We start from the raw sequence: 54,628 nt of genomic DNA, 5'->3' as shown, positions 1-54,628 counted from the left end.
GCGCGCCGCCCAGGCCGCCGCGAACCGCTCCGTGCAGCGCCCGCAGATGGAGACCGTCGCCGCGAAGACCTACGCGAACAACCTCGACGGCTGGATCCGGCACTCGCTGGACATCATGCGGCAGAACAACATCCCGGGCTCCTACAACGGCCTGTACCGCAACATCATGCGTGAGTCCTCGGGCAACCCGATGGCCATCAACAACTGGGACATCAACGCGGTCAACGGCATCCCGTCCAAGGGCCTGCTCCAGGTGATCCAGCCCACCTTCAACGCGTACCACGTGGCCGGCACCTCCCTGAACATCTACGACCCGGTCGCCAACATCACCGCCGCCGCCAACTACGCGGCCCACCGGTACGGCTCGATCGACAACGTCAACAGCGCGTACTGAGGTCTGGCGCGGACCTCTGCGACGTAGCGCCGAAGGGCGGCACCCCATCGCGGGGTGCCGCCCTTCGGCGTCGTACGGGCGCGGTTACTTGCGCATGACCTCCGGCTCGTGGCGGCGCAGGAAGCGGGCCACGAAGAAGCCGCAGAGCACGCCCAGGCCCACCAGCACACCCATGTCGGTGAACCACTGGCCGAGCGAGTGGTCCCACAGCGGGTCCGGGTCGGTGGCGTCCCAGGGCAGCAGCACGTTCAGCTGGGCCGTGGTGCCCGCGGCGGACACCGCCCAGCGGGCCGGCATCAGCCAGGCGACCTGCTCGACGCCGACCTTGCCGTGCAGCTGGAAGAGGCAGCCGGTGAAGACGACCTGGACGATCGCGAACATCACCAGCAGCGGCATGGTCTTCTCGGCGGTCTTCACCAGCGAGGAGATGATCAGGCCGAACATCATCGAGGTGAAGCCGAGCGCCATGATCGGCAGGGTCAGCTCCAGGACCGGCCAGTCCTTCAGCAGCAGGCCCTGCTGCGGCACCTTGTCGCCGCGGTAGAGCAGACCGATCGCGCCGATGATGCCGCCTTGCAGCATGGTGATCAGGCCGAGCACGATCACCTTGGACATCAGGTACGCCGAGCGGGACAGGCCGGTGGCGCGCTCCCGTTCGTAGATGACCCGTTCCTTGATCAGCTCACGCACCGAGTTGGCGGCACCCGCGAAGCAGGCGCCCACCGCGAGGATGAGCAGGATCGTGCTGCCGTCCCGGTTGGAGAAGTGGGTCCGCGCCGGGCCGAGGCCGAGGCCGTAGTCGGCGGGGATCAGCACGCTCACCACACCGAGCACGGCCGGCAGCAGGAACATCAGGGCGATGAAGCCGCGGTCCGAGACGATCACCGAGGTGTAGCGGCGGATCAGGGTGGCCAGCTGCGAGCCCCAGCTCTGCGGCTTGGGCGGCCTGATCGGCTGCATCGGATGCATCGGTACGGCCTGCGGGGCGACCGCGTCGATGTCCGCGGCGTACATCTGGTAGTGCTGCGAGCCCTTCCAGCGGCCCGCCCAGTCGTAGTCGCGGTAGTTCTCGAAGGCGGAGAAGACATCGGCCCAGGTGTCGTAGCCGAAGAAGTTCAGCGCCTCCTCCGGCGGGCCGAAGTAGGCGACCGCGCCGCCCGGCGCCATCACCAGCAGCTTGTCACACAGCGCCAGCTCGGCCACCGAGTGGGTGACGACGAGGACCGTACGGCCGTCGTCGGCGAGGCCGCGCAGCAGCTGCATGACGTCGCGGTCCATGCCCGGGTCGAGGCCGGAGGTCGGCTCGTCCAGGAAGATCAGCGACGGCTTGGTGAGCAGTTCCAGGGCCACCGAGACGCGCTTGCGCTGACCGCCGGAGAGGGAGGTGACCTTCTTGTCCTTGTGGATGTCGAGCTTCAGCTCGCGCAGCACCTCGTCGATCCGGGCGTCGCGCTCCTGCGCGGTGGTGTCGGCGGGGAAGCGCAGCTTGGCCGCGTACTTCAGCGCCTTCCGGACGGTCAGCTCCTTGTGCAGGATGTCGTCCTGCGGGACCAGACCGATGCGCTGGCGCAGCTCGGCGAACTGCTTGTACAGGTTCCGGTTGTCGTACAGCACCTCGCCCTGGTTGGCGGGCCGGTAGCCGGTGAGCGCCTTCAGCAGGGTCGACTTGCCGGAGCCGGACGGGCCGATGACCGCGATCAGGGACTTCTCCGGGACGCCGAAGGAGACGTCCTTGAGGATCTGCTTGCCGCCGTCGACCGTGACGGTCAGGTGGCGCGCGGAGAAGGAGACCTCACCGGTGTCGACGAACTCCTCGAGGCGGTCGCCGACGATCCGGAAGGTGGAGTGACCGACGCCGACGATGTCGGCCGGGCCCAGCTGGACCGAGCCGCCCTTGGGCACCGGGTGACCGTTGACGTAGGTGCCGTTGTGCGAGCCCAGGTCGCGGATCTCGAACCGGCCGTCGGGCGTCGTGTGGAACTCGGCGTGGTGCCGGGAGACCTGGAGGTCGGAGACGACGAGGTCGTTCTCCAGGGCACGGCCGATCCGCATCACACGGCCCAGCGCGAACTGGTGGAACGTGGTGGGGCTGCGGTCGCCGTGCGCCGGCGGCGCCCCCGCGCCTCCACCGGGCGCGTGCTGCGCGTACTGGTCGGCGGGACCGCCCTGCTGCTGCGGGAACGCCGGTGCCTGCTGCGGCTGCTGCCAGCCGGCCTGCGGAGCCTGCTGGTGCACCGGTGCCTGGTGCGGCACGCCCTGCTGCGGCATCGCCTGCTGCGGTGCCGGAGCCTGCTGGGCCCAGCCGGGTGCCCCGGCGCCCTGCGCGGCGTACGGCGCCGACTGCGGCCGGCTCGCGACGGCCGCCGAGAGGCTCACCCGCGGTCCGTCCGTCGCGTTACCGAGGTGCAGCGCCGTGCCCGGGCCGATCTCCAGCTGCTGGATCCGCTGGCCCTGCACGAATGTGCCATTGGTGCTGCCATGGTCCTCGACGGCCCAACTGCGGCCGTTGAAGCTGACCGTGGCGTGCCGCCAGGAGACCCTGGCGTCGTCGAAGACGAGATCACCCTGCGGATCGCGTCCCAGGGTGTACGACCTGGACGGATCGAGCGTCCATGTCTGTCCGTTTGATTCCAGTACGAGTTCCGGCACTCCATGCCCCACTGAGTTGTCCCCCGAATTACCCCCGTCGCAGGGAGTCTAGGGATGTCGAACATCGGGGGGAACTATTTCAGGCTTGGCCCCCTGACTGAAACCCGGGCCTTGCCAACAGCGCCGGCATACGCATCCGTACGCCCGTTGACGGCCCGGCGGCCGGGCCGGAGAGTGGTGGTTCGCGGGCGCTTTCCGGGTGATTCCCGGGTGATTCCCGCGCGGGGGGACAAGCGCGGCGGTGCGTGCCGCCCGGCGGATCGGGGGGTCTGCGATGAGCGCTGGCACGGACGCCGGGACCGCGCGGCACGGTACGGCAGTGCCCTGGACGGACGTGCTGGTGTCCGCGATCGCCGCGGTCAGCTGGGCGTTGCTCGGGATGACGGGCACGGCCGCGCTCGGTCTGCATCTGCTCGGGGCCGACTCCGCGGGCTCACCGGGCCCCATGACGGCGGCCGTTGTGGCCCTCGGTGCCGGTGGTGCGGTCACACCGTCGGGCGATGTGTCCGTCTTCGGACTGAAAGGGGCCACGGCGCATGCCGCCATCGAGATCACGCCACTCGGGGTGAGCCTGGTCGGTGCGCTGCTGCTGTCCTGGTTCTTCCTACGGTCCCTGCGGTCGGCCGGTGTTGCGGTGGCCCCCGGTGAACTGCTGGCCCGCGCGGGGGCGGTGGTCGCGCTCTTCGAGGCGATGCTGGGCGTTCTCGCCTGGGCCGGTCACGATGTCATCACGTTCGACGGCGACCGGCTCGGCCCGGACCGGCTGCCGGGCGGAGGCCGCTCGGTGCGCATCCCCGGGGTCGGGGACATCGGCGGGCTGCTGCCGGACCACATCGGCCATCTGGTGCATGCCAGGGCCACGGTCGGCTTCGCGGTGGACCCCGCGGCGACGCTGCTCGGTGGGCTCGGCTGGAGCACCGGCGTCCTGCTGCTCGCCCTGCTCGCCTCGCGCCGCGCTCCGCTGCCGCCCGGCTGGGGCGTGCTGCACCGGGTGGTGCGGCCGGCCGTCTCGGCGCTCGTCACCGTGGGGCTGGTGGCCGTGGCGGCGGGGCTCGCGGCGGCCGGGTACGCGGCGATCGGCGACGCGCATCCGCGGCGGATCGCCGGCGTGGCACTGCTCGGCACGCCGAACGGGGTCTGGCTGGGCGTGCCGCTCGGCCTGTTCGTCCCCTGGACCGGCAGCGCCACCGGCACCCTCGGCCACCTGCTCCCCCATCCCCTGGACCGGCTTCTCACCCCCCACTCCGACCAGCCGGTGACGGTGGTCCGGCTGGCGGACCTGGACGGCCGGGTGTGGCTGCTGCCGGTGGCGGCGGCGCTGCTGATGCTGCTGGCGGGGGTGCTGGTCGGGGTGCGGACGGAGGTGGTGCGGTCGGCCGGGGGCGGCCTCGGGTTCGCCGGTCGCTGTGCCCTGCGGCTGGGTGCCGTGACCGGCCTCGCCCTGCCGCTGCTCACCTGGCTGACCGGCCTCTCCGCCCACGCCTCCCTCTCCGTCCTCGGCGTCGACGTCTTCGGCGCGGGCGTCGAACTCCACGCACGGCTGGGCATGGCACTGCTGCTGGGCGCGGTCTGGGGTGCGGCCGCGGGGGCGGCCGGAGCACTGCTGACGTGGGTGACCGGGGTGGCTGGCACACGGGCGGTCCCGGGGGCGCGGGGCGGGGGGTACGGCGGTGAGGTGGAGGGTGCCGCGGACGGCGGTGGGGTGGGTGGGGTCGGGTACGGCGGTGAGGTGGGTGGTGCGGGGTACGGCGGCGGGGCGGAGGAGGACGGGGCCGCGGGTCGCGTCGGGCCGTATCACCCGGGGAAGCCGCACCGGCCGCCCAACCCGGACACCAATCCCTATCTCCGGATGCCGGAGGAGCCGCGTGACGCGGGAACCGGACCGGGCGGCGACGACATGTACGGTGCGCCGACCATCGGCGGACCACTCGGCCCGGTTCCCCCGCGGCCACGGAGGGTCAGGCCCGAGTGGCCACCGCCACCACCCCCGCCCCCGCGGGACCCCGGCGGGCCGAGGCGGGACCGGGGCTGAGAAGGCGGACTCGGCCGGCCGCAGCCCTCTGGGGGCGCGGGGCTGTGTCTGATATGCGGCTCCGCCGCGTGGGCGCGACCAGCCACGAACAACCCGCACCCGCAGACGCCGCACACCCCCCTCCCCGGCCCTCTCCCGGCCGCGCGGAGCGCACATGCGGGGGTACGGGGTCTCATGGCACAGTCGGGGTGGGACGGGTGGCGATGCGCGGCAAGGGACCCGTGTCGGCTCGCGGCAAGATTCCCGACACCCCGCCGACACCCATTGTTCCGTGTCCGTCAGGCGGACCTCGGCGGCGGAAGGCACTGGGTGCCGGATACGGTGGTGACACCATGAGCGCTTCGCAGACCTCCGAGGTCCCCACTCTCCTCGTCAAGATCTTCGGCAAGGACAGGCCGGGCATCACGGCCGGCCTCTTCGACACCCTCGCCGCGTACTCCGTCGACGTCGTCGACATCGAGCAGGTCGTCACCCGGGGCCGCCTGGTGCTGTGCGTCCTGGTGACCGAGCCGCCCGCCGCCCTGGAGGGCGATCTGCGCGCGACCGTGCACAGCTGGGCCGAGTCGATGAAGATGCAGGCGGAGATCATCTCGGGCCACGGCGACAACCAGCCGCGTGGTCTCGGCCGCTCCCTGGTGACCGTCCTCGGCCATCCGCTCACCGCCGAGTCGACCGCCGCCATCGCCGCCCGGATAGCGAAGGCCGGCGGCAACATCGACCGTATCTTCCGGCTCGCCAAGTACCCGGTGACGGCCGTGGAGTTCGCCGTCTCCGGCGTGGAGACGGAACCGTTGCGCACCGCCCTGGTGTCGGACGCCGCGGCACTGGGTGTCGACATCGCGGTCGTCGCGGCGGGCCTGCACCGGCGCGCTCAGCGGCTGGTGGTCATGGATGTGGACTCCACGCTGATCCAGGACGAGGTCATCGAGCTGTTCGCCGCGCACGCGGGCTGCGAGGACAAGGTCGCCGAGGTGACGGCGGCGGCGATGCGCGGAGAGCTGGACTTCGAGCAGTCGCTGCACGCGCGGGTGGCTCTGCTGGCCGGGCTGGACGCCTCGGTGGTGGAGAAGGTGCGCCGCGAGGTCCGGCTGACGCCGGGGGCGCGCACCCTCATCCGCACGCTGAAGCGGCTCGGCTACCAGGTGGGTGTGGTCTCCGGTGGCTTCACCCAGGTCACGGACGATCTGAAGGACCGGCTCGGGCTCGATTTCGCCCAGGCCAACACGCTGGAGATCGTCGACGGCAAGCTGACCGGCCGGGTCACCGGGGAGATCGTGGACCGCGCGGGCAAGGCGCGGCTGCTGCGCCGGTTCGCCGCGGAGGCCGGGGTGCCGCTGTCGCAGACGGTGGCGATCGGCGACGGCGCCAACGACCTGGACATGCTGAACGCGGCCGGTCTGGGCGTGGCGTTCAACGCGAAGCCGGTGGTGCGGGAGGCGGCGCACACGGCGGTGAACTTCCCGTTCCTGGACACGGTCCTGTATCTGCTGGGCATCACCCGTGAAGAGGTCGAGGCGGCGGACACGCACGACGAGGACTGACCCGGTCCGACTGCGAGGGGCCCGGCACCTGTGGGGTGCCGGGCCCTTCGGCGTACCGGGTCCGGTGCCGGACGGATCGGAGGGCGTCAGGACCGGGTCACTGTGAGGGTCACTCCGAGGGCGCCCAGTAGTCCATGAGCGTGGCGACGCCCGGCTCCAGGCTCTTCCAGAGGCCGTCGAAGCTGAGCAGCGCGAAGCCGGCGGCGGGGAAGCCGCGGCGGTTCATCCGCTCCCGGGCGTCGCCCTCGGCAGCCCCCGACAGGATGTCGGCGAGGCCGTGCACCCCCGGGTTGTGGCCGATGAGGATCACGTTCCGCGCGTCGTCCGGGAGCTCGTTGAGCACGGCGATCAGCTCGCCGGGCGAGGCCTCGTACACCCGCTCCTCGTAGACGGTCTTCGGCCGGTGTGCCAGTTCATGGACGGCGAGCTTCCAGGTCTCGCGGGTCCGGACGGCGGTGGAGCACAGGGCCAGGTCGAAGGCGATGCCGGTGCCGGCCAGCTTGCGTCCGGCGACCGCTGCGTCCGTACGGCCTCGCTCGGCGAGCGGACGCTCATGGTCGGACACCTGGGGCCAGTCGGCTTTCGCATGCCGGAAGAGGACGATCCTGCGGGGTTCTGCGACGCTCATGGGACCCAGCTTCGCATGAAACAGGCCATGTGGCGCAGGGAGTTGGCTGGGTGATCCACCGCGCGCGGAGTCCCGCTCAGCGCGCGAGGAGCTGCCGGGCGCGCTCGACGAGCTGGGTGATCGCCGGGCCGTCGGTCGCCGCGTGCGCGTCGGCCGGGTTCAGTATCAGCAGGAGCAGTGCGACGAACCCGAGCGCGGGCAGGGCGAGGGCCCACCAGGGCAGCCGGATGTCGACTCCACCCGTGGTCGCCGGGTGGGGCCGGGAGTCGGTGCGGGCCGGCATGGTCGCCTCCGTGGGTCCTCGAGCGGGTCGCTGACCGCCTCGTGCGGTCACCCCTCGAAGCTACGGAACCCGGGGCCGCCAACCCATCCGGAAGACCACCCACTTGCCCCTGAGCCTGACCCCCTAGGGGATGGGGGGAAAGCCCCACCCTCCTCCCGGCGGGTCAGGGCGATGCGAGCCCCCGGGGGTCAGGGCGATGCGAGCGTCGCGACGACGGCGATGATCACGAAAATGGCGAGGAACGAGCCGAAGACGAGCAGCATCTTCTTCTGGCCGTTCTGCGGTTTCGGGTCGAGCACAGGCTGCATGCCGCCAGTCTCGCACCCTTCCTCCCGATCGTGTGCGCGGGGGTCAGCGTGCCGCCGCCTCGTCCTCCACGGTGCGGTCGCGGCCCGCCAGGAAACCCACCGCCATCTGCGGCACCATCAGGCCCGCCATGAGGGCGATGGGCACGCCCCAGCCGCCGCTCTGCTGGTAGAGCACGCCGACCAGCAGCGGGCCGGGGATGGAGATCAGATAGCCGGTGCTCTGGGCGAACGCGGACAGCTGGGCCACGCCCGCTCCGGTTTTGGCCCGCATGCCGACCATGGTCAGCGCCAGCGGGAAGGCGCAGTTGGAGACGCCGAGCAGCACCGCCCAGGCCCAGGAGCCGCCGGCCGGGGCGAGGTACAGACCGGCGTATCCGGCGAGGCCGCACACGCCGAGGACCAGCACGATCGGCCCCTGGTGGGGCAGCCGGGTGGCGACGCGCGGGATGACGAAGGCCAGCGGCACGCCCATCACCATGGTGACGGCGAGCAGCAGGCCGGCGGTGCCCGCCGGCACACCGGCGTCCCGGAAGATCTGCGCCATCCAGCCCATGGTGATGTAGGCGGCCGTGGCCTGGAGGCCGAAGAAGACGGCGAGCGCCCAGGCGGTCCGGCTGCGGGTGATGCGCAGCGCGGCCTGCTGGGGCGTGGCCTCGCGGTCCGGCCTGTGCTGCGGGGCGGGCGCGGTGCCGCGGTCGCGGACGACCGGCAGCCACGGCAGGACGGCCGCGACGGCGAGGGCCGCCCACACGGCGAGCCCGGGCTGCCAGCCGCCGCCCAGGGCGTCGGTCAGCGGGACGGTCGCCGCGGCGGCGGTGGAGGTGCCGAGGGCGAGGGCCATCGAGTACAGGCCGGTCATGGAGCCGACCCGGTCGGGGAACCAGCGCTTGACGATGACCGGCATCAGGACGTTGCTGACGGCGATGCCCATGAGGGCGAGCGCGCTGGCGGCCAGGAACCCGGCGGTGCCGCCGGCGTACGGCCGTATCAGCAGGCCCGTGGCGATGGCGGCCATGCCCGCGCACACCACGGCGGCCGGCCCGAAGCGGCGGGCCAGCCGGGGCGCGGTGACGCCGAAGACCGCGAAGCACAGCGGGGGCACGGAGGTGAGCAGGCCGGCCACGCTGCCGCTCATGCCGAGTCCGTCGCGGACCTCCTCCAGGAGGGCGCCGAGGCTGGTGATGGCGGGGCGGAGGTTGAAGGCGGACAGCACGATGCCGACGACGACCAGCCGCGTCGTCCACGCGCGCGTGGACGGCGATGTCCCGGCGTTCCCGGGTGGGCTCGTCGCGGCGGGCGCGCCGCACTCGGTCGGTTGCGTCGCCGTACGGGCGTCCGCGCAGGTCTCCGTAGGGGTCTGTGCGGTCCGGGTTTCCTCGCTAGCCATGAGCCCCATCATAGAATCATGGGATGATTGGTTGTCCATCCTTGCGGCGGCTCCGGCCGTCCCCGCTGTGCGAAGGTGTGCCATGCCCCTGAGCCACCCCCGCCGCTCGGCACTGTCCGAGCAGGTCATCGCGGAACTGCGCAATCAGATCGCCACCGGCGAGTGGCCGGTCGGCTCCCGGATCCCCACCGAGCCGGAGCTGGTCGAGCAGCTCGGCGTCGCGCGCAACACGGTCCGCGAGGCCGTCCGCGCCCTCGCCCACAACGGGCTGCTGGACATCCGGCAGGGCTCCGGCACCTATGTCGCGGCCACCAGCGAGCTGGCCGGGGTGATGCACCGCCGGTTCGCCGGGGCCGACCCGCGGCACATCGCCGAGCTGCGCTCCACATTGGAGTCGGCCGCCGCGAAGCTGGCCGCCGAGCGGCGCACCGAGAAGGACCTCAAGCAGTTGGACGCGGTGCTGGTGCGGCGGGAGGAGGCCTGGCAGAGCGGTGACGCGGAGGCCTTCGTGGCCGCCGACGCCACCTTCCACCTGGCGGTGGTGGCGGCCTCGCACAACGACGTGATGACGGCGATGTACGCCGACCTGGGCGAGGTGCTGCGGGACTGGCTGCGGGCGGACGTCGGCGCGGAGCTGACCCCGGAGACCCACATGGACCACACGCGGCTGGTGGACGCCATCCGTGCGGGGGACGCCGAGGCGGCCGCGCAGGAGGCCGCGAGCTATCCGTTCCTGTGCCGCCCGGGCCGGTTCAGCGCCCCTTCCGGTGGCTGACCCACGCCGCGCGGACCTGTGTCCAGCAGCGGCCGGTGAGCCGTACGGTCATGGCGGGACCGGCGTCCACCGGGGCGGTGTCGGTGTCGATGTCCCACCAGTGGGCGCACTCGATGTGCAGGCTCACCCGATCGATGTCGACATAGGGATTGTGACAGTAGGCCACCACATGGGACCCCTGGACGGCGATCCGGCACGACGCGCCGAACAGGCCGGGCGCGGGCGGCTTGGCGTCGTCCACGCGCGCGTGGGGCGAGGCGTCGTACGGCAGGCAGAGCACGAGGGCCAGGGCGACGGTCACCGGGGCCAGGCTGCGGAACAGGCGCACAAGGGGACCTCCTCGGCCGGGCTGCGGAGGGACGTGCGGGTGAACGCGTAATCCAGAGTGCGCCGGTGCTGCGGCGGCGGCCCGGCCGGTGGGCCGAACGGGTGACGCCCCGCCCCCGCGCGGTGCGGGAGACGGGGCGTCATCCGGTGTCGTACGGGCGTCAGGCGCCGATCGCGTGCAGACCGCCGTCGACGTGGATGATCTCGCCGGTGGTCTTCGGGAACCAGTCGCTCAGCAGGGCGACGATGCCGCGGCCGGCCGGCTCCGGGTCCTTGAGGTCCCACTCCAGCGGGGAGCGGGTGTCCCACACGGAGGCCAGGTCGCTGAAGCCCGGGATGGACTTGGCGGCCATGGAGCCGATCGGGCCCGCCGAGATGAGGTTGCAGCGGATGTTCTGCTTGCCCAGGTCGCGCGCCATGTAGCGGCTGGTCGCCTCCAGGGCGGCCTTGGCCGGGCCCATCCAGTCGTACTGCGGCCAGGCGAACTGGGCGTCGAAGGTGAGGCCGACGACCGAGCCGCCGTTCTGCATCAGCGGCAGGCAGGCCATGGTCAGCGACTTGAGGGAGAACGCCGAGACGTGCATGGCGGTGGCCACGGACTCGAACGGCGTGTTGAGGAAGTTGCCGCCGAGCGCGTCCTGCGGCGCGAAGCCGATGGAGTGCACGACGCCGTCGAGGCCGCCCAGCTCCTCGCCGACGAGGTCGGCCAGGCGGCCCAGGTGCTCGTCGTTGGTGACGTCGAGCTCGATGACCTTGGTGGGCTTGGGGAGCTTCTTGGCGATGCGCTCGGTCAGGGTGGGACGCGGGAACGCGGTCAGGATGACCTCGGCGCCCTGCTCCTGGGCCAGCTTGGCCGCGTGGAAGGCGATGGAGGACTCCATCAGCACGCCGGTGATCAGGACGCGCTTGCCCTCGAGGATTCCGCTCATGTGATCAGTGACCCATTCCCAGTCCGCCGTCAACAGGGATGACGGCTCCAGTGATGTACGAGGCGTCGTCCGAGGCGAGGAACCGCACCGCCGCGGCGATCTCCTCGGGCTGCGCGTAACGGCCGAGCGGCACCTGCGAGACGATGTTCTGGCGCTGCTCGTCGCTGAGCACCTTGGTCATGTCGGTGTCGACGAAACCGGGCGCGACGACGTTGAAGGTGATGTTGCGCGAGCCCAGCTCGCGGGCGAGGGAGCGCGCGAAGCCGACCAGGGCGGCCTTGGAGGCGGCGTAGTTCGCCTGCCCCGCCGAGCCGAGCAGGCCGACGACGGAGGAGATCAGCACGACGCGGCCCTTCTTGGCGCGCAGCATGCCGCGGTTGGCGCGCTTCACGACGCGGAAGGTGCCGGTGAGGTTGGTGTCGATGACCGAGGTGAAGTCGTCCTCGGTCATCCGCATCAGGAGCTGGTCCTTGGTGACGCCGGCGTTGGCGACCAGGACCTCGACGGGACCGTGACTGTCCTCGATCTCCTTGTAGGCCTGCTCCACCTGCTCCGGGTCGGTGATGTCGCACTTGACGGCCAGGAAGCCGGCGGGCGGCTCACCCGAGCGGTACGTGATCGCGACCTTGTCGCCGGCGTCGGCGAAAGCGCGGGCGATGGCGAGGCCGATGCCCCGGTTGCCTCCGGTGACGAGAACCGAGCGGCTCAACGGATCACCCTTTCGATAGCGTGCTGCGATGTCCGACAACCCGCCCGAACAGCTCGATGACAGGCGGCTTCATCGAAAACCTATCGGTAGCGCCGCGTGCGCGGGCAATCGGGCACCGACAGTGGCTCGGGGGTGTCACTGTCGGGTCCCTACAGAATGAGCGGGCCGCCGTGCCGAAAGGTGTGGTCCACCGGGCCGCGCGCACGCCATGATCGGACGGACAGGCCACGACAGCAGGGAGACCTCCGTGCCTCATTCCATCGACGAAGCCTTCACGGCGCTTCCGCTACGGGCCCTCGCCGACGCCGCGCTCGCACGCGCGCGGGCGCTGGGGGCCGAGCACGCGGACTTCCGCTTCGAGCGGGTGCGCAGCGCATCCTGGCGGCTGCGGGACGCCCGCCCCGCCGGATCGTCGGACACCACCGACCTCGGGTACGCGGTCCGGGTGGTGCACGGCGGTACGTGGGGCTTCGCGTCCGGGGTCGACCTGACCATGGACGCCGCCGCCCGGGTCGCCTCGCAGGCGGTGGCCATGGCCAAGCTGTCCGCCCAGGTGATCAAGGCGGCCGGGTCGGACGAGCGGGTGGAGCTGGCGGACGAGCCGGTGCACGCCGACCGGACCTGGGTGTCGTCGTACGAGATCGACCCCTTCTCGGTGCCCGACGAGGAGAAGGCGGCGCTGCTGGCGGAGTGGAGCCGGCGGTTGCTGGCGGCGAACGGCGTCAGCCACGTGGACGCCTCGCTCCTCACCGTGCACGAGAACAAGTTCTACGCCGACACCGCCGGGACCGTGACCACCCAGCAGCGGGTGCGGCTGCACCCGGAGCTGACCGCGGTGTCGGTGGACGACTCCAGCGGCGAGTTCGACTCGATGCGCACCCTGGCGCCGCCGGCCGGGCGCGGCTGGGAGTACCTGACCGGCACCGGCTGGGACTGGGACGGCGAGCTGGAGCGGATCCCGGAGCTGCTCGCGGAGAAGATGCGGGCGCCGAGCGTCGAGCCGGGCCTGTACGACCTGGTGATCGACCCGTCCAATCTGTGGCTGACCATCCACGAGTCCATCGGGCACGCGACCGAGCTGGACCGCGCCCTCGGCTACGAGGCCGCCTACGCCGGCACCTCCTTCGCCACCTTCGACCAGCTGGGCAAGCTCCGCTACGGCTCAGAGCTGATGAACGTCACCGGTGACCGCACCGCCGAGCACGGCCTCGCGACCATCGGCTACGACGACGAGGGCGTCGAGGCGCAGTCCTGGGACCTGGTGAAGGACGGCACGCTGGTCGGCTACCAGCTGGACCGCAGGATCGCGAGGCTGACCGGGTTCGACCGGTCCAACGGCTGCGCGTACGCCGACTCCCCCGCCCATGTGCCGGTGCAGCGCATGGCCAACGTCTCCCTGCGGCCGGACCCGGCCGGGCTGTCCACCGAGGACCTGATCGGCGGCGTCGACCGGGGCATCTACGTCGTCGGGGACCGGTCCTGGTCGATCGACATGCAGCGGTACAACTTCCAATTTACGGGGCAGCGCTTCTTCAGGATCGAGAACGGGCGGATCACCGGGCAGCTGAAGGACGTCGCCTACCAGGCGAACACCACCGACTTCTGGGGATCGATGGCCGCCGTGGGCGGTCCGCAGACCTATGTGCTCGGCGGCGCGTTCAACTGCGGCAAGGCCCAGCCCGGGCAGGTGGCCGCCGTGTCCCACGGGTGTCCCTCGGCCCTCTTCAAGGGCGTCAACATCCTCAACACCACGCAGGAGGCCGGTCGATGAGCGCCCGCAGCAACAAGCCGCACGAGATCGTCGAACAGGCCCTGGCGCTGTCCCGGGCCGACGGGTGCGTGGTGATCGCCGACGAGCACTCCACCGCCAACCTGCGCTGGGCCGGCAACGCGCTGACCACCAACGGGGTGACGCGCGGCCGTACCCTCACGGTGATCGCGACGGTGGACGGCAAGGAGGGCACGGCCTCGGGGGTCGTCTCCCGCTCGGCCGTCACCGCCGAGGAGCTGGAGCCGCTGGTGCGGGCCGCCGAGGCCGCCGCGCGCGGCGCCGGGCCCGCCGAGGACGCACAGCCGCTGGTGAGCGGCGTACCGCAGTCGCCGGACTTCACGGACGCGCCCGTCGAGACCTCCTCGGCCGTGTTCGCCGGCTTCGCCCCGGCGCTCGGCGAGGCGTTCGCACGCGCGCGTGCGGGCGGCCGGGAGCTGTACGGCTTCGCCCACCACGAGATGGTGTCCACCTATCTGGGCAGCTCCACCGGGCTGCGGCTGCGGCACGACCAGCCCACCGGCACGCTGGAGCTGAACGCCAAGTCGCCGGACCGGACCCGCTCGGCATGGGCCGGCCGGTCCACCCGGGACTTCAAGGACGTCGATCCGGCGGCGCTCGACGCCGAGCTGGCCGTGCGTCTCGGCTGGGCCGAGCGGCGCGTGGAGCTGCCCGCGGGCCGCTACGAGACGCTGCTGCCGCCGACCGCGGTGGCGGACCTGCTGATCTACCAGCTGTGGTCGGCGTCCGGCCGGGACGCGGCCGAGGGGCGGACGGTGTTCTCCCGGCCGGGCGGCGGCACGCGCGTCGGCGAGAAGCTCTCCGCGCTGCCGCTCAGCCTGCGCAGCGACCCGCACCAGCCCGGTCTGGAGTGCCCGCCCTTCGTGGTCGCCCACTCCTCCGGCGGCGACCAGTCGGTGTTCGACAACGGCCTGCCGACGCAGGCCACCGAGTGGGTCGGCGAGGGCGTGCTGAAGCACCTCACGACCACCCGGCACAGTGCCGCCCTGACCGGGCTGCCGGTCGCCCCGGTGCTCGGGAACCTGATCCTGGACGGCGGCGGCGAGCGCTCCCTGGAGGAGATGGTCGCGGCCACCGAGCGCGGGCTGCTGCTGACCTGCCTGTGGTACATCCGGGAGGTCGACCCGGCGACCCTGCTGCTGACGGGCCTGACCCGGGACGGCGTCTACCTCGTGGAGAACGGCGAGGTGACCGCGCAGGTGAACAACTTCCGGTTCAACGAGTCGCCGGTGGACCTGCTGGGGCGGGCCACCGAGGCCGGGCGCACCGAAAAGACCCTGCCGAGGGAGTGGAGCGACTGGTTCACTAGGGCTGCGATGCCGGCGCTGCGGGTGCCGGACTTCAATATGAGCTCTGTCAGCCAGGGCGTATAACCTCGTACCTGATTACGAGACCACTCAAGGAGACACGAGAACCGTGACGGACATCGTCGACGAGCTGAAGTGGCGGGGGCTGTTCGCCCTGTCCACCGACGAGGACGCTTTGCGCAAGGCGCTCGCGGACGGTCCCGTCACGTTCTATTGCGGCTTCGACCCGACCGCGCCGTCGCTGCACGTGGGCCATCTGGTGCAGGTGCTCACCGTGCGCCGGCTCCAGCAGGCCGGGCACCGGCCGCTGGCGCTGGTCGGCGGTGCGACGGGCCTCATCGGCGACCCGCGCCCGACCGCGGAGCGCACGCTGAACGACCCGGAGACGGTGGCCGGCTGGGTGGGGAAGCTGCGCGCCCAGATCGAGCCCTTCCTGTCCTTCGAGGGCGAGAACGCGGCCGTGATGGTCAACAACCTCGACTGGACCGCGAACCTCTCCGCGATCGAGTTCCTGCGGGACATCGGCAAGCACTTCCGCGTCAACAAGATGCTGACCAAGGACTCCGTGGCCCGCCGTCTGGAGTCCGACCAGGGCATCAGCTACACCGAGTTCAGCTACCAGATCCTCCAGGGCATGGACTTCCTCCAGCTGTACCGGAGGTACGGCTGCACGCTCCAGCAGGGCGGCAGCGACCAGTGGGGCAATCTCACGGCCGGCCTGGACCTGATCCACCGGCTGGAGCCCGGCGCCGAGGTGCACGCGCTGGCCACCCCGCTGATGACCAAGGCGGACGGCACCAAGTTCGGCAAGACCGAGAGCGGCGCCGTCTGGCTGGACCCGGAGATGACGACGCCGTACGCGTTCTACCAGTTCTGGCTGAACGTGGACGACCGGGACATCTCGACGTACCTGCGGATCCTGTCCTTCAAGTCCCGCGCGGAGCTGGAGGAGCTGGAGCAGCAGACGCTGGAGCGCCCCCAGGCGCGTGCCGCGCAGCGGGCGCTGGCCGAGGAGCTGACGACGCTGGTGCACGGCGCCGAGCAGACGGCCGCGGTGATCGCCGCGTCCAAGGCGCTGTTCGGTCAGGGCGAGCTGGCGGAGCTGGACGAGAAGACGCTGGCCGCCGCGCTGTCCGAGCTGCCGCACATCCAGGTCGCGGAGCCGGGCCAGGTGGTCGATCTGTTCGCCGAGGTCGGCCTGGTCGCCAGCAAGTCCGCCGCGCGGCGGACGGTGAAGGAGGGCGGGGCCTACGTGAACAACGTCAAGGTCACCGCCGAGGACGCCGTCGTGGCCCGGGAGGAGCTGCTGCACGGGCGGTGGCTGGTGCTGCGGCGGGGCAAGAAGAACCTTGCCGCGGTGGAGGTCGTCGCCGGCTGACGCCGTAGGGGCGTGGGGTGCGCGGCGGAATGCGGCTTCGTCGTGGTCGTTCGCGCACCGCGGCGGAGCCGCATGTCGATGCGGCCTCGCGCCCCTTTCGGGGCCGTATGTCGATGCAGCCCCGCGCCCCTTTCGGGGCCGCTTTCAGGCCCCGGCCCTCTCCTGCTTCCGCTTGCCCAGCGTCGCCATGTAGAGGGCGTCCACGGCCGCGACGATGATGATCGCGGCCACCAGCTGGAAGATGTGCCGGCTCCAGTCGATGCCCGGGGTCGCCGCGACGCCGACGGCGCGGGCGACCGCGTTGCCGACGATGGCGCCGAGCATGCCACAGATGGTGGTCAGCCACAGCGGGCTGTGCTGCTTGCCGGGGATGACCGCCTTGGCTATCAGGCCCAGCACGAATCCCACGATGATCGCCCACAACCAGCCCATGGCTGCCTCCTCGTACGGCTCGACGTCAGTTTTACGGTCAGTGTGGTTCGGCCGGGGGTACGGCGCACTCCGGGTTCCCCCGTATGCGGCGCGTGAACCCGGGGCCATCGCCGCAGGCGGCGGGTGACCCGGTCTCGTGGCCGGCGAGTGCGCGGCGTACCGTGGAGGTGTCCCGGCACGGCTGCGCGCGGGGCGTGGACGACGGTCCGGGCCGGGGAGAGTCCGATGCGGGCGGATGGTGGAATGTGACGCGGAAACAGCACGGCGGCGCCCAGGTCTTCCGGATCACCGGCGCCCGGACGGGACTCGCCGAGGATGTGCGGGGCCGGCAGCGGCGGTACGTCATCTCGATGTCGATCCGCACCGTGTCGGTGATCCTCGCCGCCTCGCTGTGGAACGTCGAGCGGTACGTCGCGATCGTCGCGCTGGTGCTCGGCGCGATTCTCCCCTATGTCGCCGTGGTGATCGCGAACGCGGGCCGGGAACGGCCGCCGTCGCTTCCCTCCACCTTCGTCACCACGCCCATGCGTCCGATGATCACTCCGCCGAGGGGCGGGGAGGCGGGGGCCGCGGAGGCTCCGGCGGGCTCCGGCCTGGGCGCTGAGCAGGCAGAACGCGGCGAGAGCGCGGGCTGATCCCGCGTCAGGCTCAAGAAAAGCTCAGATCAATCGTGCAGTTCAGGTGCCGGGCGCAGGGGTACCCGTGACATACTGCGTACGCGCTCCGCATCCCCCGTCGGAGCGACGGACCGACGCCGGGCAGCTCCCCCCGTGGCTGCTCGGCGTCGCCTTGTTCGGGCCTCTTTCTGTGAGACGAAGCTGTGAGTGACGAGACCCCCATCTGCTCCGCGAAGGGCTGCCGCGCCGACGCCGAGTGGGTGCTGGCGTGGAACAACCCGAAGATCCACACGCCGGAGCGGCGCAAGACCTGGCTCACGTGCGAGGAGCATCGCGAGCATCTCTCGCAGTTCCTCGGGGTGCGGGGTTTCCTGAAGGACGTCGTCCGCTTCGCCGACTGGCAGGATCCCGAAGGGGCCTGACCTCCCGAAGGGCCTGACCTCCCGAAGGGGCCTAGCCGCCGATCGCCGACATCGGGCGGTCCGGCTGGACGAAGGACGGGTCGTCCAGGCCCGCGCCCGCCTTCTTGCCCCACATCGCCTGCTTCCAGATGCGGGCGATCTCCTCATCGGGGGCGCCGCTGCGCAGGGCGGCGCGCAGGTCGGTCTCCTCGGTGGCGAACAGGCAGGTGCGTATCTGCCCGTCGGCGGTCAGGCGGGTGCGGTCGCAGGCCGCGCAGAACGGGCGGGTGACCGAGGCGATCACGCCGACGCGGTACGGGCCGCCGTCCACCAGCCAGCGCTCCGCCGGGGCCGAGCCCCGCTCGTCCGCGCCCTCGGGGGTGAGGTCGAAGCGGGTGCGCAGGGAGGCGAGGATGTCCCCGGCGGTGACCATGCCCTCGCGCTTCCAGCCGTGCTGGGCGTCCAGCGGCATCTGCTCGATGAACCGCAGTTCGTAGTCGTGTTCCAGGGCCCAGGCCAGCAGGTCGGGGGCCTCGTCCTCGTTCAGGCCCGGCATCAGGACCGAGTTGACCTTGACGGGGGTCAGGTCCGCCGCGCGGGCGGCTTCGAGGCCTTCGAGGACGTCCTTGTGGCGGTCGCGGCGGGTGAGGGTCTTGAAGACGTCCGGGCGGAGGGTGTCCAGGGAGACGTTGACCCGGTCCAGGCCGGCCGCCTTGAGTGCGCTCGCGGTGCGCTTCAGGCCGATGCCGTTGGTGGTGAGGGACATCTGGGGGCGGGGTTCGAGGGCCGCCACGCGCTCCACGATGCCGACCAGGCCGGGGCGGAGCAGCGGCTCGCCGCCGGTGAAGCGGACCTCCTCGATGCCGAGGGTGCGGACCGCGATGTCGATGAGCCGGACGATCTCGTCGTCCGTGAGCAGGTCGGGCTTGGCCAGCCACTGCAAGCCCTCCTCGGGCATGCAGTAGGTGCAGCGCAGATTGCACCGGTCGGTCAGCGAGACCCTCAGGTCGGTGGCCACTCGGCCGAAAGTGTCGATGAGCACGTGGGCCCCCTCCCTCTCGTGATCCCTCATTCTCGGTCCTGCCTGCCTCGTCCGTCACTTGCGAGACTACGTGACGGCACTGACATCGACAGCGGCCCGATCCCACGAGGTACGGCACGGCCGCGTCGTAGGACCCTACAGTCCTGGCCGACGCGGCCGTCGTACACGGCTCGGTGCGATCGTACGAGCCTCAGTGCGCGCCCGTCCCGGTCAGGGACCGCACCTCCAGTTCGGCGTACTTGCCGGTGTCCGGAGCCTCCTTCGACAGCAGAGTGCCCAGCGCGCCGAGCAGAAAGCCCACCGGGATCGAGATGATGCCGGGGTTCTCCAGCGGGAACCAGTGGAAGTCGACTCCGGGGAACATCGAGGCCGGGCTGCCGGAGACCACCGGCGAGAACAGCACCAGGCCGACCGCGGTGACCAGGCCGCCGTAGATCGACCACAGGGCGCCCGCGGTGGTGAACCGCTTCCAGAACAGGCTGTACAGGATGGTCGGCAGGTTGGCGGAGGCGGCGACCGCGAAGGCGAGGGCGACCAGGCCGGCCACGTTCAGGTCGCGGGCCAGGGCGCCGAGCAGGATCGAGACCGCGCCGATGCCGACGGTCGCCCAGCGGGCCGCGCCCACCTCCTGCTTCTCGGTGGCCTGTCCCTTCTTGATGACGTTGGCGTAGATGTCGTGCGCGAAGGAGGACGACGAGGCCAGGGTGAGGCCGGCGACGACCGCGAGAATGGTCGCGAAGGCGACCGCGGAGATGGTCGCGAGGAGGATCGCGCCCCCGTCGGAGTGCACTCCGCCGAGGTGGAGGGCGAGCAGCGGGGCCGCCGTGTTGCCCGCCTTGTTGGAGGCGATGATCTCGGCCGGCTTGATCAGCGCGGCCGCGCCGAAGCCGAGGGCGAGGGTCATGAGGTAGAAGACGCCGATCAGTCCGATCGCCCAGATGACGGACTTCCGGGCCGCCTTGGCGGTGGGCACGGTGTAGAAGCGGATCAGGATGTGCGGCAGTCCGGCGGTGCCGAGCACCAGGGCGAGGCCGAGGGAGAGGAAGTCCAGCTTGGTGGTGCCGGTGGCGCCGTACTTCAGGCCGGGCTGGAGGAAGGCCGAGCCCTTGCCGCTGTTGTCGGCGGCCTTGCCGAGCAGATCGGAGATGTTGAAGTGGAACTTCAGCAGGACCAGGAAGGTCAGCAGCAGGGCGCCGATGATCAGCAGCACCGCCTTGACCATCTGCACCCAGGTGGTGCCCTTCATGCCGCCGATCGTGACGTACACGATCATCAGGAGGCCGACCAGGGCGACGATGCCGATCTTGCCGCCGTCGCTGGTGATGCCGAGCAGCAGGGAGACCAGGACGCCGGCGCCGGCCATCTGGGCGAGCAGGTAGAAGATGGAGACGACGATGGTGGAGGTGCCGGCGGCCGTGCGGACGGGGCGCTGGCGCATGCGGTACGCGAGCACGTCGCCCATGGTGTAGCGGCCGGAGTTGCGCAGCGGCTCGGCGACCAGGAGGAGGGCGACGAGCCAGGCGACCAGGAACCCGATGGAGTACAGGAAGCCGTCGTAGCCGAACAGGGCGATGGCGCCGGCGATGCCCAGGAAGGACGCGGCGGACATGTAGTCGCCGGAGACGGCGAGGCCGTTCTGGAAGCCGGTGAACTGCCGTCCGCCGGCGTAGAAGTCGGCGGCGTCCTTGGTCTGGCGGCCCGCCCAGACGGTGATGACGAGGGTCGCGGCGACGAACACCGCGAACAGGGTGATGATCAGCGTCCGGTGCTCGCTCGCCTCGCCGGCGGCCAGCAGCAGCTGGGGGTGGCTCATGCTCCGTCCTCCATGCGGGACTTGATGGCCGCGGCCTTCGGGTCGAGCTTGGTGGCGGCGTGCCGCGCGTACCACCAGGCGATGAGGAAGGTGGTGAGGAACTGGGCGAGGCCGAGGACGAGCGCGACGTTGACGTTGCCGGCCACCTTGGTGCCCATGAACCCGCCCGCGTAGTTGGAGAGCAGCACGTACAGCAGGTACCAGGCGGTGAACGCGATGGTCAGCGGGAAGGCGAAGGAGCGGTGGGCGCGGCGCAGTTCGGCGAACTCCGCGCTCTGCTGCACCTCGGTGAACTCCTCGGTGGTGGGAAGTGGGGGCCCCGGTGTCGCCGGGGGTGGTGTCTCGGTGGCCACGGAGTCTCCTCGGGGGACGGACATGCGCGTTTCTGACCTCACGGGAAGGAGGGTCACATGACCGAGAGTAGTGGCACGACTCCCGTTCGTGATCCCAGGGGGGCACGATCCTGCTGGGCCCCTCGTCCACGGTCACGGCGCCACGCGCGGAGCGGTTCAAGTCCGTCGTGCTCTTTTGTGGAGCGGCTGCCGTCGGCGTCTTTCGGCGAGCGGCTGCCGTCGGCCTCTTTCGTGGAGAGGGCGCGGAAGATAGCTTCTGCCTGCACACCCGTCATGTACCTGCCCGAGCACCATCCGTGTCTCGGGCGGTTCCGTATCCGGATGATGTGGAGACCCCATGGTTCATCTGCGTTCCAGACCCCGGCTCGCGCTCGCCGTGCCGGTCGTGCTGTCGCTGACCGCCGCGCTCGGCTTCCTTCCGGCGGCGGCCTCGGCGGCGCCCGCCACGACGGCCGCGGCGGCGCGGGCCGCGGAGGACGGGCCGAACCTCGCGTACGTGGTCAACACCCGGACGGATCCTCGGACGATCGCGTCGGTGCAGCGTGAGATCACGCGCAACGGTGGCACGGTCGTGGCGAGTTACGACCGGATCGGGGTGATCGTCGTCCACTCGGCGAACCCGGACTTCGGTGCGCTGATGCGTGCCGTGCCGGGGGTGGACTCGGCGGGCGCCACCCGGACCGCGCCGCTCAGCGCGGCGGGCACGACGGACGAGGGCGCGGTGCAGGTCCTGTCCAAGGCCGAGGCGGCGAAGCTGGCCGCGAGCGCCGCACCGGGCGAGGAGCCCCTGGAGGCGGACCAGTGGGACCTGTGGGCGATCGGCGCCGACCGGGCCGCGCGGATCGACCCGGGCAGCAGGAGCGTGACCGTCGGCGTGATCGACACGGGCGTGGACGACACCCACCCGGACATCGCCCCGAACTTCTCCGCCGCGCAGTCGGCGAACTGTGTGAGCGGCAAGCCGGACACGACGTACGGCGCGTGGCGGCCGGTGGACGCCGAGCACTACCACGGCACTCATGTGGCCGGTGAGATAGCCGCGGCCCGCAACGGCATAGGCGTGGCCGGGGTGGCGCCGGGCGTGAAGGTCGCGAGCATCACCGTGGCCCAGCCGGACGCGAAGTCGCTGTTCTACCCGGAGAGTGTGGTCTGCGCCTTCGTGTTCGCCGCGGACCATGGCATCCAGATCACGAACAACAGCTATTACGTCGACCCGTGGATGTACAACTGCATGGATGATCCCGATCAACGTGCCATCGTTGACGCGGTCAACAGGGCCCAGTTGTACGCACAGGGCAAGGGCACGCTCAATGTGGCCTCCGCGGGCAACGCGAACGACGACCTGGACTCCCACGCCCTCGTGGACGACTCCAGCCCCGACGACGCGACGGCCACCACCCGGACGGTCGACCCGCACGAGTGCTTCGACGTCCCGACCCAGCTGCCCGGGGTCGTCACCGTGAGCGCGGTCGGCGTGAAGGGCGCCAAGTCGTACTACTCCAGCTACGGCCGGGGCGTGGTCGACGTGGCGGGGCCGGGGGGCGACAAGTACCAGATCCCGGACACGCCGTCGAAGAACGGCCGCATCCTGTCCACGCTGCCGAACGGCCAGTACGGCTTCCTGCAAGGCACCTCGATGGCGTCGCCGCACGTGGCCGCCGTGGCCGCGCTGCTGAAGTCGGCCCACCCGCGGGCCACTCCGGCCCAGCTGCTGGCCCTGCTCAAGGCCGAGGCGGACAACCCGGGCTGCCCGAGCGGTCCGTACGACGGCAACGGCGACGGGGTCGTGGACGCGACCTGCGTCGGCGGCAAGCGCGTGAACGGCTTCTACGGCTTCGGTGTCGTGAACGCGCTGCGCGCTGTCCAGTAGCCACCTGTACCGCGGACGAAGGGAAGAAGACCCACTCATGACAGCGCCCAAGCAGCGCTACCGCCGCGCTCTCGCGATCCCCGCCGGGATGGCCCTGGCCACGGCCCTCGCGTTCCTGCCGAACGTCACCGCGTCCGCCGCGGACAACCCCCCGGTGGCCGCCGACGGGGCTACCCTCAGCTATGTCGTCAACCTCAGCCCGGGGCTGGGGGTCTCGGCTCGGGTGCGGCAGGCGATCGCCGACGCCGGCGGTTCGGTGGTGATCGCGTACGACCGGATCGGCGTGGTCGTCGTCCACTCCGCCGACCCCGGCTTCGCCGCGAAGATCCGCGCGGTGCCCGGGGTGGACTCGGCCGGCGCCACGCGCAACGCGCCGCTGCCCGCCGCGTCCACCACCGACGAGGGCGCGCCCAAGGTGCTCAGCGCCGAGGAGGTCGCGGCCGCCGGCGCCCGGGCGACGGCGGGGCAGGACCCGCTGGAGCCGTTGCAGTGGGACCTGCCGGCCATCAAGGCGGACAAGGCGCACGAGAAGACCCTGGGCAGCCCGGATGTGAAGGTCGCCGTGATCGACACCGGCGTGGACGACACCCACCCGGACATCGCGCCCAACTTCGACCGGGCCGACTCCGTCAACTGTGTGTCGGGCAGCCCGGACACCACGGACGGCGCCTGGCGGCCGAGCGCGTCGGAGAGTCCGCACGGCACGCATGTGGCGGGAGAGATCGCGGCGGCCCGGAACGGCGTGGGCATGACCGGGGTGGCGCCGGGGGTGAAGGTGGCCGGCATCAAGGTCGCCAACCCGAAGGGGTACTTCTACACGGAGGCCGTGGTCTGCGGCTTCATGTGGGCGGCCGAGCACCACATCGACGTGACCAACAACAGCTACTACACCGATCCGTGGTACTTCAACTGCACCGGCGACCCGGACCAGAAGGCGCTCGTGGACGCCGTTACCAGGGCCTCGCGGTACGCGGAGCGCAAGGGCACGGTCAATGTCGCGGCGGCGGGCAACGAGAACTACGACCTCGCGTCCGACTCGATCACCGATCCGTCGTCACCGAACGACGGCACCCCCTCGGACCGGGTGATCGACCCGCACCGGTGCTACGACATACCGACCCAGCTGCCGGGTGTCGTGACGGTCGCGGCGACGGGCGCGAAGGGCCTGAAGTCGTCGTTCTCCAACTACGGCCTCGGTGTGATCGACATCGCCGCGCCCGGCGGCGACTCGACGGCCTACCAGAAGCCCGACGCTCCGGCGACCAGCGGTCTCATCCTGGGTCCGCTGCCGGGCGGCAAGTGGGGTTACATGGCCGGTACGTCGATGGCCACCCCGCATGTCGTGGGTGTTGCCGCATTGATCAAGTCAACCCATCCGCATGCCTCGCCGGCTCTGGTGAAGGCGCTGCTGTACGCGGAGGCCGACGCCACACCATGCACGGATCCGTACGACATCAACGGTGACGGCAAGGTCGACGCGGTCTGCCAGGGGCCGCTGAACCGCAACGGGTTCTACGGCTGGGGCACGGCGGACGCGCTGGCCGCGGTGAGCGACTAGCGGCCGGCGGCGACCGGTACGGGCGGGTGGCGGGGCGTGTTCCGGCCACCCGCCCGTGCGGCATGATCTCCGGTCATGAACTCATACGAAGATCCCGCGGCCTGGGAGCCGCCGCCGGCCCGGCACCGGGGCCTGCTGGTCGTGCGCTTCGTGGCGAGCCTCCTCTACTGGCCGGTGCACATGGTGTGGTGCCTTGTCCTGCTGGGCGTGCTCACGGCGGTCGGGGCGGTGGTCGACCTGGTCGGCTCGGTCAGCACGCGGGCCGAGAAGGCCGTCGACAGGCGCGGCGACCGGCTGGCGGACCTGATGCTGCTGCCCTCCTGGTACGTCGGTCTGCGCGAGGTCCGGCACGAGGGGGACGCGGGGTACTACCGGGCGCGGGTCGACCGGGCGGTGGCCCGGCACACCGAGCAGGTCACCCAGCAGCGGCCGCTCGTGTCGCGCGAGTGGTCGATATCGCGGCGCGACTACCGGGGCGCGGGGGCCCGGTACGTCGCCGAGCGGGCGCTCGCACAGGGATGGCAGCTGCGGCCGTCCGACGTGCGTAAGAAGGTGATCCTCCACTGGCCGCCCCAGCGTTGACGCAATCATGGGCCGAACCCCAAAGGGTTGATTGAATCAATAATGCATAGTGCAGTCATGACAGATATCGCGTTCGCATGGACTGCACTGGGCGGCGATCCCGCCCTCGTCTCCCGGGTCACCTCGGTCGAGCGGCCCGGCGCGCTCCCGTCCCGGTTCCCCGTCCGCGAGCTGGCGCGCGCGTGCGTGGGCACGTGTGCGCTGGCCGCCGCCGAACTCGCGAGCCGCCGGACCGCAGGCACCGGCACACCCGGCGTCCGGGTCGACGACGGTGCCGTCGCGGCCGCCTTCCACAGCGACCGCCTGCTCCAGGTGGACGGGCGCGCACCGGTCAACTTCGCGCCGCTGTCCCGGTTCTGGCGGACCGCCGACGGCTGGGTGCGCACACACGCCAACTACCCGCACCACCGGGACCGGTTGCTCGGCGCGCTGGGTCTGCCGGCGGACGCCTCGGTGACGGCGGTGGCCGACCGCTTCGCCGAGCTCCCCGCGCTGGAGGCCGAGGACGCCGTGTACCGCGCCGGCGGCCTCGCCGTGGCCCTGCGCACCCCCGCGGAGTGGGCCGCGCATCCGCAGGCCGCCGAGGTGGCCGCCCGTCCGCTGGTCGAGCGGCAACGGCTGGACGCGGCACCCGCGCGCGTGATGCCGCCGCTCCCGGCCACCACTCCCCTGCTGCCCGCCGCGGGCCTGCGCGTCCTGGACCTGACCCGGGTGCTGGCGGGTCCGGTCGCCACCCGCACGCTGGGCCTGCTCGGCGCCGACGTGCTCCGGCTGGACGCCCCGCACCTGCCCGAACTCCCCGACCAGCACGCCGACACCGGCTTCGGCAAGCGGTCGGCGACCCTCGACCTGACCACCGGCCGGGACACCTTCGAGGAGCTGCTGGCCTCGGCGGACGTCGTCGTCACCGGCTACCGGCCGGGCGCCCTCGACCGGCTGGGCCTCGCCCCCGACGAGCTGGCCCGGCGCCGTCCCGGCCTGGTCGTGGCGCAGGTCTCGGCATGGGGGGCGTACGGGCCCTGGGGCGGCCGACGGGGCTTCGACAGCCTGGTGCAGGTCGCCACCGGCATCGCGGCGGCCGAGGGCTCGGCCGGGCAGCCCGGCGCGCTGCCCGCGCAGGCCCTGGACCACGGCACCGGCTATCTGCTGGCGGCGGCCGTGCTGCGCGCGCTGACCGAGCAGTCGTGCGAGGGCGGGAGCCGGCTCGTGCGGCTGGCGCTCGCGCGTACCGCCCACTGGCTGACCGACGGGATCCGGCCGGGGCCGGCCACCGGAGTGCCGTACCCGGGTCCGGACGCCTGGCTGGCCGAGGTGGACAGCCCCCTCGGCCGGCTCCGGCACGCCCTGCCCCCGGTGACCTTCACCGGCGGCCCCGCCGACTGGGCGCTCCCCCCGGCACCGTGGGGGTCTCAGGCGGCCCGCTGGTCGTGAGCGCGCGGCCGGGTCAGCGGCCAGCGGTGACGAGCGCCTGGAGGGTCGTGCGCTCGTCCATGACCGGTAGGCCGAAGAGGGCCCCCTCAGACGCCCGCCGCGCCCAGCAGGCGGCCCGCCGCGTAGGTGACGGCCATCGCCAGGGCGCCGCCCAGGACGTTGCGCAGGACCGCCCGCCAGGGGGCCGCCGCGCCGAGGCGGGCGCTGCTCCAGCCGGTGAGGACGAGCGCGGCCAGGACGCAGCCCACGGTGACCGGCAGCCGCCAGTCGGCCGGGGGCAGGACGATGGCCAGCAGCGGGAGCAGCGCGCCCACGGTGAAGGCCAGGAAGCTCGCCCACGCCGCGTGCCAGGGGTTGGTCAGCTCCTCCGGGTCGATGCCCAGCTCCACGCGCGCGTGGGCCCGCAGCGCATCCCGCGCGGTGAGCTGCTCGGCGGCCTCCCGGGCCACCGCGCGGGACAGGCCGCGGTCCTCCAGCAGCCGGGTCAGCTCGTCGAGTTCGGCCTCCGGCTGCTCGTGCAGCTCGCGTTTCTCCACGGCCAGCGCGGCGAGTTCGGAGTCGCGCTGGGTGGAGACCGAGACGTACTCGCCGGCCGCCATGGACATCGATCCGGCGAGCAGCCCGGCCAGTCCGGCGGTGAGCAGGGCGGCCCGGCTCTGTGTCGCCCCGGCCACGCCGACGACGAGTCCGGCGGTGGAGACGATGCCGTCGTTCGCGCCCAGCACGGCGGCCCGCAGCCAGTTCAGCCGCGAGCCGAGCGCGCCCCCGTGGGTCTCGTCATGGGTCGGTTCCGTCACAACAGCGAGGATCCCACTCCGGGGGCCGCCCCGGCATCACCACACGCGCACGTCGGCCCCGCGGGCGAACACCGGGCTGGTCGCGTCCGGCGGCGGGTCCTGGAGCGGCTCGGCGAGCTCCGTGACCGTCGGGCCGACCTTCGCCGCGATGGGATCGAGGAGGGCGAGGTCGAAGCCGTAGACCCGGGCGGCGTTGCCGCCGAGCATGGCGGCCAGCTCCGCGCGCGGGACGCCCGCGAAGGCGTGGCGCAGGGCCTCGCGGGTGTACGGGTGGGTGCCCTCGTCGTGCGGGTAGTCGCTGCCCCACATGATCTTGTCGACGCCGATGCGGTGGCGCAGCGGCACCTCGTGGGGGCGCATGAAGCTCGCGCCGACGAAGCAGTTGTCCCGCCAGACCCGGGAGGGCGCCTCGCCCATGGTGGCGGCGAGTCCGGCGCCGAACCTGGCCTCGGCCGTGTCCGCGTGCGTGGCGGCCGCGACCAGACGGCCGTGGTAGTAGTCCAGCATGCCGAGCACACCGGGGATCCAGCCGGAGCCCTGCTCGGTGAGGACGAGTCTGAGGTCCGGGTGGCGGCGGAAGGCACCACCGAAGGCGAGGTGCCACAGGGCGCGGTGGGAGAACCAGGTCGTCTCCACCATGAAGACCGCGCGGGCGGCCGGTTCCTCGCCGAGCGGCGGGTTGGCCGAGCCGGCGTGGTGGTTGACGGGTACGCCGAGTTCCGCGCACACGGCCCAGATCGGGTCGTACACCTGCGAGTACAGCTCGGGCAGGCCCGAGCCGGGCGGCGTGCCGGGCAGCATCAGGCCGCCCGTGAGGCCCGCCGCGGCCGCCCGGCGGATCTCCCGCACGGCCTCCTCGACGTCGCCGAGGAGGATCTGGAAGACGCCCGCGCGGCGGCCCGGCGCGGCGGCGCAGAAGTCGGCGAGCCAGCGGTTGTGGGCGCGCAGGCCCGCCCAGCGGCGTTCGAAGTCCGCGGCGTTCGTCGGCTGGGTCATGAGCGAGCCGGAGGGAAAGAACGGCGGGATGGTGTTCGGGAAGATCACCTCGGCGACGATGCCGTCCGCCTCCAGCTCCGCCAGCCGCAGCTCGGAGTTCCAGTTGCGGTCGGCGGAGTCGGCGAGCAGGTCCTGGTGCGGGTTGACGTAGGTGGCCGCCCAGTCGTCGAAGTCGTCGTGGTACCGCCGCTCCAGGTACGGCCGGTAGTCCAGCAGGTCGGCGCCGGCGTGGCAGTCGGCGGAGATGACGGTGTACCGGTCGGCGCTCATGAGGCCGCTCCTCGCACCGGGGTGTCGGGGCCGGTCCCGAGGACCGGGAAGTCGTGGCCGGTCAGCCAGTGCCGGCCCGCCTCGCGCGAGCGGGCCCAGGACGCTTCGACGGCCGCCTGGCCGGGCGGCTGGCCGAGGTCGGCGGGGGTCGGGCCGATGCGGCGGGCCAGGGGCGCGAGCCGGTCGGTGTCGAAGCCGAAGACCTCGGCCGCGGCGAGGCCCAGCATGCGCCGGGTCTCGGTGACGGGGATGTCGTGGAAGGTGCGGCGCAGCCACGCGCGTGTGTCGGGCCAGGTGCCCTCGGGGTGCGGGAAGTCGCTGCCCCAGAGGATGTTGTCGACGCCGATCTCGTAGCGCTGGGCCAGCTCGCGCCGCTTGGTGTTGGTGGCGCAGATGAACACCTGCCGGTCCAGGTACTCGTGCGGCGGGCGTTTCAGCGCCTCGAACGGGGAGAGCTTCTTTCCGCCGTGCGCGCCGAGGTAGAGGCGGTCCATGAACCACAGCAGGTTGGGCAGCCACCAGCAGCCGGACTCTGCGACGCCGAAGCGCAGGCCGGGGTGGCGTTCGAAGACGCCGGACCAGAGCAGGAACCACAGCGGGCGGGCCGGCCACCAGGTGACCTCGGAGACGTAGATGCCGAGGTGGTCGCCGTACTCCTCGCGCGGGGCGGCGCCGGAGTGGGTGAGCACCGGCATGGCGCACTCGGCGGCGGCCGCCCACACGGGGTCGTACCGGCGGTCGTGGTAGGGCTCCCGGCCCGCCCAGAGCGCGGGGATCAGCAGGGCGCCGAGGCCGGACTCCCGGGACCGGTGGATCTCGGCGACGACCTGCTCGACCGGGGCGGTGATCGGCAGCAGGGCGACGCCGCAGTGCCGTTCGGGGTGGGCGGAGACGAAGTCCGCGAGCCACCGGTTGTGCGCCCGGGCGCCGGCCAGGCCGAGTTCCGGGTCGTGGTCGCCGGAGAGGCCGAGGCCGACGCCGAAGGGGGCGGCGGTGCGGCTGTCGACGGCGTCGGCGTCCGGGAAGACGACCTCGGCGGCCACGCCGTCGCCGTCCAGCTCCTTCACCCGCCGGGCCGCGTCCCAGCCGCCGCGCAGGCCCTCCTCGTTCTCCTCGAACCAGCGGGCGGCGAAGGTCTCGTTGCGGATGCCGAGCCGGGTCATCTCCGCGCGGCGCCGGTCGCGGCCCGCGAGGAACTCGTCGAAGGCGCGGTGGAAGCGGGACTCCAGATAGGGCCGGTACTGCTCGGTCGGCAGCCCGGCATGGCAGTCGGAGGAGATGATCAGGTACGGGTCGTCGGCTGTGCTCACGGGGCCTCCGCTCAGTCCAGGACGAAGCTTTCGAGGTACGAGGGGTTCGCGCGGTCGAGCATCGAGCGGGCCCGCGCGCGGATCTGGGCGTCGCTGTGCTCGCTCTCGGGCAGCAGCCAGAAGCGGTCCGCGCGGATGCCGCTCACCACGAGGTCGGCGACCTCCTCCACGGGCGTGAAGCGGACCTCCCGGCCGGCCGCGCGCATCGCCGCCTCCCACTGGTCCAGGCTGCGGTACGGGGTCCGGCGCGGGCGCTGCTTGGCGTAGCGGGCGGGCCGGTTGCGGTGCGACTCCCACAGGCCGGTGCGCAGCATGTGGGGGCCCGGGAAGAGCACCGACGCGCCCACGCGCGCGTGCTCGGCCCGGAGATGGGCGTACAGGGACTCGGTCAGGGTGACGACGGCGGCCTTGGTGACCGCGTACACGGAGGCGGTCGGCAGGGGGGCGATGCCGCCGTCCCCGGATGATGTATTGACCACATGACCGGGTTGACCCGAGTTGATCATCCTGGGCACGAATGCCTGGACGCCGTGGAAGACACCCCACACATTGACGGCGAAGGCCCATCGCCAGTCGTTCGGGTCGTGTTCCCACATCCGGCCCTCGGCGCCCGATCCGACGCCCGCGTTGTTGCACAGCACGTGCACGGCGCCATAGGTGTCGTACGCCGCCTCGGCCAGCTCCGCCACCTGCTCGCGCTCGCCGACGTCGACCACGCGCGCGTGCACGTCGGCGCCCTCGGCGCGCAGTTCGGCGGTGGCCCGGTCCAGCGCGGTCCGCTCGACGTCGGCGATGACCACCTTCAGGCCCTCGGCCGCGAACCGGCGGGCCATGGCGAGTCCGATCCCGCTCGCCGCCCCGGTGACGACGGCGACCTGTCCGGCGCGCAGGTCCATGCGGCTCAGCTCCCCTCGGGGGGTGCGTCGAGGATCTGGCGGGGGTCGTCGTAGCGCTGGTGGATGTACGGCAGCAGGGTCCGGGCGTCGACCCGCTCGACCACCCGGCCGCTCTGGTCGGTGGTCTTCTCGCCGAGGGTGATCTCCCGCAGCCGCAGTACCGGCAGGTCGGCCACCGGGTCGTACGCGGACTCGCGCAGCAGCACCTCGCCGGTGACCCGTTCGAGCCGGCGTGCCCTCTCGTGGCGGACGCAGTGCACCAGGACGGGGTCCAGGTCGAAGCCGGAGCCGTCCACCGCGGGCAGGAACTTGAAGTAGAAGTCGGTCCTGGCGGCGGGCTCGGGCAGCGGCAGTTCCCCGCTCACCGTGCCGCGCACCTCCACGAACGCGATGCCGTGGCGCTTCATCAGCGCGCGTACCCGGGAGCCCTCGCGTTCGACGGCCACCTCGCCGAGCTTCTTGGGCTCGCCGAAGACCTCCCGGCCGCCGGTGAGGGCGCGTTCGTGGGTCATCGGCATGACCAGCGGGTACCAGCCCTCGACCGGGCCGTGGGCCGCGGCGACCGCGAAGGAGCCCGCGCCGAGCGGCTGTCCGGGCAGGTCGACGCTGCTGATGTTCACCCGGACGAGCGGGCTGCCGGTGGGTTTCAGCGGCGGTGGCAGCACAGCCGCCACCGCGTCCGGGTCGGTCTCCCAGACGGCCACCACCCCGGTGGACCAGATGTCGGGAAGCCGCGCGGCCGCGGTGCGCGTGGCGGCGGTCTCCCGCTCGGTCCGTGCTCCGTACCGTACGCGTGCGCGTGCCATACGCCGTACCGCCCTTCTTCTGACGGACCGTCACCTGTAACACTGTTACAGCAGACCTCGCGCGGGGTAAAGAGCGCTGGAGCAAGGGGAGTTGGGGGATCATGCCGCTGAGTCGGGAGGCGGTGCTGGACGCCGCCGCGGAACTGGTGCGCCGGCACGGCCCGGACGCGCTGACCATGCGCGCGCTGGCCACCGCGCTGGACACCGCCGTGACCTCGATCTACTGGCACGTCGGGGGCCGGGAGGCGCTGCTCGACGCGCTGGTGGAGCGGACCCTGGCCGACCTCGGCGAGATCCGCCCGGCGGGGCGCACCCCGGAGCAGCGGGTCGTCTCCGTCGCGCGGGCCCTGCGCGCCCGGCTGCGCGACCATCCGCATCTGGTGGCCCTGGTGCACGAACGGGGGCTGACCGACCGGATGTTCCTGCCTGCGCAGCAGGTGCTGGTGCGCGAGGCGCACGCGGCCGGACTGCGCGGCGCGCGGGCCGCCGAGTTCGTCCGCGCGGTGCAGTTCCAGGTCGTGGGCCATGTGCTGGTGGAGCGCAACCGTGAGCGGGCCCCGGCGCAGCACCCCGGCGAGGAGGAGCTGTGGCGCACCGGCACCGCCGGGGAGGACCCCGCGCTGGCCCGCGCGCTCGCCCGCCCGGTGGACACGGAACGGCTCTTCGGGACGGCCGTACGGGCGCTGGTGCGGTCCCTGCTGGCGGCGCCGTGAACACGGGCGGAAGGCCGCGCTGAGCACGCACGGAAAACCAGTGGCGCCCCGCACGCGCGTTCCCCTACCGTCAAAGATCGCGGGGGCGGCTCCGCCGACGTGCTTCCTTCTCTCCCTTTCCTGGAATCCCAGCGCGTCCACTCTCCGCCCCCGCCCTCACACACCGTCTCCACCGGGGGATCTCCGCTTGTCCGCACTGACGTCCGTGCTGCTCCGCCGCCTCCGTACCGTCTACGTCGACCAGGCCGGACCACGCCCGGGCGATCCGTCGACGGCACAGGGGCTCGTCGCGCTGGAGAGCGAGCTGCTCGACCGGGGCTTCGCGCCGACGGCCCAGCTGCGCGCGGCGCTCGCCTGGCTCGGGCCCGCCGGGCTCGCGCAGGCGGGCCGGGAGCTGCTCCGGCACCTGGACGCCGAACTGGGCGCCGACCGCACCCATATGCCGCTGTTCCGGAACTTCCCGGTCTCCGTGCCCGGCGACACCTTCGCGCTCTACGTCGACCGGGTCTTCGCGCTGCTGCTCCAGTGGCCCGCGCAGCCCTGTGTGCTGTGCGGCACGGTGAGCGGTGTGCAGCCGGTGGCGCCGTGCGCGCATCTGGTCTGCCGCGACTGCTGGGACGGCGCGGAGTACACCGGCTGCCCGCTGTGCCACCGCCGCGTCGACCCCGCCGACCCGTTCCTGGTGCCGGGCGCGCCGCGCCGTCCGCGGGATGTCCCGGCGGGCCCGCTGAAGCTGCTCGCGCACGGCACGGACGCGGCGGCGGACACGGTCCACGCCCTGCGCGCGCTGCTGGCCCGGCGCACCCCCCTGCCGCCGCAGGACCGCGACGACCTGAAGGTGCTGCTGGAACACGCGCACCGGGACCTCGGCTGGTTCCCAGCGGAGATCCCGGTGCGCGAGACCAAGGCGCTCGTCCTGGGCACGCTGCTGCGCGACCGGCACACGCGCGGGGCGGCGACCGCACTGCTCGGCCGACAGCTGACGACGGCGACGGACGTGCTGCGGCTGCTGCACGTGTGGTCCGGCGGCGCGGCGGACCTGCTGGCCCCGCCCCGGCTGCGCTCGCTGCCGCGCGCGCTGCGCGCCCTGCTGCTCGGGGTGCTCGACGGGCTGCCGGCGGCCGCGCTGGTGGAGGACGTGCTGCGGCACCCGGCCGGGTGGAAGCGGGCCTCCGAGATCCTGCACCCGTTCGAGTACCACGCCCGCTACCCGCGGGCCGCCCTCGCCTTCGCCGTGCTGCGCGGCACCGGCACCGCCGGCACCGCGCTGGGCGAGGCGCTGCTGAGCACGGCCGCGGCACACCCGGAGGCGGTCCGGGCCGGCGGCGGCCGGCTGCACGCGGTGTCCTGGGGCGCCCGGGTGGAACAGGCACTGTCCGAGCGGGACACGCCGGCCGCGCTGGCCCTGCTCGCGCAGCGGCCGGGCGAACTGCTGCGCCGCCTGGACCATCTGCTGCGGCTGCGCGAACTCGACACGCTGCCCGAGGAGTTCGCGCAGGTGCTGCGGCGCGCGCTGCCCACGGCGGGCCCCGGTCCGCTGCTGGCCGCGCTGGGCCGGATGCGGGTCCGCCACCGGGCCGCCCCGCGGCGGGTGTTCTTCCCGCGCGGTCAGGTCGCGCACGCCTGGACGGTCGACGACACCCGGGCGCCGCTCGCCGAGGCGGTCACCACACGCGTGTGTGCGCTGCTGGAGGAGGAGGCGCTGCGCCGGCTGACCGGCCTGCCCCGGTTCGAACTGGCGGTGCTGGACTCGGCGCTCGCCGGGCTCGCCGTACCGTCCGCCGAAGGCGCGGCCGCCAGGGCGCTGGTGTCGGTGCCGCGCGGCAGCACCCAGCCGCTGCCCGAGGGCGAGGTGCTGCGCCTGTTCCTGCACTGGATGCAGCCGCCGAGGACGCGGGTGGACCTGGACCTGTCGGTGGCCCTGTACGACGAGGACTGGGAGTTCGCCGGCCTGTGCGACTACACCAGCCTGGTCTACGGCGACCGGTGGGCCGTCCACTCCGGCGACCTGACCTCGGCACCGGCGCCGGACGGCGCGACCGAGTACGTCGACCTGGACCTCGGCGCGCTCGGCGAGCTGGGCGTGCGCTACGCGGTGCCGGTCGTCTTCAGCTTCAACGACATCCCGTTCGAGGAGCTGCCGGACGCGTTCGCCGGCTTCATGACGCTGCCGTCGGCGGACGAGCGGGCGCGCGGCGCCGGGTACCACCCGCGCACCGTGCGCCAGCGCTACGACCTGGAGGGCGACTCGCGCATCCAGGTACCGATGGTGGTGGACCTGCGCCGCCGCACCTTCCTGTGGACGGACCTCCATCTGCCCTCCGCCGGCGGCTACCACAACCTGTACCGGCACAGCGCGGCCCTGGGCCGGATGGCGCGGGACCTCACCCAGTACTTCGCCACGGGCCGCACGACGCTGTGGGACCTGGCGGTCTGGCACGCGGCGGCGCGCAGCGCCCGGGTACTGGTCGTACGGCGGGCACCGGGGCCGCAGGAGCCCGGGGAGCTGTGGCACTACCTGCGCCGCGCCGGGGAGCCGGAGGCGGCCTTCGCCGCCCGGATACAGGCCCAGCAGGCACCGGACCGGCGGGAGCCGGCGCGGGACGCGGCGGACGCCGACGCCCGCGCGGGCGAAGCGGCCGCCGGACACCGTGTGTTGCTCGCGCTGGTGCACGGCGGGGTGGCTCCGCGGGAGGCGAGCGGCGAGGTGTACCGGCTGCTGCCCGGCCCGGCCGACGGCTGCGGTCTGGCTCCGCTGACGGCCGGGGACCTGGTGGCGGCGCTCGGCTGACGGCGGGGCATCTGAGGGCGGCGCTCGGCTGACGCCCCCGGCAATCCGTGACCCGCAATCCGTAATCCGCAACCGCCGAAGATATGTGCCACTTAGGGGCTTTTGGCAGCGTACGCACGCGCGTACGACGGTCGAGCTGCCGAACGGTGCCGTGACGTACGGGCGGAACCTGCGGGACGGCGTTGTCAGTCGCGGCCCGTATCCTCAGTGACCATGCTCGAAGACCGTGCGACCGCAGTGTCCTCCCCCACCCAGTGGCCGACCGCGTATCCGAAGGGATACGCGGTCGTTGACGTGGAGACCACCGGCCTGGCCCGGGACGACCGGATCATCTCGGCGGCCGTGTACCGGCTGGACGCGCGCGGCGAGGTCGAGGACCACTGGTACACGCTGGTCAACCCCGAGCGCGATCCGGGTCCCGTGTGGATACACGGTCTGACGAGCGAGATGCTCGAGGGCGCGCCCCTGTTCGCGGACGTCGCCGAGGAGTTCGCGGCCCGCCTGGACGGCCGGGTGCTGGTCGCGCACAACGCCGTCTTCGACTGGCAGATGATCGCGCGGGAGTACGCGCGGGCGCAGCGCCAGGCGCCGGTGCGGCAGCGGCTGTGCACCATCGCGCTGTCGAAGGAGCTGGGGCTGCCGCTGCCCAACTTCAAGCTGGAGTCGCTCGCGGCGCACTTCGGCGTCGTACAGCAGCGGGCGCACCATGCGCTGGACGACGCGCGGGTGCTCGCGGAGGCGTTCCGGCCCAGTCTGCACGCCGCCGCGGCGGGCGGGGTCCGGCTGCCGCTGCTGGAGTGCCGCCCGCTGACGGAGTGGTCGGACCGGCCGGTGCCCCGGCAGTCCACCGGCGGCTACGGCGGCTTCCGCGCGGGCAGTTGGCGGCCGTCCCGGAAGCGGCCCGCCTGCCCCTACCCCAACCCCGGCCGGTACGAAGAGGGCAAACCCCTCAAACAGGGCATGCGGGTGGCGTTTTCGGGCGACACCTCCGTCGACCGCGAGCTGCTGGAGGACCGGGCGACCGAGGCCGGGCTGCATGTGGCGTCCAGCATCTCCCGGCTGACCAGCCTGCTGGTGACCAACGACCCCGACTCGGGCACCTCCAAGGTGGCCAAGGCGCGGCAGTTCGGCACACCCGTGATGGACGAGGCCGCGTTCGGGCAGCTGCTGCGCGATGTGGAGCCCGCCGACGGGTGACGTCCGGCGCCCGCCACGGACCGGGGCGCGGGGCCGTACGAACGGGTGATTGGTCCACGACTCACCCGGCGGCCGCTCGCCCGGCGGCGGACGGCAGCCCACGCTGTGGCCCATGGCGACATGCGAAGTTTGCGGCAATGACTACGGAATGACCTTCGAGGTCCATGCCCAGGGCGCGGTGCACGTCTTCGACTGCTTCTCCTGTGCGATCCACCGGATGGCCCCGATCTGCGAACACTGCCGGGTGCAGATCATCGGCCAGGGCGTGGAGGCGGAGGGCCACTGGTACTGCGGCGCGCACTGCGCCCGTGCGGAGGGGAGGGCCGGAGTCGTCGACCGGGTGTGACCCGGTACCCGCCTGAATGCACCCCACGGCCCGGAGGTACCGTCGTGGGGTGCATCGCTACCGCTTCCTGTTGTCCCGCCAGTGGGTGATCCTCACCCTCGTCGCGATCGCACTGATCCCGACGATGATCAGGTTGGGCTTCTGGCAGCAGCACCGGTACGACCAGCGCACCGCCCGGAACAACCTGGTGTCCTCGGCGCTGCACGCCAAGCCGGTCCCGGTCGAGCAGCTGTCCTCCCCCGGGCACACCGTGACCCGCACCGAGAGGTACCGCACGGTCACCGCGACCGGCACCTTCGACACCGCCCGCGAGGTCGTGGTCCGGCGCCGGACCAACTCCGACGGCGAGGTCGGCTTCCACGTCCTCACCCCCTTCGTCCTGGACGACGGCAAGGTCCTGCTCGTCAACCGCGGCTGGATCCCCGCGAACGGCGTGCAGACCGCCTTCCCGAAGATCCCCGCCCCGCCGGCCGGCCGGACCACCGTCACCGGGCGGCTGATGGCCGACGAGACGACCGCGGCGAGCGGCATCAAGAACGTCAAGGGCCTGCCCGACCGGCAGATCATGCTGATCAACAGCGCCGAGGAGGCCCACCGGCTCGGCGCCCGGGTGCTCGGCGGCTATGTCGAGCAGACCGCGCCCCGGGCCAAGGACGGCTCCCCGGAGCAGATCTCCGACCCGGGCAGCGAGGACGCCCCGCTGAACTACGCCTACATGATCCAGTGGTGGCTGTTCGCCGCGGGCGTCCCGGTCGGCTGGTGGTTCCTGGTCCGGCGGGAGATCCGCGACCGGGAGGAGGCCGCGGCGCAGCCGAAGCCGGAGCAACCGGAACCGGCCGCGGTCTAGCCCCGGCCGCGGGCACGTCACGGCCCGGCAGACGCCCGCCCACGCGTACGTCACTCCCCCGGCGCACCACCTGATTGGCCCCCTGGTCCCGCGGGAAACCGCATCCCGTGAACGCGCGCATCGAGGACTACGCCCTCATCGGCGACGAACAGACCGCCGCCCTGATCGGCCGGGACGGTTCGATCGACTGGCTGTGCCTGCCCCGCTTCGACTCCGGCGCCTGCTTCGCCCGGCTGCTGGGCGACGAGAACCACGGCCACTGGCGGATCGCCCCCGAGGGAGCGGACACCTGCACCCGGCGTGCCTACCGGCCCGACACGCTCGTCCTCGACACCGAGTGGGAGACCGCCGAGGGCACGGTGCGCGTCACCGACCTGATGCCCCAGCGCGACCGCGCACCCGACGTCGTACGCATCGTCGAAGGGGTCACCGGCCGGGTCACCGTCCGCAGCACCCTGCGGCTGCGCTTCGACTACGGCTCGATCACGCCGTGGGTGCGCCGCACGGACGGCCACCGGGTGGCCGTCGCGGGCCCGGACGCGGTGTGGCTGCGCAGCGAGCCCGCCGTACGCACCTGGGGCGAGGACTTCTGCACCCGCTCCGAGTTCACCGTGGCCGAGGGCGACCGGGTCGCCTTCGTGCTCACCTGGCACCCCTCGCACGAGCGGCGCCCGCCGCTCACCGACCCGTACGAGGCGCTGGAGAGCAGCGTCACCGACTGGCGGCGCTGGGCCCGGCAGTGCCGGTACGACGGTCCCTACCGGGACGCGGTGGTCCGCTCCCTGATCACCCTCAAGGCCCTCACCTACGCCCCGACCGGCGGGATCGTCGCGGCGGCCACCACCTCGCTGCCGGAGAAACCGGGCGGGGTGCGCAACTGGGACTACCGCTACTGCTGGCTGCGCGACTCCACCCTCACCCTCGGCGCGCTGCTCAGCGCCGGCTACCACGAGGAGGCCGAGGCCTGGCGCAACTGGCTGCTGCGCGCGGTCGCGGGCGACCCGGCCGACCTCCAGATCATGTACGGCGTCGCGGGCGAGCGCCGGCTGGCCGAGACCGAGCTGCCCTGGCTGCCCGGCTTCGCCGGCTCCACCCCCGTACGGACCGGCAACGGCGCCGTCGAACAGCTCCAGCTCGACGTGTACGGCGAGGTGATGGACTCGCTGTCACTGGCCCGCACCTCCGGGCTGCCCACCCGGCCGCACATGTGGGCCATCCAGCGCTCGCTGATGGACTTCCTGGTGTCGGCGTGGCGGCAGCCGGACGAGGGCCTGTGGGAGGTGCGCGGCGGCCGTCGCCAGTTCGTGCACTCCAAGGTGATGGTCTGGGTGGCCGCCGACCGGGCCGTGAAGACCCTGGAGAAGCACAAGGAGCTGGACGGCGACCTGGACGGCTGGCGCGCGCTGCGCGACGAGGTCCACCAGGAGGTGTGCGAGAAGGGCTTCGACCCCGACCGCAACACCTTCACGCAGTACTACGGCTCCCGGGAACTCGACGCGGCGCTGCTGCTCATCCCGCGGGTCGGCTTCCTGCCGCCGGACGACCCGCGGGTGGTCGGCACGGTCGACGCGGTCCGCGACGACCTCGGGCACGGCGGTTTCCTGCGCCGCTACGACACCGAGGACTCGGTCGTCGACGGGCTGCCGAGCGGCGAGGGCGCCTTCCTGGCCTGCTCGTTCTGGCTGGCCGACGCGCTGCATCTGACCGGCCGCAGGAAGGAGGCCCGGAAGCTGTTCGACCGGCTGGTGGGGCTGACCAACGACGTGGGCCTGCTGGCCGAGGAGTACGACCCGCTGAACGGCTGCCAGCTGGGCAACTTCCCGCAGGCGTTCAGCCATGTCGGCCTGGTGAACACCGCCCTCACACTCTTCGGGGAGGACGGGGCAGGATAGGGGCCATGGATCTTGGACTGAGGAACCGGGTGTACGTCGTCACCGGAGCCACGCGCGGCCTGGGCAACGCCGCGGCGCGCCGGCTCGTCGCCGACGGTGCGAAGGTGGTGATCACCGGACGGGACGGGAAGCAGGCCGCCGAGGCCGCCGCGGAACTGGGCCCGAACGCGGTCGGGGTGGGTGTCGACAACTCCGCGCCGGACGCCCCCGAGCGGCTCATCGCGGCCGCCCGGGAGAACTTCGGCGGCTTCCACGGGATGCTGGTGAGCGTGGGCGGGCCGCCGCCCGGGTTCGTCGCGGACAACACGGACGAGCAGTGGCGCGACGCGTTCGAGTCGGTGTTCCTCGGCGCGGTGCGGCTCGCCCGGACCGCGGCGGCCGAGCTGGAGGCGGGCGGGGTCATCGGGTTCGTGCTGTCGGGCTCGGTGCACGAGCCGATCGCCGGGCTGACCGTGTCCAACGGGCTGCGGCCGGGGCTCGCCGGGTTCGCCAAGTCGCTCGCCGACGAGCTGGGGCCGCGCGGTATCCGGGTGGTGGGGCTGCTGCCGGCCCGGATCGACACCGACCGGGTGCGCGAACTGGACGGACTCTCCGCCGACCCGGAGGCCACCCGGGCGGCGAGCGAGGCCCGGATCCCGCTGCGCCGGTACGGGACGCCGGAGGAGTTCGGGAACGTCGCCGCGTTCCTGCTGTCACCGGCGGCTTCCTACCTGACGGGCATCATGCTGCCGGTGGACGGCGGCATGCGGCGCGGCTTCTGACGCTCCTCAACCGACCCTTCCGGCGCGGTGCCTGACCGTGCCCAGCCGCACCTCCGCCGGAAGGGACGGCAGCCCCGCCGAGTCACGTGCGTGGGCGAGCGCCCGGGCCGTGAACTCCGCCAGGGTGCCCGCCGGGTCCGCATCCGGCTCCAGGCGCAGCCAGGCCCGCGCCGTGGGTGTCGTACGACGGCCGGCCAGCAGGACCTCGGCATGGGCCACGCCGTCCTGCCGGACCGCGTCCTCGGCGAGGGCGCCTTCCAGGGCCCTGCCCCGCAGCAGGGCGCCCTCGCCGTCGCCGGTGGTGACGAGCAGCTCGGGCAGGCGGCGCCGGCGCAGGACCGCCGTCAGCCACCACAGGGCGAGCAGCATCAGGGCCGCGAGGGCGGCGATGACCGTCGGCCACCACCATGCCGTGTCCCGCCAGCGGGTGCGCTCGTGCCGGGTGAGCAGGACGTCGTGCGGGCCGGTGTGCAGCCACCAGGAGGGCGGCGGCGCGCCCAGGCCGACGGCCAGCACCGCGCCGCCGACGGCGAGCAGCACCAGGCCCACCAGGGCCAGCAGGATGCGGCTGACTCCGCCGGTGCGGCCTGCGCGCATCCCCGTCACCCCTTCCGTCCGGGCCGCGCCACCCGCAGGGACAGCGCGGGCGGGGCGGTGAGGCCGAGGCCCCGGATCGCCTCGTCGAGCGTGCTGTCCAGGTCGGCGCGGACCTCGTCCAGGTCGCGGAAGTGGGAGACGACCCGGACGTCGGCCTTCCGGCGGCGCATCCGCACCCGCACCGCGCGCACCCCGGAGACGTCCATGGCGCGGTCCCGCAGCAGCAGCGCCGCCGCCTCCCGGTGCAGGGCGGCGCGGACCTCGGGGTGCGGGCGGCGCATCGGCAGCTGGGCGCGCAGGCCCGGGGTGACCGCGAGGACGATCAGCCACAGGCCGAGGGCGGCGGCGACGGCGGCGCCGGTCAGCACCCAGACGTCGTCCAGGGGGCGCTGCGCCAGTTGCCGGGCCAGGGCGCGGCGCCAGTACATCGCCGGGCGGTGGGCGCGGACGGCGGCGATGTCGTAGAGCAGCAGGCCCGCGCCGGCCGCCAGCAGGACGGCGACGACGGCGGCCGGGACGCGGCGCGGCGACCAGAAGCGGCCGCTGCCGGCGGGAGCCGGGGCGTCCGCCTCGGGGGCCTCGCCGAGCGTGCCGGTGGGCCGTGCCTCGCTCATCATGTCCTCCCCGGTGCGGTCGGCAGGTGCAGTCCCTCGACCCGGACGGCGACCTCGGACACCTCCAGGTCCACGAGGCCTTCCACCCGCTCGGTGACCCGGCGGCGCACGGCGGCGCAGCGGGCACCGACGTCGCAGGGGTAGCCGAGTTCGAGGTGGACCCGGACCCGGGCGGTGCCCCGGGGGGTTCCCCCGCCCGGGCGGGGCGCCGGGTGCGGGCTCACGACGACCGTGGCGTGCGGGGCGGTCACCTCGGCGGGCAGCGGCGCCAGCGCCTCGCGCGCGGCCTGGGCGGCGATCTTCGCCACGACCCGGTCGGCGATCCGGGTGGCGCCGCGTTCGCCGGGCGGCACCCGGGCCGGCGCCGGGCGCACCGTGCCGGTCTCGAGGCTCACCCGGTCACCTCCGCCGGTCGCGCCGGTCGCCGCGGGTGCGGAAGAACTCCCCGAGTTCCAGGTCCCCCTCGGCGAACCGGCCGACGACGAACCCGATCGCACCCAGCGCGGCCACCAGCAGAAAGGCGCCGAACCCGCCGAAGTACCCGGCGAAACCCAGCGCCATCCCGGCGATCATGCCGACCATGGCCATGCTCATGCAGCGCTCCTCAGCTCGTCGGGCGGTGGGCCGTCACTGGATCCGGGGCTCGGGTTCCTCTTCCTCCTCCTCGGGGAGTTTGACGTCGCTGACCGCGATGTTGACCTCGACCACCTCGAGTCCGGTCATGCGTTCCACGGCGGCGATCACGTTCTCGCGCACGGCGTGGGCGACATCGCCGATGGAGACGCCGTAGTCCACGACGAGCTCCAGGTCGAGCGCGGTCTGCACCTCGCCGACCTCGGCCTTCACTCCCCGGGTCACCGACTTGGAGCCGCCCGGCACCCGGTCGCGCACGGCGCCGAAGGTGCGGGCGAGCCCGCTGCCCAGGGCGTGGACGCCGACGACGTCCCGGGCGGCGAGTCCGGCGATCTTCTCCACGACACCGTCGGCGATGGTCGTCCGCCCGCGGGTCGCCGGGTCGCCGCCGCCGCGCCGGGTGGCCTTGCGGGTCGACACCTGCGGCTCCTGAGCGCCTTCCGGGGTCGTCGTCATGTCGGTCATCGCCGTACGTCCCTCTCGGTCGTCGTACCTCTTCGGTCGCCGTACCTCTTCGGTCCCTCTTCGGCTGTCGTCCTGAACACCACGGTATGCAAGGTTGCCCGGCTGCGCGCCGTGGATGCGGCAGGCTGGAGGAATGACGGCGGACCGGTGGACACAGGCGGCGGCGCGGACGGTGCGGCACCCGGTGGGACTGGGCAGGCTGCTGCCGCTGGGCGGGCCGGGCGACGGCGCGTGGATCGCGGAGGGCGCGGCCGCGGCGGTACTGGAGCGGGCGGCGGCAAAGGTGCCGGGCGTGCGGCTGGGCGCGCTGCGGATCGCGCTCGCCGATCCGGAGGACGCGGCCGAGCCCGTCGTACCGGCGCCGCCGAGCGGGCTGCCGCCGGGGGCCCTTCGGGTGACGGCGGACGTCGCGGCCACGGCCGGGGAGCCCCTGCCGACGGCGGCGGAGCGGCTGCGGCGGGCGTTGGCCACGGCCGCCACGGAGCGGCTCGGGCTGGCGGTGGCGGAGGTGGATCTGCGCGTGACGGAGCTGCTGGACGAAGACGCGCCGCCCCCGGCGGTCCATCTGCCGCAGCCGGCGCCCGCCCGGGAGCCCACGGACCCGGACGAGGCCCGTGCGGCGGCGGCCGCCCTGTCGGTGCCCGGGGTGGTGCGGCTGACGGGCTCGCTGGGCGGCCTGGGACGGGCGGTGCGGATCGAGGAGCGCGCCGAGCAGGGCGCGCTGCCGCACCGGCATGTGCGCATGGAGCTGGCGACCGGTGCGGACCACCGGGCCGTGGAGGTGGCCCGGCGGGTCCGCGCGGCCGTACACGGCGCACTGGAGGGCCGGCCGACGGTGGCCGTACTGGTCACCGCCGTCGACTGGTGATCAGAAAAGTATTAGTCGCCGAGACCGGCCAGGTCGCGCAGGCGGCGGGCCTGGGCGGCGCGTTCCGCCGTGCGCTGTGCCTCGTAGTCGCGGTCCTGCGCGCCACGGAGCAGCGCCTTGGTCTCCACCACCGCGTCGCGCGGCGGGGCCAGCAGCGCTGCCGCCAGGTCGCGTACGGCGTCGTCGAGTTCGGCCGCCGGAACCGCCAGGTTGGCCAGTCCGGTCGCCACCGCCTCCTCGGCGCCGACGAACCGTCCGGTCGCGCAGATCTCCAGCGCGCGGGCGTACCCGACCAGGCTGACCAGCGGGTGGGTGCCGGTCAGGTCGGGGACGAGGCCGAGGCTGGTCTCGCGCATGGCGAACTGCACGTCGTCCGCGACGACCCGGAGGTCGCACGCGAGCGCGAGCTGGAAGCCTGCACCGATGGCGTGCCCCTGGACGGCGGCGATGGACACGAGGTCGCTGCGCCGCCACCAGGTGAACGCCTCCTGGTATTCGGCGATGGTCGCGTCGAGCCCGGCGTCGTCACGGCGCGCGAGCTCGATGAAGGACGGCTCGCCCGGGATCCCCTCCGGGGTGAACATCTGACGGTCCAGCCCGGCGGAGAAGGACTTGCCCTCACCCCGCAGCACGACAACGCGGACGGAGCCCGGCAGCAGCCGGCCGACCTCGGCGAGCGTGCGCCACAGAGCGGGGCTCTGGGCGTTGCGCTTGTCCGGGTTGGTCAGCGTCACCGTGGCGAGCGTGTCGTCGACGGTGAGCCGTACGCCGTCCTTGTCGAGTACGGGAGCGAGGTCCTGCTCGGGCGTAGCCATGGGGCGCCTCCGATGGGTGCGGTCAACAGAGCAGAGCTAAGTGACTGCACAGTAACCACCCGGCCGGTCAGTCCGCCGACCGGGTGGCCACCATCGAAGCCGATGGGCCGCCCCGAGTCAGGACTGTGCGGCCTTCTTGCCCCGGGTCGCTCCGCCACGCCCACGCAGCGTGACGCCCGACTCGCTGAGCATCCGGTGGACGAAGCCATACGAGCGGCCGGTCTCCTCGGCCAGCGCCCGGATGCTCGCACCGGAGTCGTACTTTTTCTTCAGGTCTGCCGCGAGCTTGTCGCGCGCGGCGCCGGTCACCCGGCTGCCCTTCTTCAGAGTCTCGGCCACCCGTGCCTCCTCATGGGAAGTGCGCTCTGGTCTCCTCATGATCACCCCTCTTGGGCGCGATGGCCACCCATTCGGCAAGGTCTGTGGGACATCGTTGTGACGACAGGAGCGCATCCCCACAAGCGGACTATGGAATTCCACGGGGTGTTGTCCGCAGGACCGAACGGGTGGATTCACGAAGTGCCAGGTCAGCGACCGGAGCGGCCGATCCCTTGGCAGCATGAGGATCGGCCGTGAAATCCGTGTACGACACACCTCAATACGAGGAGTTCTCACACAGATGATGGATCACGGATCGGCCGAATGATCCATACTCAGTGGATCAGGCTTTCGATCACGCCAGGGCGACGAGATCCGCGTAGTCCGCGCCCCACAGGTCCTCGACGCCGTCCGGCAGCAGGATGATCCGCTCCGGCTGGAGCGCCTCGACGGCGCCCTCGTCGTGCGTGACCAGGACGACCGCGCCCTTGTAGGTGCGCAGCGCGCCCAGGATCTCCTCGCGGCTCGCGGGGTCGAGGTTGTTGGTCGGCTCGTCCAGCAGCAGGACGTTCGCCGACGACACGACGAGCGTGGCCAGGGCGAGGCGGGTCTTCTCACCGCCGGAGAGGACCCCGGCCGGCTTGTCGACGTCGTCGCCGGAGAACAGGAACGAACCCAGCACCTTGCGGACCTCGACCAGGTCCATGTCGGGGGCGGCCGAGCGCATGTTCTCCAGGACCGTGCGGTCGGCGTCCAGGGTCTCGTGCTCCTGGGCGTAGTAGCCGAGCTTGAGGCCGTGGCCGGGGACGACCTCGCCGGTGTCCGGCTGCTCGGCCCCCGCGAGGAGCCGGAGCAGGGTGGTCTTCCCCGCGCCGTTGAGGCCGAGGATGACGACCCGCGAACCCTTGTCGATGGCCAGGTCGACGTCGGTGAAGATCTCCAGCGAGCCGTAGGACTTCGACAGACCCTCGGCGGTGAGCGGGGTCTTGCCGCACGGCGCGGGCTCGGGGAAGCGCAGCTTGGCGACCTTGTCGGAGACGCGCACCGCGTCCAGCCCGGCGAGCAGCCGGTCGGCGCGCTTGGCCATGTTCTGCGCGGCGACCGTCTTGGTGGCCTTGGCGCGCATCTTGTCGGCCTGCGAGTGCAGGGCGGCGGCCTTCTTCTCGGCGTTCTGCCGCTCCCGCTTGCGGCGCTTCTCGTCGGCCTCGCGCTGCTGCTGGTAGAGCTTCCAGCCCATGTTGTAGACGTCGATCGTGGAGCGGTTGGCGTCCAGGTAGAACACCTTGTTCACGACCGTGTCGACCAGGTCGACGTCGTGGGAGATCACGATGAAGCCGCCGCGGTAGGTCTTCAGGTAGTCCCGCAGCCAGATGATCGAGTCCGCGTCGAGGTGGTTGGTGGGCTCGTCGAGGAGCAGCGTGTCCGCGTCGGAGAACAGGATCCGCGCCAGCTCGATACGGCGGCGCTGACCGCCGGAGAGGGTGTGCAGCGGCTGGCCCAGCACCCGGTCGGGCAGGTTCAGCGCGGCGGCGATGGTGGCGGCCTCGGCCTCGGCGGAGTACCCGCCCTTGGTGAGGAACTCCGTCTCCTGCCGCTCGTACTGCTTCATGGCCTTCTCGCGGGTGGAGCCCTTGCCGTTGGCGATGCGCTCCTCGTTCTCGCGCATCTTGCGGATCAGGACGTCGAGGCCGCGCGCGGACAGGATGCGGTCGCGGGCGAGGACGTCCAGGTCGCCGGTGCGGGGGTCCTGCGGGAGGTAGCCGACCTCGCCGGAGCGGGTGATGGTGCCGGCCGCGGGGATGCCCTCGCCGGCCAGACACTTGGTGAGGGTGGTCTTGCCTGCGCCGTTACGGCCGACGAGGCCGATGCGGTCGCCCTTGGCGACCCGGAAGGTGGCGTTCTCGATGAGGACGCGCGCACCGGCGCGCAGCTCGATACCAGAGGCGGAGATCAAGGGACAGACTCCTGGGCGTACATGGGATTGGCGGGTGGGCGGCTGAGGGCGTTCCCGCCGTCTAATGCGCGAGGAGAATGGCCATGGGGAAAGTCTAACGGGGCCACGCAAGCGGTTTTTCTACGTCCAGGTGTTCGTACCGACCCGTTCCGTGACCGGGGAGATCGTTGCCGAGCGGGGCGCGGTCCGGGGTGATCCGCCCCAGGTCGTCCACGGGCACCAGCTGCCCGGTCCAGGCGCCCTGGGCGCACGGCTGGGCCAGCAGCAGGGCCGTACCGCGGCGTACGGCGCGCTCGGGCCGGAACCCGCAGTCCGCGGGGGCGGGCAGCATCCGGCGCAGGTCGCCGTCGGCGGTGCGGTACGCGGTGACGCGGTGCGGGGTGACGACGGCGAGGATGCCCCGGCCGAGGGGGCGCAGGACGCCGCTGCCGCCGTGCGCCGGGAGCCACGCGGCGGTGCCGGGCAGGGCGCGGTGCCGGCGCACGGTGCGGCCGTCGGTGTCGGTGAGCAGGCCGTCGGTGTCGGTGAGCAGGCCGTCGTCCCAGAGCGCGATCGCCTCCGCGGGCGCGGCCAGGCGACCGGCCGGCGTCCCGCGCGCGCGTACCGCCAGCGCAGCGCCCCGGTCCGGGTGTCGTAGGCCGCCACGGCACTCCCCCGCGCCCGGGCCGCCCACCGCCCGGCCGACGCCTCCCGCTCCGCGCGCGGCGCGACCACGAGCCGGTCCCCGTACGGCACGGGCCGCACCGCATGGGCCACCACGAGCAGACACCCGACGAGGAGCAGGCCGAGTACGGCACGCAGCCGCCGGCGCGGGAAGCGGTCGCCGCGGGCCGCACGAGCGACTACCGCCCTGCCGACGCGGCTCCGACGGCCGCCCCTCAGGCCGGTCCCGGCGGGCGGGGCGCGGTGTCGCCCGTTCGGGTGGGGGTGGGGGGTGGGGGTGGCCGGGTGGGTAGGGATGGGGCCGGTTTCCGTGGAACCGGTCCGGCGGAGGGGTGACGCCGGGGCCGGCCGTGAGCACGACGTCCGTGAAGGGGTGAGCGGTATGAGGGGCACGGGCGGTGGAGGGCGGCCGAGTGTCTGTCCCGCGCTGCTGTACGCGGACGCGCGGGCGGCTATCAGGCAGCTGACGGAGGCCCTCGGCTTCACCGAGCTGTCGGTGTACGAGACGGCGGACGGCACGGTGATGCACGCCGAGCTGGTCCAGGGCAACGGCGCGGTGATGATCGGCTCCAGGGGCCGCGGCGGGCCGTTCGACACGGCGATGAGGGGTGCGGGGCCCGCCGGGGTGTACGTCGTCGTGGACGACGTGGACGCCCACCACCAGCGGGCCGTGGAGCACGGGGTGGAGATCCTGATGCCCCCGACGGACCAGGACCACGGCTCGCGGGACTATCTGGCGCGGGACGCCGAGGGCACCGTGTGGAGCTTCGGGACGTACGCCCCCGACGTCCAGCCCTGAGCCTCAGCCCCCGGTGTGCACCTGGAACGCGGCCCGGCGCACGGCCTTGGCCAGGGCCGGGTCGGGGTGGGCGGCGGCCAGGGCGACCAGGACCTGCACGGTGCGCGGGTGGCCGACGGCGCGGACCTCGTCGAGCAGCTGGGGGACGGTGGGCTGCACCGCGGACTCCAGGTGCCGGACCAGCATCGGCGTCTCGCCGTGGTCGGCGACGGCCGCGGCGGTGTCCACCCAGAGCCAGGTGGCCTCCTCGCGGGTGAGCACCTCGTGCGCGTCCTCCGGGTCGACGCCGTCGTGCTCGGCCAGCCACAGCAGCGCGTACGGCCTGAGGGCGGGCTCGTCCACCACGGCGCGCACCTCGGGTTCGGCCGGGGCGCCGACCACGCGCAGCGCCTCGAAGGCGAGGCCGCGCAGCAGGGCGTCCTCGCCGCGGGCGGCGGCGATCAGCTCGGTGACGGCGGCGCCGACGGGGCGGGCGGCGAGCCAGGCCCGGTACTCGGCGCGGGCCGCGTTGGGGCGGAGCTGGGCGCAGCCGCGGAGCATGTCCTCGGCGGACTGCTCGATGTTGCCGGCCGGGCTCTGGGCGGCCACGCAGATCTGCTCCAGCTTGACCCACACCGCCCAGCTGCCCAGCGGGGTGAGGGTGGCCTGGCCGTCGCCGTAGGTGAGGGCGCCGACGGCGGCGAGGGCGCTCAGGGCCCAGTCGAGCAGGGGCTCCAGCGGGGTGTCCCCGGCGGGGTCGGCGGCGGCCGGGGTGCCGGCGGGCGGCTCGGGGGCGGGGCCGTAGGGGACCTCGCAGCGCTCGGTGCGCAGTTCGGTGACGCGCTGCCGGAGCAGGTCGAGGAGCTGTTCGACCGGGACGGGGCCGGCGGACAGCTGGAGGAAGGAGAGCACCTGGGGCATGGCCGAGACGACCTCGGCGACGGCGGCGGGCTCCTGGTCGGCGGGCTCCGGGGAGGCGAGCGACCAGGCGTCGAAGAGGGCGACCCAGCCGCGCAGCACGGCGCTGTCGTCGCGGTCCCAGGCGCGCAGCCGCCAGCCGGGGCGCGCGTTGTCACCGTGCACCTCGACCAGTCCGGCGAGGCGGGCGGTGTCCCATTCGGCACGCACCTGAGCGACGCTCAGGCCGAGCTCGGCGGCGGCCCGTTCGGCGGTCGCGGCGGACAGGGTGGCCTTGCCGTCGGCGGTGGCGGCGTCGCTTCCGGGGCCGAGGGCGGCGTCGGCCCAGCGGGCGACGCGGACCGCGCCGGCCAGCCGGAGGCGGGCCATTCTCGCCAGCTCGGCCGGGGCGGGTGTGCCCTCCGGCGGCCGGGGTGCGGGGCGGCCTGGGCGTCGCTGGTTCACGGCTCTGGGGGCGGCGGCCAGGGGTCGGGGTCGGACGAGTCGAAGCCTGGAGTCGCGCGGGATACGGGACGTCACGGGGGCAGTCTTCCGGTTGACGGTCCGAAAACCCAAACGGAATGTCACGGCGGGCGACGGAGCTGGCCAACGCACCGGCCCCGGCACGGGGAGCGGGAGCGGCCGTGAAGACTCCTTCAAGCCATCGGTACAGCGTTAAACGGAACGCCCCCGGACCTTTCCCCGCGGGTCACATCAGTGGGGTGAGGAAGCGGCGCAGGCGTTCCTCGTACTCCTCCGGGTCGGGGTTCCACATCGCCGCGTGGGGCGCGTCCGCCACGGTGTGCAGGGCGACCTTGTCGGGGCGGCGGGCGGCGAGGCGGCGGGAGAACGCCCAGGGCGCCACCTGGTCCCCCGGGCCGTGCATGATCAGCGTCGGTACGGCGAGCCGCTCCGGGTCGCCCGCCCCGGTGGCCTGGTCGGCGTGCAGCCCGGCCCGGCCCTGCGCGGCCCGCACCGCGAGCGGCAGCAGCGGCTGCGGGGTGTTCCGGGCCTGGGCGAGGGCGCGCAGCGTGGCCTCCCAGCTGAGGACCGGCGAGTCCAGGACCAGCCCGGCGATGCGGTCGCGCACGGCGGAGTGCTCGGCGGCGCGCAGGGCCATCGTGGCGCCGGTGGACCAGCCGAGCAGCACCACGCGGCGGGCGCCGTACCGCACCGCGTAGCGGATCGCCGCGTCCACGTCCCGCCACTCGGACTCGCCGAGGTGGTTGAGGCCGTCCGGCGGGTGGGGGGCGCCGAGGTCGCCGCGGTAGGCGAGGGCGAGCACCGGCAGCCGGCGGGCGTGCAGGAAGCCCATGAGGTTCATGGTGTGTTCGCGGGTGGTGCCGAGCCCGTGCACGGCGATCACCCAGATGTCCCGGCTGCCGGGCAGGAACCAGGCGGGCAGGGGACCGAGTTCGCCGGGGACGTCCACGTCGGCGTGGTCGAGGCCGAGGGCGCCGCGCGGGTTGCCGACGTACAGGTTCGGGGTGAGCCAGACCGAGTCGCCGGGGTCGAGGCTGCCGTGGGTGACGCCCTCCAGGCGGCGCACGACGGTGTCGACGCTGTGCCGGGCCGTGGTCAGGACGGGTCCGACGACCGCATGGGAGCCGTCGCCCGCGAGGCCGTAGGTGCCGGGGCGCAGGGAGGCGAGATCGCGGGTGAGGGATATCCGGCCGGCGGCCGTGCTGTGCACGGTGAGGCGGGGCTCGGTGGGCAGCGGGCGGCCGGCGGGGGCCTTCAGCGCGGCGTCGCTGGCCAGCCGGCCGGCGGCCACGGATGCCGCGCCGGCGGCGAGAACGGCGGTCACCGCGGTGGCGGTCGCTTTGACTGGGCGCACGGGTCCAGTGTCCCGGCGCTCGCGGTCCCCGGCCAGTGGAAGGCCCGGACACGGCGAGGAAAAGGCGGGGAAGAGGCGGGGAGAAAGTGCGGAGAGGGGGCGGGGTCAGGGGCGCCGGCCGTAGCCCTCCAGCCGGGACGCGGCCTCGCCGAGCTGCGCTTCGGTGAGCAGGGTCGGGGTCAACCCCGGGACCGAGGAGGCCGTCAGCCAGACCCGGCACATCCACTCCAGCTGGGCGGTGCGGTCGTAGGCCTGGTCGAGGTCGGCGCCGTAGGTGAGCGTGCCGTGGTTGCGCAGCAGGCAGCCGGAGCGGCCGGCGAGGGCGCGCAGCACATGGCCGGCCAGTTCCTCGCTGCCGTAGGCCGCGTAGGGGGCGACCCGGACGGGTCCGCCGAGGGCGGCGGTCATGTAGTGGATCGGGGGCAGCTCCGGTACCAGCGTGGAGACCGCGGTGGCGTGCACGGCGTGGGTGTGGACGATGGCGCGGGCGTCGGTGGCGCGGTATACGGCGAGGTGCATGGGCAGCTCGCTGGTCGGCACCCGGGTGCCGAGCACCTGGCGCCCGGTGAGGTCGACGCCGGTGATGTCGTCCGGGGTGAGCCGGTCGTAGGGCACGCCCGACGGGGTCACCAGCACCAGGTCGCCGACCCGCGCCGAGACATTGCCGGAGGTGCCGACCACCAGTCCGTCGGCGACGGTCCGGCGTGCCGCCGCGACGACGTCCGCCCAGACCCGCCCCGGCTCCGCCGACTGCCGCGGTGGCTGTTCCGTGTTCTGCCGCTGTTCCGCCATGCGGCGATCCTGCCAGTCGGTCCGGCCGGGCGGTGGCCGGGCGGCGGCTTCGGGCCGTACATCGGCCACCGGCCGGCCACAGATCGACGGCCCCAGGCCAGCGCATGAGCCGGCCGTCACGCGTCCGAACGGGCGGATATCGGTGCGAAACGCGCCGTATCGGCGCGGATCTGTTGATCAACGGGTCTTGACTGGTCCCTCTTGCCCGCTTGCCCGCCGGACGGCCCTCCCGTCCGCGACCCCGGGGAGACGCATGGCTGCTCGTGCACGCACTCTTCTCCGTCGCCGCGCCGGTGTCCTCGCGGCGGCCACGGCCGCGCTCGCCCTCGCCGGCACCGCGACCGCCTCGGCCGGACCGCCGAAGTGGGCCACGGCACTGCCCCAGGGCCACGACGTGTCGTCCCACCAGGAGCATGTGGACTGGCCCACGGCGCTCGACAAGGGCGCCCGGTTCGTCTACGTGAAGGCGACCGAGTCCACCGGCTACCGCAACCCCTACTTCGCCGAGCAATACGACGGTGCGTACCGCTCGGGCCTGGTGCGCGGCGCGTACCACTTCGCCCGGCCGGACCGGTCCTCCGGCGTCCGGCAGGCCGAGTTCTTCGTGCACCACGGCGGCGACTGGCGGGCCGACGGCTGGACCCTGCCGCCCGCGCTCGACATCGAATACAACCCGTACGACCACAGGCATCCGTGCTACGGGCTGAGCAACCGGAGGATGGTGCACTGGATCCGGTCGTTCAGCGACGAGGTCGAGCAGGAGACCGGCCGCCCCCCGGTGATCTACACGACCGCCGAGTGGTGGCGGATGTGCACCGGCGACAGCGACGCCTTCGCCGCGCGGCACCCGCTGTGGATCGCCCGGCACGGCAGCTCGGGGCCGGGGGAACTGCCCGGCGGCTGGCAGGACTGGACGTTCTGGCAGTACGGCACCCGGGGCGGGCTGCCGGGTGACCAGAATCTCTTTCACGGCTCGGCGGCCCGGCTGCGTTCCTTCGCCCGAGGCTGGTAGCCAAGGGGCGACTGGGGTGAGCGGGGTCGAAGGCGGCAAACGGGACCCCACTCCCTCGATCAGGACACCGTCAAGCCCGTCTCAGTTCATCTTCCGTTCACCCAGGTTGCCTACGTTCATCCAGCCAACGACCTCGAACGATTGCCTGGGTAAATGGAAAGCTTCTCGCTGATCCTCGCGATTGTGGTGGTAACCGCTCTCGCGTTCGATTTCACGAACGGTTTCCACGACACCGCGAACGCGATGGCCACGACCATCTCGACAGGCGCACTCAAGCCCAAGCTCGCGGTGACCATGTCCGCCGTCCTCAACCTGGCCGGCGCCTTTCTCTCGGTGGAGGTCGCCAACACGATCTCCAAGGGTCTCGTCGACGAGACCGGCATCCGTCCCGAGGTCATCTTCGCCGCCCTGGTCGGCGCGATCCTCTGGAACCTGCTGACCTGGCTGGTGGGCCTCCCCTCCAGCTCCTCGCACGCCCTGATGGGCGGCCTGATCGGTGCCGCCGTGGCCTCCGCGGGCTTCGGCGCCGTGCACGGTGACGTCCTGGTCACCAAGGTGATCCTCCCGGCGGTCGCCGCCCCGGTCGTGGCGGGCCTCGCCTCGATGCTGGCGACCCGCTTCTCCTACGGCGTCGGCGGCGGCGACGACAGCCAGGCCACCCGCAAGGGCTACCGCGCCGGCCAGATCGCCTCCGCCGGCCTGGTCTCCCTCGCCCACGGCACCAACGACGCGCAGAAGACCATGGGCGTCATCACCCTCGCGCTGGTCGCGGGCGGCTCCCTCGCCCCCGGCTCCAACCCGCCGGTCTGGGTGATCCTCTCCGCGGGCCTGGCCATCGCGCTCGGCACCTACATCGGCGGCTGGCGCATCATCCGCACCATGGGCACGGGCCTGACCGAGCTGGAGCCGCGCCAGGGCTTCGCCGCGCAGACCAGCGCCGCCACCGCCATCCTGACCTCCTCGCACCTCGGCTTCTCCCTCTCCACCACGCATGTCGTCTCCGGCTCGGTGATGGGCGCGGGCCTCGGCCGCAAGGGCGGAGTGGTCCGCTGGTCCACCGCGACCCGGATGGCCGTGGCCTGGGTGCTGACCCTGCCGGCCGCCGCGCTGGTCGGCGCGGGTGCCGAGGCCGTCACGGAGCTGGGCGACTGGGGCACCGCCGCCGTCGCCGTCTTCCTGGTCGCCTCGAGCGCCGCCATCTGGAAGATCTCCCGCCGCGAGGTCGTCGACCACACCAACGTGGTCGAGGAGACCGGTGAGCCGGCCGGCGTGGTGACCACCGCCATCGCCGCCGTGACCCCGCCCCCGGCGGGCCAGATCACCGAGGACCTGACGGCCACCATCGCGTCCCCCGCCGCCGAGCCCACCCCGGTCGCCCCGGCGGTTCCGCCGGCCGCCACCGTCTGACCCGGTCACCCCGGTTACCGGTTACCGAAGGAAGCAACCCCATGAAGATCGACTGGGCGGCCATCGGCTCCGTCTTCGGCGTCAGCCTCGTGGTCACCGTGGGCCTGGTGGCCCTGTTCAGCCTCGGCATCAAGGGCCTGGCCCACCGCGAGCGGGCCACCGCGCAGGGCGACTCCGCCGCCCTCGCCGTCACCGGCGCCTACCTGAGCTTCGCGGCCTGCGCGGCGGCGGTGGCGTACGGGATCTACCTGATCGTCGCCAAGGCCTGACCGCGGACCTTCCGAAGGCTCCCCTCCCCGCACCGCGGAGGGGAGCCTTTTTCATGCCCTCTCCCGCCGTGTCTCCCGCTCCCCTCCCACCCCCCAATGTGGGGATCGGCACACTCTCCCCATGCAGGTCAACAGCGAGTTGACGGCCGTTCCGGGCGCGTGGTGGACTGCCCGGGCCAAGTACGGCGGCAGAAGAGGAAGCCGGTGCGAATCCGGCGCGGTCCCGCCACTGTCACCGGGGAAGAACACCCCGGGAGCCAGGAACTCTCACCGCCGAATCTCGTCGAACCAGGGCGCGGACACCCTGAGTGAGGACATAGATCGCCATGCCGGGCTGCCGATGGACAAGGCCGAGCACCAGGACCCGTACCGGGGCCGCTGCCGATCCGACGGCCGGCTGAGCCGATGGGTGCCGATCGCAGCTACGCGTACGGCGCCGCCGCCGGCCTTCTCGGGGACCTGCTCCTCGGCGATCCGCGCCGCGGCCATCCGGTCGCCGCGTTCGGACGGGCCGCCGCGGCCGTGGAAGGCGCGTTGTGGCACGACCACCGC

At 72.9% G+C, this 54,628-nt stretch carries 55 protein-coding genes and 1 riboswitch (2 of these 56 running past the window's edge); of the genes, 26 read left to right on the top strand and 29 right to left on the bottom strand.

The window, feature by feature from the left end:
- Positions 1-394 carry the 3' portion of a transglycosylase SLT domain-containing protein gene (locus ACZ5CZ_RS34380; protein ID WP_468948491.1) on the top strand. It extends 365 nt beyond the left edge of the window, so 394 of the gene's 759 nt are visible here — the last part of the coding sequence; its start codon lies beyond the left edge, outside the window; its stop codon occupies positions 392-394.
- Between the two features lie 84 nt (positions 395-478).
- On the opposite strand, the gene ACZ5CZ_RS34375 is transcribed toward ACZ5CZ_RS34380, so the two are convergent.
- The gene (locus ACZ5CZ_RS34375) at positions 479-3,043 is read right to left on the bottom strand and encodes an ABC transporter ATP-binding protein/permease (RefSeq protein WP_385843286.1); all 2,565 of its coding nucleotides are present in this window, start codon (positions 3,041-3,043) and stop codon (positions 479-481) included.
- A gap of 274 nt (positions 3,044-3,317) precedes the next feature.
- On the opposite strand from ACZ5CZ_RS34375, the gene ACZ5CZ_RS34370 reads away from it, so the two are divergent.
- Positions 3,318-5,075: a streptophobe family protein gene (locus ACZ5CZ_RS34370; RefSeq protein ID WP_468948488.1), complete on the top strand. Its 1,758-nt coding sequence runs from the start codon at positions 3,318-3,320 to the stop codon at positions 5,073-5,075.
- Positions 5,076-5,407: 332 nt separating this feature from the next.
- Positions 5,408-6,616: a phosphoserine phosphatase SerB gene (gene serB, locus ACZ5CZ_RS34365; RefSeq protein WP_385843284.1), complete on the top strand. Its 1,209-nt coding sequence runs from the start codon at positions 5,408-5,410 to the stop codon at positions 6,614-6,616.
- Between the two features lie 109 nt (positions 6,617-6,725).
- On the opposite strand, the gene ACZ5CZ_RS34360 is transcribed toward serB, so the two are convergent.
- The 4 genes from ACZ5CZ_RS34360 to ACZ5CZ_RS34345 form a co-directional block, all read right to left on the bottom strand.
- On the bottom strand, positions 6,726-7,244 hold the full coding sequence (locus tag ACZ5CZ_RS34360) for a SixA phosphatase family protein (protein ID WP_385843283.1): 519 nt from the start codon (positions 7,242-7,244) through the stop codon (positions 6,726-6,728).
- 76 nt (positions 7,245-7,320) lie between these two features.
- The gene (locus ACZ5CZ_RS34355; protein WP_385843281.1) at positions 7,321-7,527 is read right to left on the bottom strand and encodes a hypothetical protein; all 207 of its coding nucleotides are present in this window, start codon (positions 7,525-7,527) and stop codon (positions 7,321-7,323) included.
- Positions 7,528-7,715: 188 nt separating this feature from the next.
- Complete coding sequence (locus tag ACZ5CZ_RS34350) at positions 7,716-7,835, bottom strand: SGM_5486 family transporter-associated protein (protein ID WP_385843280.1); 120 nt, start codon at positions 7,833-7,835, stop codon at positions 7,716-7,718.
- Positions 7,836-7,878: 43 nt separating this feature from the next.
- A complete protein-coding gene (locus ACZ5CZ_RS34345; protein ID WP_468948485.1) occupies positions 7,879-9,234 on the bottom strand; it encodes a CynX/NimT family MFS transporter in 1,356 nt (451 codons plus the stop codon).
- Positions 9,235-9,304: 70 nt separating this feature from the next.
- Here ACZ5CZ_RS34345 and ACZ5CZ_RS34340 point away from each other — a divergent pair, with 70 nt between their 5' ends.
- Positions 9,305-9,997, top strand: a complete 693-nt coding sequence (locus ACZ5CZ_RS34340; RefSeq protein WP_385843278.1) for a FadR/GntR family transcriptional regulator — start codon at positions 9,305-9,307, stop codon at positions 9,995-9,997.
- On the opposite strand, the gene ACZ5CZ_RS34335 is transcribed toward ACZ5CZ_RS34340, so the two are convergent.
- The 3 genes from ACZ5CZ_RS34335 to fabG all read right to left on the bottom strand — a co-directional run bounded on the left by ACZ5CZ_RS34335 (position 9,975) and on the right by fabG (position 11,962).
- Positions 9,975-10,325, bottom strand: a complete 351-nt coding sequence (locus tag ACZ5CZ_RS34335) for a hypothetical protein (protein WP_385843277.1) — start codon at positions 10,323-10,325, stop codon at positions 9,975-9,977. The genes ACZ5CZ_RS34340 and ACZ5CZ_RS34335 overlap by 23 nt on opposite strands.
- A gap of 160 nt (positions 10,326-10,485) precedes the next feature.
- Positions 10,486-11,253, bottom strand: coding sequence for an enoyl-ACP reductase FabI (fabI, locus tag ACZ5CZ_RS34330; protein WP_385843276.1), 768 nt, complete (start codon positions 11,251-11,253; stop codon positions 10,486-10,488).
- A gap of 4 nt (positions 11,254-11,257) precedes the next feature.
- Entirely contained in the window at positions 11,258-11,962 is a 705-nt protein-coding gene (gene fabG / locus ACZ5CZ_RS34325; protein WP_385843274.1) for a 3-oxoacyl-[acyl-carrier-protein] reductase, read from the bottom strand.
- Positions 11,963-12,209: 247 nt separating this feature from the next.
- Between fabG and ACZ5CZ_RS34320 the strand changes: the two genes are divergently transcribed.
- From ACZ5CZ_RS34320 to tyrS, 3 genes are read left to right on the top strand one after another with little or no spacing between them, the layout of a single operon-like run.
- Complete coding sequence (locus ACZ5CZ_RS34320) at positions 12,210-13,733, top strand: TldD/PmbA family protein (protein WP_468948482.1); 1,524 nt, start codon at positions 12,210-12,212, stop codon at positions 13,731-13,733.
- On the top strand, positions 13,730-15,124 hold the full coding sequence (locus ACZ5CZ_RS34315) for a metallopeptidase TldD-related protein (RefSeq protein ID WP_468948480.1): 1,395 nt from the start codon (positions 13,730-13,732) through the stop codon (positions 15,122-15,124). Before ACZ5CZ_RS34320 ends, ACZ5CZ_RS34315 begins: the two co-directional genes overlap by 4 nt.
- A gap of 43 nt (positions 15,125-15,167) precedes the next feature.
- Complete coding sequence (gene tyrS / locus ACZ5CZ_RS34310) at positions 15,168-16,436, top strand: tyrosine--tRNA ligase (RefSeq protein ID WP_468948478.1); 1,269 nt, start codon at positions 15,168-15,170, stop codon at positions 16,434-16,436.
- A 144-nt stretch (positions 16,437-16,580) separates the two neighbouring features.
- Here the strand turns inward: tyrS and ACZ5CZ_RS34305 are convergent, their stop codons facing one another.
- Positions 16,581-16,868 (bottom strand): GlsB/YeaQ/YmgE family stress response membrane protein, encoded by a 288-nt coding sequence (locus tag ACZ5CZ_RS34305; RefSeq protein WP_468948476.1) that lies wholly within the window; start codon positions 16,866-16,868, stop codon positions 16,581-16,583.
- A gap of 245 nt (positions 16,869-17,113) precedes the next feature.
- On the opposite strand from ACZ5CZ_RS34305, the gene ACZ5CZ_RS34300 reads away from it, so the two are divergent.
- Both ACZ5CZ_RS34300 and ACZ5CZ_RS34295 read left to right on the top strand, forming a co-directional pair.
- Positions 17,114-17,503: a DUF3099 domain-containing protein gene (locus tag ACZ5CZ_RS34300; protein ID WP_468948474.1), complete on the top strand. Its 390-nt coding sequence runs from the start codon at positions 17,114-17,116 to the stop codon at positions 17,501-17,503.
- Between the two features lie 185 nt (positions 17,504-17,688).
- Positions 17,689-17,907: a hypothetical protein gene (locus ACZ5CZ_RS34295; protein WP_468948472.1), complete on the top strand. Its 219-nt coding sequence runs from the start codon at positions 17,689-17,691 to the stop codon at positions 17,905-17,907.
- A 31-nt stretch (positions 17,908-17,938) separates the two neighbouring features.
- Here ACZ5CZ_RS34295 and moaA read toward each other — a convergent pair whose 3' ends face one another.
- The 3 genes from moaA to ACZ5CZ_RS34280 all read right to left on the bottom strand — a co-directional run bounded on the left by moaA (position 17,939) and on the right by ACZ5CZ_RS34280 (position 21,094).
- Entirely contained in the window at positions 17,939-18,928 is a 990-nt protein-coding gene (gene moaA, locus ACZ5CZ_RS34290) for a GTP 3',8-cyclase MoaA (RefSeq protein WP_468948470.1), read from the bottom strand.
- A gap of 190 nt (positions 18,929-19,118) precedes the next feature.
- Entirely contained in the window at positions 19,119-20,741 is a 1,623-nt protein-coding gene (locus tag ACZ5CZ_RS34285) for a solute symporter family protein (RefSeq protein ID WP_468948468.1), read from the bottom strand.
- On the bottom strand, positions 20,738-21,094 hold the full coding sequence (locus ACZ5CZ_RS34280; RefSeq protein WP_385843258.1) for a DUF485 domain-containing protein: 357 nt from the start codon (positions 21,092-21,094) through the stop codon (positions 20,738-20,740). Before ACZ5CZ_RS34280 ends, ACZ5CZ_RS34285 begins: the two co-directional genes overlap by 4 nt.
- A 337-nt stretch (positions 21,095-21,431) precedes the next feature.
- On the opposite strand from ACZ5CZ_RS34280, the gene ACZ5CZ_RS34275 reads away from it, so the two are divergent.
- The 4 genes from ACZ5CZ_RS34275 (at position 21,432) to ACZ5CZ_RS34260 (ending at position 26,535) form a co-directional block, all read left to right on the top strand.
- Positions 21,432-22,964, top strand: a complete 1,533-nt coding sequence (locus ACZ5CZ_RS34275) for a S8 family peptidase (protein WP_468948466.1) — start codon at positions 21,432-21,434, stop codon at positions 22,962-22,964.
- Between the two features lie 37 nt (positions 22,965-23,001).
- Positions 23,002-24,522 (top strand): S8 family peptidase, encoded by a 1,521-nt coding sequence (locus ACZ5CZ_RS34270; RefSeq protein WP_385843256.1) that lies wholly within the window; start codon positions 23,002-23,004, stop codon positions 24,520-24,522.
- Between the two features lie 75 nt (positions 24,523-24,597).
- Entirely contained in the window at positions 24,598-25,104 is a 507-nt protein-coding gene (locus ACZ5CZ_RS34265) for a hypothetical protein (RefSeq protein WP_468948463.1), read from the top strand.
- 57 nt (positions 25,105-25,161) lie between these two features.
- A complete protein-coding gene (locus ACZ5CZ_RS34260; RefSeq protein WP_468948461.1) occupies positions 25,162-26,535 on the top strand; it encodes a CoA transferase in 1,374 nt (457 codons plus the stop codon).
- Positions 26,536-26,621: 86 nt separating this feature from the next.
- Here the strand turns inward: ACZ5CZ_RS34260 and ACZ5CZ_RS34255 are convergent, their stop codons facing one another.
- From ACZ5CZ_RS34255 to ACZ5CZ_RS34235, 5 genes are read right to left on the bottom strand one after another with little or no spacing between them, the layout of a single operon-like run.
- The gene (locus ACZ5CZ_RS34255) at positions 26,622-27,332 is read right to left on the bottom strand and encodes a VIT1/CCC1 transporter family protein (RefSeq protein WP_468948459.1); all 711 of its coding nucleotides are present in this window, start codon (positions 27,330-27,332) and stop codon (positions 26,622-26,624) included.
- A gap of 36 nt (positions 27,333-27,368) precedes the next feature.
- The gene (locus ACZ5CZ_RS34250) at positions 27,369-28,598 is read right to left on the bottom strand and encodes an amidohydrolase family protein (protein WP_385843251.1); all 1,230 of its coding nucleotides are present in this window, start codon (positions 28,596-28,598) and stop codon (positions 27,369-27,371) included.
- Entirely contained in the window at positions 28,595-29,908 is a 1,314-nt protein-coding gene (locus tag ACZ5CZ_RS34245) for an amidohydrolase family protein (protein ID WP_468948457.1), read from the bottom strand. Before ACZ5CZ_RS34245 ends, ACZ5CZ_RS34250 begins: the two co-directional genes overlap by 4 nt.
- Positions 29,909-29,919: 11 nt before the next feature.
- Positions 29,920-30,804: an SDR family NAD(P)-dependent oxidoreductase gene (locus tag ACZ5CZ_RS34240; RefSeq protein ID WP_468948455.1), complete on the bottom strand. Its 885-nt coding sequence runs from the start codon at positions 30,802-30,804 to the stop codon at positions 29,920-29,922.
- A gap of 5 nt (positions 30,805-30,809) precedes the next feature.
- Positions 30,810-31,610 (bottom strand): acetoacetate decarboxylase family protein, encoded by an 801-nt coding sequence (locus ACZ5CZ_RS34235; protein WP_468948453.1) that lies wholly within the window; start codon positions 31,608-31,610, stop codon positions 30,810-30,812.
- Between the two features lie 101 nt (positions 31,611-31,711).
- On the opposite strand from ACZ5CZ_RS34235, the gene ACZ5CZ_RS34230 reads away from it, so the two are divergent.
- The 7 genes from ACZ5CZ_RS34230 (at position 31,712) to ACZ5CZ_RS34200 (ending at position 40,157) form a co-directional block, all read left to right on the top strand.
- Positions 31,712-32,323 (top strand): TetR/AcrR family transcriptional regulator, encoded by a 612-nt coding sequence (locus ACZ5CZ_RS34230; RefSeq protein WP_385843246.1) that lies wholly within the window; start codon positions 31,712-31,714, stop codon positions 32,321-32,323.
- A gap of 187 nt (positions 32,324-32,510) precedes the next feature.
- A complete protein-coding gene (locus ACZ5CZ_RS34225; RefSeq protein ID WP_468948451.1) occupies positions 32,511-35,114 on the top strand; it encodes an MXAN_6230/SCO0854 family RING domain-containing protein in 2,604 nt (867 codons plus the stop codon).
- Positions 35,115-35,327: 213 nt separating this feature from the next.
- Positions 35,328-36,311, top strand: a complete 984-nt coding sequence (locus ACZ5CZ_RS34220) for a DEDDh family exonuclease (protein ID WP_468948449.1) — start codon at positions 35,328-35,330, stop codon at positions 36,309-36,311.
- 112 nt (positions 36,312-36,423) lie between these two features.
- Positions 36,424-36,657, top strand: coding sequence for a hypothetical protein (locus ACZ5CZ_RS34215; protein WP_365879981.1), 234 nt, complete (start codon positions 36,424-36,426; stop codon positions 36,655-36,657).
- A gap of 49 nt (positions 36,658-36,706) precedes the next feature.
- Positions 36,707-37,504: an SURF1 family cytochrome oxidase biogenesis protein gene (locus ACZ5CZ_RS34210; RefSeq protein WP_385843242.1), complete on the top strand. Its 798-nt coding sequence runs from the start codon at positions 36,707-36,709 to the stop codon at positions 37,502-37,504.
- 107 nt (positions 37,505-37,611) lie between these two features.
- Complete coding sequence (locus ACZ5CZ_RS34205) at positions 37,612-39,396, top strand: glycoside hydrolase family 15 protein (RefSeq protein ID WP_468948446.1); 1,785 nt, start codon at positions 37,612-37,614, stop codon at positions 39,394-39,396.
- A gap of 5 nt (positions 39,397-39,401) precedes the next feature.
- Positions 39,402-40,157, top strand: a complete 756-nt coding sequence (locus tag ACZ5CZ_RS34200) for an SDR family oxidoreductase (RefSeq protein WP_468948444.1) — start codon at positions 39,402-39,404, stop codon at positions 40,155-40,157.
- A gap of 6 nt (positions 40,158-40,163) precedes the next feature.
- On the opposite strand, the gene amaP is transcribed toward ACZ5CZ_RS34200, so the two are convergent.
- The 5 genes from amaP to ACZ5CZ_RS34175 are packed head-to-tail and all read right to left on the bottom strand — an operon-like array spanning position 40,164 to position 42,466.
- Positions 40,164-40,754 (bottom strand): alkaline shock response membrane anchor protein AmaP, encoded by a 591-nt coding sequence (amaP, locus tag ACZ5CZ_RS34195; RefSeq protein WP_468948442.1) that lies wholly within the window; start codon positions 40,752-40,754, stop codon positions 40,164-40,166.
- A 5-nt stretch (positions 40,755-40,759) separates the two neighbouring features.
- Positions 40,760-41,371, bottom strand: a complete 612-nt coding sequence (locus ACZ5CZ_RS34190; RefSeq protein WP_468948440.1) for a DUF6286 domain-containing protein — start codon at positions 41,369-41,371, stop codon at positions 40,760-40,762.
- Complete coding sequence (locus tag ACZ5CZ_RS34185) at positions 41,368-41,763, bottom strand: Asp23/Gls24 family envelope stress response protein (protein WP_468948438.1); 396 nt, start codon at positions 41,761-41,763, stop codon at positions 41,368-41,370. The genes ACZ5CZ_RS34190 and ACZ5CZ_RS34185 overlap by 4 nt, the downstream gene beginning before the upstream one ends.
- Positions 41,764-41,767: 4 nt before the next feature.
- Positions 41,768-41,962 (bottom strand): hypothetical protein, encoded by a 195-nt coding sequence (locus ACZ5CZ_RS34180; RefSeq protein ID WP_385843236.1) that lies wholly within the window; start codon positions 41,960-41,962, stop codon positions 41,768-41,770.
- A gap of 33 nt (positions 41,963-41,995) precedes the next feature.
- Positions 41,996-42,466: an Asp23/Gls24 family envelope stress response protein gene (locus tag ACZ5CZ_RS34175; protein ID WP_468948436.1), complete on the bottom strand. Its 471-nt coding sequence runs from the start codon at positions 42,464-42,466 to the stop codon at positions 41,996-41,998.
- 133 nt (positions 42,467-42,599) lie between these two features.
- Between ACZ5CZ_RS34175 and ACZ5CZ_RS34170 the strand changes: the two genes are divergently transcribed.
- A complete protein-coding gene (locus ACZ5CZ_RS34170) occupies positions 42,600-43,334 on the top strand; it encodes a nucleopolyhedrovirus P10 family protein (protein WP_468948434.1) in 735 nt (244 codons plus the stop codon).
- An 11-nt stretch (positions 43,335-43,345) separates the two neighbouring features.
- On the opposite strand, the gene ACZ5CZ_RS34165 is transcribed toward ACZ5CZ_RS34170, so the two are convergent.
- The 4 genes from ACZ5CZ_RS34165 to ACZ5CZ_RS34150 all read right to left on the bottom strand — a co-directional run bounded on the left by ACZ5CZ_RS34165 (position 43,346) and on the right by ACZ5CZ_RS34150 (position 47,094).
- Positions 43,346-44,149: an enoyl-CoA hydratase/isomerase family protein gene (locus ACZ5CZ_RS34165; RefSeq protein ID WP_468948432.1), complete on the bottom strand. Its 804-nt coding sequence runs from the start codon at positions 44,147-44,149 to the stop codon at positions 43,346-43,348.
- A gap of 117 nt (positions 44,150-44,266) precedes the next feature.
- Complete coding sequence (locus tag ACZ5CZ_RS34160; protein WP_385843232.1) at positions 44,267-44,488, bottom strand: helix-turn-helix domain-containing protein; 222 nt, start codon at positions 44,486-44,488, stop codon at positions 44,267-44,269.
- A gap of 334 nt (positions 44,489-44,822) precedes the next feature.
- The gene (locus ACZ5CZ_RS34155) at positions 44,823-46,421 is read right to left on the bottom strand and encodes an ABC-F family ATP-binding cassette domain-containing protein (RefSeq protein WP_385843231.1); all 1,599 of its coding nucleotides are present in this window, start codon (positions 46,419-46,421) and stop codon (positions 44,823-44,825) included.
- A gap of 94 nt (positions 46,422-46,515) precedes the next feature.
- The gene (locus ACZ5CZ_RS34150; protein WP_468948429.1) at positions 46,516-47,094 is read right to left on the bottom strand and encodes a hypothetical protein; all 579 of its coding nucleotides are present in this window, start codon (positions 47,092-47,094) and stop codon (positions 46,516-46,518) included.
- 372 nt (positions 47,095-47,466) lie between these two features.
- On the opposite strand from ACZ5CZ_RS34150, the gene ACZ5CZ_RS34145 reads away from it, so the two are divergent.
- Positions 47,467-47,883: a VOC family protein gene (locus ACZ5CZ_RS34145; RefSeq protein WP_385843229.1), complete on the top strand. Its 417-nt coding sequence runs from the start codon at positions 47,467-47,469 to the stop codon at positions 47,881-47,883.
- Between the two features lie 3 nt (positions 47,884-47,886).
- On the opposite strand, the gene ACZ5CZ_RS34140 is transcribed toward ACZ5CZ_RS34145, so the two are convergent.
- From ACZ5CZ_RS34140 to ACZ5CZ_RS34130, 3 genes are all read right to left on the bottom strand, one after another.
- Positions 47,887-49,299 (bottom strand): hypothetical protein, encoded by a 1,413-nt coding sequence (locus ACZ5CZ_RS34140; RefSeq protein WP_385843228.1) that lies wholly within the window; start codon positions 49,297-49,299, stop codon positions 47,887-47,889.
- Positions 49,300-49,468: 169 nt separating this feature from the next.
- Positions 49,469-50,596, bottom strand: coding sequence for an alpha/beta hydrolase (locus ACZ5CZ_RS34135; protein ID WP_468948426.1), 1,128 nt, complete (start codon positions 50,594-50,596; stop codon positions 49,469-49,471).
- A gap of 105 nt (positions 50,597-50,701) precedes the next feature.
- Positions 50,702-51,388: a class II aldolase/adducin family protein gene (locus ACZ5CZ_RS34130; protein ID WP_385843225.1), complete on the bottom strand. Its 687-nt coding sequence runs from the start codon at positions 51,386-51,388 to the stop codon at positions 50,702-50,704.
- Between the two features lie 253 nt (positions 51,389-51,641).
- Between ACZ5CZ_RS34130 and ACZ5CZ_RS34125 the strand changes: the two genes are divergently transcribed.
- The 4 genes from ACZ5CZ_RS34125 to ACZ5CZ_RS34110 all read left to right on the top strand — a co-directional run.
- Positions 51,642-52,400, top strand: a complete 759-nt coding sequence (locus tag ACZ5CZ_RS34125) for a lysozyme (RefSeq protein WP_468948424.1) — start codon at positions 51,642-51,644, stop codon at positions 52,398-52,400.
- A gap of 153 nt (positions 52,401-52,553) precedes the next feature.
- The gene (locus tag ACZ5CZ_RS34120; protein ID WP_468948422.1) at positions 52,554-53,807 is read left to right on the top strand and encodes an inorganic phosphate transporter; all 1,254 of its coding nucleotides are present in this window, start codon (positions 52,554-52,556) and stop codon (positions 53,805-53,807) included.
- 41 nt (positions 53,808-53,848) lie between these two features.
- The gene (locus tag ACZ5CZ_RS34115) at positions 53,849-54,076 is read left to right on the top strand and encodes a hypothetical protein (RefSeq protein ID WP_385843222.1); all 228 of its coding nucleotides are present in this window, start codon (positions 53,849-53,851) and stop codon (positions 54,074-54,076) included.
- Between the two features lie 146 nt (positions 54,077-54,222).
- A riboswitch (cobalamin riboswitch) is annotated at positions 54,223-54,365 on the top strand.
- A 116-nt stretch (positions 54,366-54,481) separates the two neighbouring features.
- Positions 54,482-54,628: the 5' portion of a cobalamin biosynthesis protein gene (locus ACZ5CZ_RS34110; RefSeq protein WP_468948420.1), read on the top strand. Its footprint extends 798 nt past the window's final position; only the first 147 of its 945 coding nucleotides appear in the window; it begins with the start codon at positions 54,482-54,484; its stop codon lies off the right edge, out of view.

It is taken from the genome of Streptomyces sp. NPDC031418 (assembly GCF_055581605.1).
Note: the sequence above shows the minus strand (reverse complement) of the source record. Positions and strands in the feature narration are given on the sequence as shown.

What these genes read in the sequence shown, in the direction of transcription:
- ACZ5CZ_RS34370 (WP_468948488.1), top strand. Translation starts at nt 3,318, where the DNA reads ATGAGCGCTGGCACGGACGCCGGGACCGCGCGGCACGGTACGGCAGTG.
- serB (WP_385843284.1), top strand. Translation starts at nt 5,408, where the DNA reads ATGAGCGCTTCGCAGACCTCCGAGGTCCCCACTCTCCTCGTCAAGATC.
- ACZ5CZ_RS34360 (WP_385843283.1), bottom strand. Translation starts at nt 7,244, where the DNA reads ATGAGCGTCGCAGAACCCCGCAGGATCGTCCTCTTCCGGCATGCGAAA.
- ACZ5CZ_RS34355 (WP_385843281.1), bottom strand. Translation starts at nt 7,527, where the DNA reads ATGCCGGCCCGCACCGACTCCCGGCCCCACCCGGCGACCACGGGTGGA.
- ACZ5CZ_RS34350 (WP_385843280.1), bottom strand. Translation starts at nt 7,835, where the DNA reads ATGCAGCCTGTGCTCGACCCGAAACCGCAGAACGGCCAGAAGAAGATG.
- ACZ5CZ_RS34345 (WP_468948485.1), bottom strand. Translation starts at nt 9,234, where the DNA reads ATGATGGGGCTCATGGCTAGCGAGGAAACCCGGACCGCACAGACCCCT.
- ACZ5CZ_RS34340 (WP_385843278.1), top strand. Translation starts at nt 9,305, where the DNA reads ATGCCCCTGAGCCACCCCCGCCGCTCGGCACTGTCCGAGCAGGTCATC.
- fabI (WP_385843276.1), bottom strand. Translation starts at nt 11,253, where the DNA reads ATGAGCGGAATCCTCGAGGGCAAGCGCGTCCTGATCACCGGCGTGCTG.
- ACZ5CZ_RS34315 (WP_468948480.1), top strand. Translation starts at nt 13,730, where the DNA reads ATGAGCGCCCGCAGCAACAAGCCGCACGAGATCGTCGAACAGGCCCTG.
- ACZ5CZ_RS34305 (WP_468948476.1), bottom strand. Translation starts at nt 16,868, where the DNA reads ATGGGCTGGTTGTGGGCGATCATCGTGGGATTCGTGCTGGGCCTGATA.
- ACZ5CZ_RS34285 (WP_468948468.1), bottom strand. Translation starts at nt 20,741, where the DNA reads ATGAGCCACCCCCAGCTGCTGCTGGCCGCCGGCGAGGCGAGCGAGCAC.
- ACZ5CZ_RS34275 (WP_468948466.1), top strand. Translation starts at nt 21,432, where the DNA reads ATGGTTCATCTGCGTTCCAGACCCCGGCTCGCGCTCGCCGTGCCGGTC.
- ACZ5CZ_RS34270 (WP_385843256.1), top strand. Translation starts at nt 23,002, where the DNA reads ATGACAGCGCCCAAGCAGCGCTACCGCCGCGCTCTCGCGATCCCCGCC.
- ACZ5CZ_RS34265 (WP_468948463.1), top strand. Translation starts at nt 24,598, where the DNA reads ATGAACTCATACGAAGATCCCGCGGCCTGGGAGCCGCCGCCGGCCCGG.
- ACZ5CZ_RS34260 (WP_468948461.1), top strand. Translation starts at nt 25,162, where the DNA reads ATGACAGATATCGCGTTCGCATGGACTGCACTGGGCGGCGATCCCGCC.
- ACZ5CZ_RS34250 (WP_385843251.1), bottom strand. Translation starts at nt 28,598, where the DNA reads ATGAGCGCCGACCGGTACACCGTCATCTCCGCCGACTGCCACGCCGGC.
- ACZ5CZ_RS34240 (WP_468948455.1), bottom strand. Translation starts at nt 30,804, where the DNA reads ATGGACCTGCGCGCCGGACAGGTCGCCGTCGTCACCGGGGCGGCGAGC.
- ACZ5CZ_RS34235 (WP_468948453.1), bottom strand. Translation starts at nt 31,610, where the DNA reads ATGGCACGCGCACGCGTACGGTACGGAGCACGGACCGAGCGGGAGACC.
- ACZ5CZ_RS34230 (WP_385843246.1), top strand. Translation starts at nt 31,712, where the DNA reads ATGCCGCTGAGTCGGGAGGCGGTGCTGGACGCCGCCGCGGAACTGGTG.
- ACZ5CZ_RS34220 (WP_468948449.1), top strand. Translation starts at nt 35,328, where the DNA reads ATGCTCGAAGACCGTGCGACCGCAGTGTCCTCCCCCACCCAGTGGCCG.
- ACZ5CZ_RS34215 (WP_365879981.1), top strand. Translation starts at nt 36,424, where the DNA reads ATGGCGACATGCGAAGTTTGCGGCAATGACTACGGAATGACCTTCGAG.
- ACZ5CZ_RS34200 (WP_468948444.1), top strand. Translation starts at nt 39,402, where the DNA reads ATGGATCTTGGACTGAGGAACCGGGTGTACGTCGTCACCGGAGCCACG.
- amaP (WP_468948442.1), bottom strand. Translation starts at nt 40,754, where the DNA reads ATGCGCGCAGGCCGCACCGGCGGAGTCAGCCGCATCCTGCTGGCCCTG.
- ACZ5CZ_RS34190 (WP_468948440.1), bottom strand. Translation starts at nt 41,371, where the DNA reads ATGATGAGCGAGGCACGGCCCACCGGCACGCTCGGCGAGGCCCCCGAG.
- ACZ5CZ_RS34180 (WP_385843236.1), bottom strand. Translation starts at nt 41,962, where the DNA reads ATGAGCATGGCCATGGTCGGCATGATCGCCGGGATGGCGCTGGGTTTC.
- ACZ5CZ_RS34175 (WP_468948436.1), bottom strand. Translation starts at nt 42,466, where the DNA reads ATGACCGACATGACGACGACCCCGGAAGGCGCTCAGGAGCCGCAGGTG.
- ACZ5CZ_RS34170 (WP_468948434.1), top strand. Translation starts at nt 42,600, where the DNA reads ATGACGGCGGACCGGTGGACACAGGCGGCGGCGCGGACGGTGCGGCAC.
- ACZ5CZ_RS34165 (WP_468948432.1), bottom strand. Translation starts at nt 44,149, where the DNA reads ATGGCTACGCCCGAGCAGGACCTCGCTCCCGTACTCGACAAGGACGGC.
- ACZ5CZ_RS34145 (WP_385843229.1), top strand. Translation starts at nt 47,467, where the DNA reads ATGAGGGGCACGGGCGGTGGAGGGCGGCCGAGTGTCTGTCCCGCGCTG.
- ACZ5CZ_RS34130 (WP_385843225.1), bottom strand. Translation starts at nt 51,388, where the DNA reads ATGGCGGAACAGCGGCAGAACACGGAACAGCCACCGCGGCAGTCGGCG.
- ACZ5CZ_RS34125 (WP_468948424.1), top strand. Translation starts at nt 51,642, where the DNA reads ATGGCTGCTCGTGCACGCACTCTTCTCCGTCGCCGCGCCGGTGTCCTC.
- ACZ5CZ_RS34120 (WP_468948422.1), top strand. Translation starts at nt 52,554, where the DNA reads ATGGAAAGCTTCTCGCTGATCCTCGCGATTGTGGTGGTAACCGCTCTC.
- ACZ5CZ_RS34115 (WP_385843222.1), top strand. Translation starts at nt 53,849, where the DNA reads ATGAAGATCGACTGGGCGGCCATCGGCTCCGTCTTCGGCGTCAGCCTC.